40 protein-coding genes, 5 tRNA genes and 1 riboswitch are annotated in these 51,904 nt (G+C 61.0%); of the genes, 23 read left to right on the top strand and 22 right to left on the bottom strand.

Features of this window, described 5'->3' with window-relative positions; all coding sequences use genetic code 11:
* Positions 1-126: 126 nt before the first annotated feature.
* The 3 genes from tpiA to ACTNBU_RS05010 all read right to left on the bottom strand — a co-directional run bounded on the left by tpiA (position 127) and on the right by ACTNBU_RS05010 (position 2,853).
* Positions 127-900, bottom strand: coding sequence for a triose-phosphate isomerase (gene tpiA / locus ACTNBU_RS05020; protein ID WP_441031434.1), 774 nt, complete (start codon positions 898-900; stop codon positions 127-129).
* A 181-nt stretch (positions 901-1,081) separates the two neighbouring features.
* Entirely contained in the window at positions 1,082-2,275 is a 1,194-nt protein-coding gene (locus ACTNBU_RS05015) for a phosphoglycerate kinase (RefSeq protein WP_441031432.1), read from the bottom strand.
* An 80-nt stretch (positions 2,276-2,355) separates the two neighbouring features.
* The gene (locus ACTNBU_RS05010) at positions 2,356-2,853 is read right to left on the bottom strand and encodes a tRNA (cytidine(34)-2'-O)-methyltransferase (protein ID WP_441031430.1); all 498 of its coding nucleotides are present in this window, start codon (positions 2,851-2,853) and stop codon (positions 2,356-2,358) included.
* 378 nt (positions 2,854-3,231) lie between these two features.
* Here ACTNBU_RS05010 and ACTNBU_RS05005 point away from each other — a divergent pair, with 378 nt between their 5' ends.
* The 5 genes from ACTNBU_RS05005 to mfd all read left to right on the top strand — a co-directional run bounded on the left by ACTNBU_RS05005 (position 3,232) and on the right by mfd (position 10,271).
* The gene (locus tag ACTNBU_RS05005) at positions 3,232-4,386 is read left to right on the top strand and encodes a DapH/DapD/GlmU-related protein (protein ID WP_441031428.1); all 1,155 of its coding nucleotides are present in this window, start codon (positions 3,232-3,234) and stop codon (positions 4,384-4,386) included.
* 57 nt (positions 4,387-4,443) lie between these two features.
* Positions 4,444-5,403 carry a ribose-phosphate pyrophosphokinase gene (locus tag ACTNBU_RS05000; RefSeq protein WP_441031426.1) on the top strand — a complete coding sequence of 320 codons (960 nt, stop codon included), beginning with the start codon at positions 4,444-4,446 and terminating at the stop codon, positions 5,401-5,403.
* Positions 5,404-5,525: 122 nt separating this feature from the next.
* Positions 5,526-6,119, top strand: a complete 594-nt coding sequence (gene pth, locus ACTNBU_RS04995; RefSeq protein WP_441031424.1) for an aminoacyl-tRNA hydrolase — start codon at positions 5,526-5,528, stop codon at positions 6,117-6,119.
* Between the two features lie 45 nt (positions 6,120-6,164).
* On the top strand, positions 6,165-6,632 hold the full coding sequence (locus ACTNBU_RS04990; protein ID WP_441031422.1) for a hypothetical protein: 468 nt from the start codon (positions 6,165-6,167) through the stop codon (positions 6,630-6,632).
* Between the two features lie 141 nt (positions 6,633-6,773).
* Positions 6,774-10,271, top strand: a complete 3,498-nt coding sequence (mfd, locus tag ACTNBU_RS04985; RefSeq protein WP_441031420.1) for a transcription-repair coupling factor — start codon at positions 6,774-6,776, stop codon at positions 10,269-10,271.
* Between the two features lie 80 nt (positions 10,272-10,351).
* Here the strand turns inward: mfd and ACTNBU_RS04980 are convergent, their stop codons facing one another.
* The 3 genes from ACTNBU_RS04980 to ACTNBU_RS04970 all read right to left on the bottom strand — a co-directional run bounded on the left by ACTNBU_RS04980 (position 10,352) and on the right by ACTNBU_RS04970 (position 13,787).
* Entirely contained in the window at positions 10,352-10,762 is a 411-nt protein-coding gene (locus tag ACTNBU_RS04980; RefSeq protein WP_441031418.1) for a hypothetical protein, read from the bottom strand.
* 430 nt (positions 10,763-11,192) lie between these two features.
* The gene (locus ACTNBU_RS04975) at positions 11,193-12,530 is read right to left on the bottom strand and encodes a glucose-6-phosphate isomerase (protein ID WP_441031417.1); all 1,338 of its coding nucleotides are present in this window, start codon (positions 12,528-12,530) and stop codon (positions 11,193-11,195) included.
* 138 nt (positions 12,531-12,668) lie between these two features.
* Positions 12,669-13,787, bottom strand: coding sequence for a D-alanyl-D-alanine carboxypeptidase family protein (locus ACTNBU_RS04970; protein ID WP_441031415.1), 1,119 nt, complete (start codon positions 13,785-13,787; stop codon positions 12,669-12,671).
* A 150-nt stretch (positions 13,788-13,937) separates the two neighbouring features.
* Between ACTNBU_RS04970 and ACTNBU_RS04965 the strand changes: the two genes are divergently transcribed.
* Together ACTNBU_RS04965 and ACTNBU_RS04960 are read left to right on the top strand one after the other, a co-directional pair.
* A tRNA-Gly gene (locus tag ACTNBU_RS04965) sits at positions 13,938-14,011 on the top strand.
* Positions 14,012-14,445: 434 nt separating this feature from the next.
* Entirely contained in the window at positions 14,446-14,919 is a 474-nt protein-coding gene (locus ACTNBU_RS04960; RefSeq protein ID WP_441031413.1) for a hypothetical protein, read from the top strand.
* Positions 14,920-15,021: 102 nt separating this feature from the next.
* Here ACTNBU_RS04960 and ACTNBU_RS04955 read toward each other — a convergent pair whose 3' ends face one another.
* From ACTNBU_RS04955 to ribD, 6 genes are read right to left on the bottom strand one after another with little or no spacing between them, the layout of a single operon-like run.
* Positions 15,022-15,546: an HAD family hydrolase gene (locus tag ACTNBU_RS04955; protein ID WP_441031411.1), complete on the bottom strand. Its 525-nt coding sequence runs from the start codon at positions 15,544-15,546 to the stop codon at positions 15,022-15,024.
* A 12-nt stretch (positions 15,547-15,558) separates the two neighbouring features.
* Positions 15,559-15,681, bottom strand: coding sequence for a hypothetical protein (locus ACTNBU_RS04950; RefSeq protein ID WP_441031410.1), 123 nt, complete (start codon positions 15,679-15,681; stop codon positions 15,559-15,561).
* A 3-nt stretch (positions 15,682-15,684) separates the two neighbouring features.
* Positions 15,685-16,152, bottom strand: coding sequence for a 6,7-dimethyl-8-ribityllumazine synthase (ribH, locus tag ACTNBU_RS04945; RefSeq protein ID WP_441031408.1), 468 nt, complete (start codon positions 16,150-16,152; stop codon positions 15,685-15,687).
* Between the two features lie 36 nt (positions 16,153-16,188).
* Entirely contained in the window at positions 16,189-17,391 is a 1,203-nt protein-coding gene (locus tag ACTNBU_RS04940; RefSeq protein WP_441031406.1) for a bifunctional 3,4-dihydroxy-2-butanone-4-phosphate synthase/GTP cyclohydrolase II, read from the bottom strand.
* 24 nt (positions 17,392-17,415) lie between these two features.
* On the bottom strand, positions 17,416-18,063 hold the full coding sequence (locus ACTNBU_RS04935; RefSeq protein WP_441031404.1) for a riboflavin synthase: 648 nt from the start codon (positions 18,061-18,063) through the stop codon (positions 17,416-17,418).
* On the bottom strand, positions 18,044-19,150 hold the full coding sequence (ribD, locus tag ACTNBU_RS04930) for a bifunctional diaminohydroxyphosphoribosylaminopyrimidine deaminase/5-amino-6-(5-phosphoribosylamino)uracil reductase RibD (protein WP_441031402.1): 1,107 nt from the start codon (positions 19,148-19,150) through the stop codon (positions 18,044-18,046). The genes ACTNBU_RS04935 and ribD overlap by 20 nt, the downstream gene beginning before the upstream one ends.
* Positions 19,151-19,304: 154 nt before the next feature.
* Positions 19,305-19,419: riboswitch (FMN riboswitch) on the bottom strand.
* Between the two features lie 158 nt (positions 19,420-19,577).
* Between ribD and ACTNBU_RS04925 the strand changes: the two genes are divergently transcribed.
* On the top strand, positions 19,578-21,446 hold the full coding sequence (locus ACTNBU_RS04925; protein ID WP_441031401.1) for a CvpA family protein: 1,869 nt from the start codon (positions 19,578-19,580) through the stop codon (positions 21,444-21,446).
* Positions 21,443-21,973, top strand: a complete 531-nt coding sequence (locus ACTNBU_RS04920) for a methylated-DNA--[protein]-cysteine S-methyltransferase (RefSeq protein WP_441031399.1) — start codon at positions 21,443-21,445, stop codon at positions 21,971-21,973. Before ACTNBU_RS04925 ends, ACTNBU_RS04920 begins: the two co-directional genes overlap by 4 nt.
* Positions 21,974-22,081: 108 nt before the next feature.
* Here ACTNBU_RS04920 and ACTNBU_RS04915 read toward each other — a convergent pair whose 3' ends face one another.
* The 3 genes from ACTNBU_RS04915 to ACTNBU_RS04905 form a co-directional block, all read right to left on the bottom strand.
* Positions 22,082-22,924, bottom strand: coding sequence for a MurR/RpiR family transcriptional regulator (locus ACTNBU_RS04915; RefSeq protein WP_441031397.1), 843 nt, complete (start codon positions 22,922-22,924; stop codon positions 22,082-22,084).
* A 156-nt stretch (positions 22,925-23,080) separates the two neighbouring features.
* Positions 23,081-25,774 carry a phosphopyruvate hydratase gene (eno, locus tag ACTNBU_RS04910; protein ID WP_441031395.1) on the bottom strand — a complete coding sequence of 898 codons (2,694 nt, stop codon included), beginning with the start codon at positions 25,772-25,774 and terminating at the stop codon, positions 23,081-23,083.
* Between the two features lie 58 nt (positions 25,775-25,832).
* Positions 25,833-26,960, bottom strand: coding sequence for a tyramine oxidase subunit B (locus ACTNBU_RS04905; protein WP_441031393.1), 1,128 nt, complete (start codon positions 26,958-26,960; stop codon positions 25,833-25,835).
* A 344-nt stretch (positions 26,961-27,304) separates the two neighbouring features.
* Between ACTNBU_RS04905 and ACTNBU_RS04900 the strand changes: the two genes are divergently transcribed.
* On the top strand, positions 27,305-28,606 hold the full coding sequence (locus tag ACTNBU_RS04900; RefSeq protein ID WP_441031391.1) for a M20/M25/M40 family metallo-hydrolase: 1,302 nt from the start codon (positions 27,305-27,307) through the stop codon (positions 28,604-28,606).
* Positions 28,607-28,803: 197 nt separating this feature from the next.
* Here the strand turns inward: ACTNBU_RS04900 and ACTNBU_RS04895 are convergent.
* Positions 28,804-28,895 (bottom strand) — tRNA-Ser (locus tag ACTNBU_RS04895).
* A gap of 284 nt (positions 28,896-29,179) precedes the next feature.
* Here ACTNBU_RS04895 and ACTNBU_RS04890 point away from each other — a divergent pair.
* From ACTNBU_RS04890 to ACTNBU_RS04860, 7 genes are all read left to right on the top strand, one after another.
* Positions 29,180-30,715: an S-layer homology domain-containing protein gene (locus tag ACTNBU_RS04890; protein WP_441031389.1), complete on the top strand. Its 1,536-nt coding sequence runs from the start codon at positions 29,180-29,182 to the stop codon at positions 30,713-30,715.
* Between the two features lie 246 nt (positions 30,716-30,961).
* Positions 30,962-31,924: a hydroxyacid dehydrogenase gene (locus ACTNBU_RS04885; RefSeq protein WP_441031388.1), complete on the top strand. Its 963-nt coding sequence runs from the start codon at positions 30,962-30,964 to the stop codon at positions 31,922-31,924.
* A 125-nt stretch (positions 31,925-32,049) separates the two neighbouring features.
* A tRNA-Met gene (locus ACTNBU_RS04880) sits at positions 32,050-32,126 on the top strand.
* A 59-nt stretch (positions 32,127-32,185) separates the two neighbouring features.
* Positions 32,186-32,260, top strand: a tRNA-Glu gene (locus ACTNBU_RS04875).
* Positions 32,261-32,286: 26 nt separating this feature from the next.
* A tRNA-Val gene (locus ACTNBU_RS04870) sits at positions 32,287-32,363 on the top strand.
* A 432-nt stretch (positions 32,364-32,795) separates the two neighbouring features.
* Positions 32,796-34,481 carry a four-carbon acid sugar kinase family protein gene (locus tag ACTNBU_RS04865; protein ID WP_441031386.1) on the top strand — a complete coding sequence of 562 codons (1,686 nt, stop codon included), beginning with the start codon at positions 32,796-32,798 and terminating at the stop codon, positions 34,479-34,481.
* A gap of 478 nt (positions 34,482-34,959) precedes the next feature.
* The gene (locus ACTNBU_RS04860) at positions 34,960-39,009 is read left to right on the top strand and encodes an S-layer homology domain-containing protein (protein ID WP_441031385.1); all 4,050 of its coding nucleotides are present in this window, start codon (positions 34,960-34,962) and stop codon (positions 39,007-39,009) included.
* Positions 39,010-39,204: 195 nt separating this feature from the next.
* Here ACTNBU_RS04860 and yaaA read toward each other — a convergent pair whose 3' ends face one another.
* Positions 39,205-39,960, bottom strand: a complete 756-nt coding sequence (yaaA, locus tag ACTNBU_RS04855) for a peroxide stress protein YaaA (protein WP_441031383.1) — start codon at positions 39,958-39,960, stop codon at positions 39,205-39,207.
* A gap of 232 nt (positions 39,961-40,192) precedes the next feature.
* Between yaaA and ACTNBU_RS04850 the strand changes: the two genes are divergently transcribed.
* The gene (locus ACTNBU_RS04850; protein ID WP_441031381.1) at positions 40,193-41,584 is read left to right on the top strand and encodes an MATE family efflux transporter; all 1,392 of its coding nucleotides are present in this window, start codon (positions 40,193-40,195) and stop codon (positions 41,582-41,584) included.
* Positions 41,585-41,652: 68 nt separating this feature from the next.
* Here the strand turns inward: ACTNBU_RS04850 and ACTNBU_RS04845 are convergent, their stop codons facing one another.
* Genes ACTNBU_RS04845 through ACTNBU_RS04835 form a run of 3 tightly spaced genes read right to left on the bottom strand, consistent with a single transcriptional unit; the run spans position 41,653 to position 45,812 of the window.
* Complete coding sequence (locus ACTNBU_RS04845; RefSeq protein ID WP_441031379.1) at positions 41,653-43,584, bottom strand: ABC transporter ATP-binding protein; 1,932 nt, start codon at positions 43,582-43,584, stop codon at positions 41,653-41,655.
* Complete coding sequence (locus ACTNBU_RS04840; protein ID WP_441031377.1) at positions 43,584-45,335, bottom strand: ABC transporter ATP-binding protein; 1,752 nt, start codon at positions 45,333-45,335, stop codon at positions 43,584-43,586. The genes ACTNBU_RS04845 and ACTNBU_RS04840 overlap by 1 nt, the downstream gene beginning before the upstream one ends.
* A gap of 9 nt (positions 45,336-45,344) precedes the next feature.
* The gene (locus ACTNBU_RS04835; RefSeq protein ID WP_441031375.1) at positions 45,345-45,812 is read right to left on the bottom strand and encodes a MarR family winged helix-turn-helix transcriptional regulator; all 468 of its coding nucleotides are present in this window, start codon (positions 45,810-45,812) and stop codon (positions 45,345-45,347) included.
* Between the two features lie 303 nt (positions 45,813-46,115).
* Here ACTNBU_RS04835 and ACTNBU_RS04830 point away from each other — a divergent pair, with 303 nt between their 5' ends.
* Positions 46,116-47,288 carry a CobW family GTP-binding protein gene (locus tag ACTNBU_RS04830; protein ID WP_441031373.1) on the top strand — a complete coding sequence of 391 codons (1,173 nt, stop codon included), beginning with the start codon at positions 46,116-46,118 and terminating at the stop codon, positions 47,286-47,288.
* Positions 47,289-47,348: 60 nt separating this feature from the next.
* Positions 47,349-48,278 carry a TIGR03943 family putative permease subunit gene (locus tag ACTNBU_RS04825; RefSeq protein WP_441031371.1) on the top strand — a complete coding sequence of 310 codons (930 nt, stop codon included), beginning with the start codon at positions 47,349-47,351 and terminating at the stop codon, positions 48,276-48,278.
* A gap of 85 nt (positions 48,279-48,363) precedes the next feature.
* Here the strand turns inward: ACTNBU_RS04825 and ACTNBU_RS04820 are convergent, their stop codons facing one another.
* On the bottom strand, positions 48,364-48,981 hold the full coding sequence (locus tag ACTNBU_RS04820) for a DUF4230 domain-containing protein (RefSeq protein ID WP_441031369.1): 618 nt from the start codon (positions 48,979-48,981) through the stop codon (positions 48,364-48,366).
* 246 nt (positions 48,982-49,227) lie between these two features.
* The gene (locus ACTNBU_RS04815; RefSeq protein WP_441031367.1) at positions 49,228-49,749 is read right to left on the bottom strand and encodes a hypothetical protein; all 522 of its coding nucleotides are present in this window, start codon (positions 49,747-49,749) and stop codon (positions 49,228-49,230) included.
* Positions 49,750-49,930: 181 nt separating this feature from the next.
* Between ACTNBU_RS04815 and ACTNBU_RS04810 the strand changes: the two genes are divergently transcribed.
* The 3 genes from ACTNBU_RS04810 (at position 49,931) to ACTNBU_RS04800 (ending at position 51,637) form a co-directional block, all read left to right on the top strand.
* Entirely contained in the window at positions 49,931-50,329 is a 399-nt protein-coding gene (locus ACTNBU_RS04810; RefSeq protein ID WP_441031366.1) for a Fur family transcriptional regulator, read from the top strand.
* Between the two features lie 102 nt (positions 50,330-50,431).
* Complete coding sequence (rbr, locus tag ACTNBU_RS04805) at positions 50,432-50,965, top strand: rubrerythrin (RefSeq protein WP_441031364.1); 534 nt, start codon at positions 50,432-50,434, stop codon at positions 50,963-50,965.
* Between the two features lie 408 nt (positions 50,966-51,373).
* The gene (locus ACTNBU_RS04800; RefSeq protein ID WP_441031362.1) at positions 51,374-51,637 is read left to right on the top strand and encodes an HPr family phosphocarrier protein; all 264 of its coding nucleotides are present in this window, start codon (positions 51,374-51,376) and stop codon (positions 51,635-51,637) included.
* Positions 51,638-51,904: the final 267 nt, after the last annotated feature.

Below are 51,904 nucleotides of genomic sequence, written 5' to 3'. Positions count from 1 at the left end.
CATTTTACGGGCGACTTGCGCGGCGTAAAAAAACCGCGCCCCGTGCGCCCCGGGGGCGCACACACCAGACCGCAGACTGGTGGTGGGGTGGTTAGGAGGGGAGCCTGCTCCCCTCCTAAAACGATCTTACTCCTGGTTCGCGGCGTTGATGATGTCCACGAACTGCTCGGGCTTCAGGGCGGCGCCGCCGATGAGGCCGCCGTCGATGTCGGGCTGAGCCAGCAGCTCCGCGGCATTCTTGGGATTCATGGAGCCGCCGTACTGAATGGTGACGCTGCGGGCGACCCGGGCGCCGTACAGGGCGCGGATGGTGGCGCGGATGTTGGAGCAGACCTCGCCGGCCTGCTCGGCAGTGGCGGTCTTGCCGGTACCGATGGCCCAGATGGGCTCGTAGGCGATGATGCAGCGGCGCAGCTTGTCGGCGGGGACGTTGTACAGCGCACTCTTGACCTGCATGGCGATCCAGTCGTTGGTGATGCCGGTCTCACGCTGCTCCAGGCTCTCGCCCACGCAGATGATGGGGCTCATGCCGGCGTTCAGGACGGCGTGGACCTTCTTGTTGACAGTCTGGTCAGTCTCGCAGAAATACTGACGGCGCTCGGAGTGGCCGACGATGACATACTTCACGCCCAGGTCCTTCAGCATGTCAGCGGAGACCTCGCCGGTGTAGGCCCCCTTCTCCTCAAAGTAGACGTTCTCGGCGCCCACGGAGATCCGCAGGTCCTTGAAAGCCTTCAGAGCGGTAGAGATGTTGCAGGCGGGAACGCAAATCACGGTCTCGCACCACTTGGCCTTGGGAAGGATCTTCTTGATGTCTTCAGCGAACTTCTTGGTCTCGGTGGCGGTCATGTTCATTTTCCAGTTGCCGGCAATGACGGTTTTACGATATCTGCGATTCATAGCGATCAAAACTCCTTATTTATTTGACTAGACTGTACAAGGTTTCGGTATCTAAGTATGCAAAAAGCGGTGCAAGGGAGGGAAGACCGCGAAAGATGGCCTTCGCCGCCCTCTTGCCGCATTCAGCCATGACAGGTGCGAACCGCTGGACACAGCCGAAGCGCCGCCAGCGGCGGGGATCTTACTTATCCAGCAGGCAGGCCACGCCGGGCAGTTCCTTGCCCTCCAGGAACTCCAGGGAGGCGCCGCCGCCGGTGGAGATGTGGGTCATCTTGTCGGCGTAGCCCAGCTGCTCAACGGCCGCCGCGCTGTCGCCGCCGCCGATGATGGTGATGGCCTCGGTTTTGCTGAGAGCCTCGGCCACGGCCTTGGTGCCCACGGCGAAGGCGGGGAACTCGAACACGCCCATGGGGCCGTTCCAGATGACGGTGCCGGCGCCGGCCACGGCGTCGCAGTACAGCTTCACGGTCTCGGGGCCGATGTCCAGGCCCTCCCAGCCGTCGGGGATCTCGCCGGCCTTCACGACCTGGCTGTTGGCGTCGGCGGCGAAGGCGTCGGCGCAGACGGTGTCCACAGGCAGCAGGAGCTTGACGCCTTTGGCCTTGGCCTTCTCGATCATCTCACGGGAGTAGTCCATCCAGTCGGCCTCCAGCAGGCTGTTGCCCACCTTGCCGCCCTGGGCGGCGCAGAAGGTGTAGGCCATGCCGCCGCCGATGATGATGGTGTCGGCGATCTCCAGCAGGTTGTTGATGACGCCGATCTTGGAGGAGACCTTGCTGCCGCCCAGGATGGCCACCAGGGGGCGCTTGGGGTTGGAGATAGCTCCGCCCAGGAACTCCAGCTCCTTCTGGATCAGGAAGCCGGAGACGGCGGGCAGATAGGCGGCCACACCGGCGGTGGAGGCATGAGCGCGGTGGACGGCGCCGAAGGCGTCGGACACATACAGCTCCGCCATGGAGGCCATGGCCTTGGCCAGCTCGGGATCGTTCTTGGTCTCGCCCTTTTCAAAGCGGGTGTTCTCCAGCAGCAGGATCTGGCCGGGCTGCAGAGCGGCGGCCTTGGCCTTGGCGTCCTCGCCCACCACGTCATGGGCGAAGATGACGTCCTTGCCCAGCAGCTCGCTGAGACGCTTGGCGACAGGAGCCAGGCTCAGCTTGGGATCGGGGCCGTTCTTGGGCTTACCCAGGTGAGAGCAGGCAATAACAGCGGCGCCGTTGTCCAGCAGATACCGGATGGTGGGGAGGGCGGCGACGATGCGCTTGTCGCTGGTGATCTCGCCGGTCTCCTTGTCCTGGGGAACATTGAAGTCGCAGCGGAGCAGGACTTTCTTCCCGTGGACATCCACGTCGAGAACCGTCTTCTTATTATAGTTCATAGAAACCTCCTGTTTTCAGAAATGTATCTGGAATCGCTCAGTTGCTGATATAGGATGCGGATTTACCGCAGAATCATGTATCAAATGGAGCCGTCGCCCATCTCACCCACGCCCAGCAGGCCGGGGAAGCCGTTCTGCCGCAGGGCCTCGTAGACGCAGACGGCCACGGTGTTGCTGAGGTTCAGGCTCCTGGCCTCCGAGATCATGGGCAGGCGGACGCAGCGATCCCGGTACTCCTCCCGGAACCACTGGGGCAGACCCGCGGTCTCCTTACCAAAAAACAGCCAGCTGTCCGGTGTGAACCGGGCCTCCGCAAAAGAGCGGGGCGCCTTGGTGGTGGTGAGCCACAAATCCTCCCGGGCTTCCGGATGCCGGGCGAAGAAATCCGGCAGATCCTCGTAGTCAGAGACCTCCACCAGATGCCAGTAGTCCAGACCGGCCCGCTTCACCGCCTTGTCTGAGATATCGAACCCCAGAGGACGGATCAGATGGAGACGGCTGCCGGTGGCGGCGCAGGTCCTGGCGATGTTGCCGCAGTTCTGCGGGATCTCGGGCTCCACCAAAACCACATTCAGCATAGAGATCCTCCTCCCGTGATCCCGGGTATGGAAAACAAACAAAAATTATCCAAAAGGCACCAGTCCTGCGAACGGATGCTATTGTAATCCATTACGCGGACAAATTCAACTATAAAATGAAGATTCGAGAGGAATTTCATAAGAAATCACTACAAAAGGTGGTCGAATTCTGTGAAATGCTGAAAAAGAAAGCAAAAAGAGCGGGCAGAATCGGATAAAACAGGGCAGAATACCGGAAAATCCGGTCAAACTGCCAAAAAGACCTGCGAAAATTCTCTCAAGGATTTCTACCCCCATACTGGATTTTTGCCGGAACCTTGCTATAATAAGATTACAAATATATAAAATGAAGATCGGTTTTGAAAGGAGGGGGACCCAATGGATCAGAAGCGCGCCATTGTATTACTGACTGATCCGGTCTCTCCGGAGGAGTATGGAAAACCGCTGATGCTAAAAGCCGTCCTGTTCAGCCCAGTTTTGACTTGGGTGAGCGAGAAATTGAAGGCCGATGGTGTGAGGCGGTTTTTTGTTGCCTGTGGGCCGGAATACGCCCGGGAGGCCCGGGCCTGTTTCCGGGAGGAAGATGATGTCACCGTGTCCGCGGAGCGGGAGGACCTGCTGGCCTTCCTGGCGGAGGACGGTCCCGTGTCCGTGATCCCCGGCGCGGTGCTGCCGGTGGGCGACGATCTCCAGCCGGAGGAGAACTGCGCTTTCACCGCCGACGCCAGAGCCCTGCGGGAGAGCTGGGAGGACAGCGGTTCCAGCCGGGTGTCCGGCGCCGCGCCGCTGCCCGGTTTTGCCACGGTGGAGAACTTTATGGATGTGCAGGACCTGTCGTCCCTGTGCAGGGATGACGTGGTGGACCGGCTGATGGCCAAGGGCGTGGAGTTCACGGACCGCTACGCGGTGTATATCGGCCCGCTGGTGGACATCGGCCAGGGGACCGTTGTCCTGCCGGGCACCATCCTGCGGGGGAACACCACCATCGGCACGGGCTGCGAGATCGGCCCCAACACCATGATCCGGGACTGCGTCATCGGAAACGACACCACGGTCAACGCCTCTCAGCTCAATGAGAGCACCGTGGGAGACCGCACCAATGTGGGGCCGTTCGCCTATGTGCGGCCCAACTCCCACATCGGGGACGACATCAAGGTGGGCGACTTTGTGGAGGTGAAGAACTCCACCATCGGCAACGGCACGAAGATCTCCCATCTGACCTATGTGGGCGACAGCGACGTGGGCCAGCATGTGAACTTCGGCTGCGGCACCGTCACCACCAACTACGACGGCTTCAAGAAGTACCGCTGCACCATCGGGGACCATGCGTTCCTGGGCTGCAACACCAACCTCATCGCGCCGGTGACGGTGGGTGAAGGCGCCTATACCGCCGCCGGAAGCACCATCACCCAGGAGGTCCCCAAGGACGCTCTGGCGGTGGCCCGGAGCCGGCAGAAAAATCTGGAGGGCTGGGCGGCCCGCCGGAGAGCGCTCCACGCGGAGCAGGAGCAGAAGAAAAAAGAGAATACCTGAGACGTTTCAAGCAACACGATCACCAAAAATTTTTTAATAAGAAAGAGGGCGCTGAAAATGATTTCTCACGGGAAGGATATCAAGGTTTTTACTGGCAACGCGAATCCCAAGCTGGCGGAGGAGATCTGCAGACTCATGGGCACCACGCTGGGCGAGGCCGAGGTCGGCACGTTCTCTGACGGCGAGATCTTCGTCTCCCTGTATGAGACCGTCCGCGGCAGCGACGTGTTTGTCATTCAGTCCACCTGCAATCCGGTAAACCGGAACCTGATGGAGCTGCTCATCATGATCGACGCGCTGAAGCGGGCCTCTGCGGGCCGCATCACCGCCGTCATGCCTTATTACGGCTATGCCCGGCAGGACCGGAAAGCCAAGGCTCGCGATCCCATCACGGCCAAGCTGGTGGCCAACATGCTGGTGGCCGCCGGCGCCGACCGGGTGCTGACCATGGACCTCCACGCCGCCCAGATCCAGGGCTTCTTCGACATCCCCGTGGACAACCTGCTGGGCAACCCCATCTTCGTGGACTACTACGCCAAGAAGTTCGGCGCTGACTGCGAGGACATGGTGGTGGTCTCCCCCGACGTGGGCAGCGTGGCCCGGGCCCGTGCGTTCGCACAGAAGCTGCACATGAACCTGGCCATCGTGGACAAGCGCCGTCAGAAGGCCAACCAGTGCGAGGTCATGAACGTCATCGGCGACGTCCGGGACAAGGACTGCATCATCTTCGACGACATGGTGGATACCGGCGGGTCTCTGTGCAACGCCGCCCAGGCCCTCATCGAAGTGGGCGGCGCCAAGAGCGTCCACGCCTGCGCCTCCCACGGCGTGCTGTCCGGCCCGGCGCTGGACCGCATCAACAACAGCGTCATCAAGGAACTGGCCCTGCTGGACACCATCCCCGGCACCAACACGGAAAAGTGCCCCCGGATCAAGTACCTCTCCGTGGCGCCCATGTTTGCCGAGGCCATCGAGCGCATCTATCAGGAGGTCTCCATCTCCAAGCTGTTCCGCTGAGCGCGGATATCCGGCCATCCGGAGACAGAGAACAGAGAAACAGACAAAGGCGGGGAAGAGCTTCTTTCCCGCCTTTGTGGGCTGTCTGAAACACAACGCATCAAATAAAGGAGCAACGAACAATGCTGTTTGGCAATCGACCCACCGGCGTGGAGTGGCTGGTGGTGGGCCTGGGGAATCCAGGCGAGAAATACGCCAGGACCCGGCATAACATGGGCTTTCTGACACTGGACCTGCTGGCGGAGCGGGAGCACATCCGCATCGACCGCATCAAATTCAAGGCCACCACCGCCCAGGCAACGCTGTCCGGCCGCCGGTGCCTGCTGATGAAGCCCCAGACCTATATGAACCTCTCCGGCGAGGCGGTGCGGGAGGCGGCCCAGTTCTACAAGATCCCCGCGGACCATGTGCTGGTGATCTACGATGACGTCTCTCTGCCGGTGGGAAAGATCCGGGTGCGGCCCTCCGGCTCCGCCGGCGGACACAACGGCATCAAGAACATCATCGCCCATCTGGGCACGGACCGGTTCCCCCGGGTGAAGATCGGTACCGGTGCCCCCGGCGAGGGCGGCGACATGATCGACTGGGTCATCGGCGAACCGTCCCAGGCGGACAAGAAGATCCTGCTGGACTCCCTTGACCGGGCCATCGCTGCGGCGGAGAGCATCATCGAAAACGACGGCGACTGCCAGAAGGCCATGAACCGGTTCAACTGATCCGGACTTTATGCAAAGGCCAGACGTGGAGAAAGAGGTGTTCCCGTGAAGACGAGATGGTCCGGCCGGTTTCCCGGCGTACTGCTTCTGGCGCTTTTCACCTGCGCGGTGATCTTCTGGCCACAGAAGTTCTCCGACTTCGCCCACACGGACCGGACGGAGGCATCGTATATGTTCGTTTATACCCACGTATCCGGCTCAGACGCGGCGTATCACAGCGCCGAAATTCAGCCTGAGGAGATGGAGCGGGTGCTGCGCCTGCTGAACGATGGGCGGCTCCACTGGCGGGGATTCCGGCGGGTCATCACCTATACCGGCGACCAGACGCTCTACTCCGTCACACTGGGCCATCAGGGCAAAAACGGCTATGTGCAGGATGCCCGCTTCGAGCTGCTGTCAGACGGTTCCCTGTATGATGTCCGGTACGATATGGGCTATATCCGTTACCGGCTGACGGACTGCGATGTGGCTGGCGTCTGCCGGGAACTGGACAGGATCCTGCATACAAAATAGTCGCCGGCCGGACAATTTTCCGGTTCCGCGCCATATAATAAGGAACAGAAGCGGCACACCCCGTCCCCTTTGGCCGGAGTGCGCCCCATACTGCGTGAAATTGCCAAATTTTAACAGAAAGTGTCTGCTATGGAACAATTTTTGAAAACACTGAATACCATCCCGGAGGTGGCCGAGCTGGTCCGCCGGGTGGAGGAGGGCGGCTGTCCGGCGGAGGTGTCGGGACTCCAGCCCGTCCACCGGGCGGAGGTGGGCGCGGCGGTGGCCTGGGCCGCCAAGCGTCCGGCGGTGTTCGTCTGCGGCGACGAGCGGGAGGCCCAGACCCTGGCGGCGGACCTGCGCTCCCTGACGGGGGAGACGCCGGTGGTGCTGCTGGCCCGGGAGTGGCAGTTCCATCCCGGCACGGTGTCCTCCCGGGCCTGGGAGCAGAACCGTCTGGCGGCGCTGTACGCCCTGGCCATGGAGGAGGCCCCCATCACCGTGGCCACGGCGGACGGCCTTATGGCCCGGACGCTGCCGAAGCAGCTGCTGACAGACGCGGCGGTGACGCTGAAGACCGGAGGGCAGCTGGATCTAAAGGCCCTCGCCGCCCGGCTGACGGCCTGCGGCTACACCCGCTGCGACCAGGTGGAGGGCGTGGGGCAGTTCGCCCTGCGGGGCGGCATCCTGGACGTGTTCTCCCCCCTGATGGAGCAGCCGGTGCGGTGCGAGCTGTTCGACGATGAGATCGACTCCCTGGGCCTGTTCGACCCCGGCACCCAGCGGCGGACGAAGAACGTGGAGTCCACCCTGCTGCTGCCCGCCGCCGAGGTCCTGCCCCACAGCGCGGAGGGCGGACTGTCCGGACTGGCGGACACGCTGGAGGCCCTGGCGGCGAAGCTGGGAAAGAAGCAGAAGACGGAGACCGTCACGGCGACGCTGCGGGCCGACGCGGAGGGCTTCCGGAACGGACGCGTTCCCGGCGGCCTGGACCGGTATCTGGCGGCCATCCACCCGGACTTGACCTGCGGCGTGGACTATCTGCCGCCGGACGCCATCGTGTTTCTCAGTGAGAGCGGCCGGGTGGACGAGCGGGTGAAGCACACGCTTTTACAGGTGAAGCAGGACACGGAGGCCCTCATCGAGGCGGGGGTCATGGCCGGAGAATACGCCCGGCTGACCCTGTCGGACCGGGAGCTGTACGACCGGCTGGCGGACTTCCCCGTCATCATGGAGGACTCCCTGCCCACCTCCCGCCTGCCCCTGCGGCCCAGAGGACTCATGGGGATGCGGGCCAAGCAGCTGTCCTCCTACGGCGGCAGTCTGGAGACCGCCGTCACGGACATGAGCCACTACCGGGACACCGGCAGCGCCATTCTGGTGCTCTGCGGCGGCGAGACCCGGGCCAAAAACCTCCACCGCATTCTGGAGGACAAGGGCATCCCCGCCGCCATGGACCTGGAGGGGAAGGCCATGCCGGTCCCCGGAGAGGTACGCATCACCATCGGCGCCCTGTCCGCCGGCAGCGAGTTCCCTCAGCTGAAGCTGGCGGTGCTGACGGAGGGCCAGCTGCTGGCGGTGGCGAAAAAGAAGCAGAAGCTGCGGAAGGAGACCAACCGCCAGAAGCTCCAGTCCTACACGGACCTGACTCCCGGGGATCTGGTGGTCCACGTCCACCATGGCATCGGCCGGTTTGCGGGCATCCAGAAGATGCCGGTGGACGGCGTGGAGAAGGACTATATCAAGATCGACTACGCCGGCGGCGACTGCCTGTACGTCCCCGTCACCCAGCTGGATCTGGTGAGCAAATACATCGGCGGTGGCGAGGACGCCCAGGAGCACACCCGGCTGAACCGTCTGGGCGGCACGGAGTGGACCCGGCAGAAGTCTAAGGCCAAGGCCGCCGTGAAGGATCTGGCCAAGGGGCTGATCCAGCTGTACGCGGAGCGGGCCCGCCAGCCGGGCTACGCCTTCTCGCCGGACTCCGCCTGGCAGCAGGAGTTTGAGGACGCCTTCGAATATGAGGAGACCGGCGACCAGCTCCGGGCCATCGAGGAGATCAAGAAGGACATGGAGCGGCCCCGCCCCATGGACCGGCTGCTGTGCGGCGACGTGGGCTACGGCAAGACGGAGGTGGCCCTCCGGGCTGTCATGAAGTGCATTCTGGACGGCAAGCAGGCGGCCATTCTGGTGCCCACCACGGTGCTGGCCCAGCAGCACTACGCCACCGCCATGAGCCGGTTCCGGTCCTTTCCGGTGAACATTGAGGTGCTGTCCCGGTTTACCACATCCAAGGAGCAGAAGCGCATTTTGCAGGAACTGGCGGAGGGCGGCGTGGACCTGATCGTCGGCACCCACAAGCTGATCCAGAAGAGCGTCCGGTTCCACGACCTGGGCCTGCTGGTCATCGACGAGGAGCAGCGCTTCGGCGTCACCCACAAGGAGCGGCTGCGGGAGATGGCCAAGCAGGTGGACACTCTGACCCTGTCCGCTACCCCCATCCCCCGGACGCTGAACATGGCCCTCAGCGGCCTGCGGGATATGTCCACCATCGAGGAGCCCCCCAAGGACCGCCAGCCGGTCCAGACCTACGTGCTGGAGCACGACTGGGCCATTTTGGAGGACGCCATGCGCAAGGAGCTGGCCCGGGGCGGCCAGGTATACTATCTCCACAACCGGGTGGAGACCATTGACCTTACCGCTTCCCGCATCCAGAAGCTGCTGGGGCCGGAGGTCCATATCGTCACCGGTCACGGAAAGATGAGTGAGCAGGAGCTGTCCGGCGTCATGCAGGCCATGGTGGACGGGCAGGCGGATATTCTGGTGTGTACCACCATCATTGAAACCGGCATCGACATCCCCAACGTCAACACCCTCATCATCGAGGATGCGGACAGGATGGGCCTGGCCCAGCTCCACCAGATCCGGGGCCGCATCGGCCGCAGCGCCCGCCGGGCCTACGCCTATCTCACTTACCGCCGGGGAAAGGTCCTGCAGGAGAACGCCGCCAAGCGGCTGGCCGCCATCCGGGAGTACGTGGAATTCGGCTCCGGCTTCCGCATCGCCATGCGGGATCTGGAGATCCGGGGCGCCGGCAACCTGCTGGGGCCGGAGCAGTCCGGCTATCTCATGAGCGTGGGCTACGACCTGTATCTGAAGCTGCTGGAGGAGGCGGTGCTGGAGGAGAAGGGCGAGGCCAGAAGCACCGTCCCGGACTGCACCGCCGACCTCACCGTCAACGCCAACATCCCGGAGCGGTACGTGGCCTCGGCGGAACAGCGGATGGACATCTACCGCCGCATTGCCGCCATCCGCTCGGAGGAGGACAGCGCCGATGTGCTGGATGAACTCATCGACCGCTACGGCGAGCCGCCGAAGCCGGTGCTGGCTCTGCTGGACGTGGCGCTGCTGCGGTCTGCTGCCGTGAAGGCCGGTGTCTCGGATATCACCCAGAAGGGGGAGAAGCTCCGGCTGACGCTGGGGGCCTTCCTGCCGGCGGCTCTGGTGCGGGTGGTGAACCTGCCCAAGTACAAGTACCGGCTGGCCCTGTCCGCCGGAGAGATCCCCTGTCTGACCCTGACCCTGAAGCCGGGGGAGGAGGTCCTGGACGCGGCGCTGACGCTGGTGGAGGACCTGCGCCTGAGCATGACGGCGGAGTAGATCCCGGACGGAAAACAGCAAAAAACATCCCTCTGTTCCAGGCGGGACAAAGGGATGTTTTATTTGAAAAGTCAGATGGCTTACATATATTTCTTCATGCCGTCCGTCGCAAAGGCGGGGTCGCCGCTGACGGTGACAGTGAATTTGATGTTGTTCTGCTCACCGAAGACATCCAGCCAGTTCAGGAACTCCTCGGTCTCCCGGCCGACCTCGCAGCCCACGGTCTTGCACAGATTGTCGATGAACACGTGGGAGATGTCGTAGTTGCCGGCGTACAGGCCGCTGATGAAGCCGCGGAACAGCTCGAAGCTGTTGAGCTTATACGCATGGGCGTCGATGAGCCGGATATGATAGTGGATATCGTAAGTCAGGGTGGGATTGGCCTCAATGCAGACCACGTTGCCGGGCTCGTCCTTCGCCGCGTTGTTGATCATTTCGATCAGTTGCTTGGTCTTGCCGGAGCCTTTCACGCCCATAATCAGTCTGACCATAGTAAATCACTCCTGTAATCATAGAATTGCGGATATCTCCCCGGGGTGGAGAGAGGATTGCTTGGACTAAGAATAGCATAAATCCAGGTAAATTACAATGCAAAAAAGGGAATTTAAACTTTGTTCATAATGCTAAAAATTCAAGGGACCGCAGATGGCCTGCGGTCCCTCAGGCTGTCGAAAAAGTCCAGAGACTTTTCCGACAGCCTGCCTAATGTCTCGATTTTCGGACCGCTATGCGGTCCGAAAATCTGCCGCTGCGCGGCGCAAACACCTGCTGGCGCAGGCTTTTTGCAGACATTTGATCCAATTCGAGGCGGGCTCCGCCCCCTCGAGCTCCCCTTTTTGAAAGTGATTTCTGTTAAACGCGGATTTTTCGACACGCTGAAGGGACCGCAGATACCCTGCGGTCTCTTGAAATTTCGGGGATTTACTCGCCCAGCTTTGCCTCCAGCTCGGCCTTCCGATCCTCGTAGCCGGGCTTGCCCAGCAGGGCGAACATGTTCTTCTTGTAGGCCTCCACGCCGGGCTGATCGAAGGGATTCACGTCCAGCAGGTAGCCGGACAGGCCGCAGGCGTACTCGAAGAAGTAGATCAGCTGGCCCAGGGAGTCGGCGTTGCGGCCGTCGGCCTCCACAATGAGGTTGGGGACGCCGCCCTCGGTGTGGGCCAGCAGCGTGCCCTCGGTGGCGCGGTCCCGAATGAAGTCCAGAGACTTGCCGGCCAGGAAGTTCAGGCCGTCGCCGTCCTGCTCGTCCCGGGGCACCAGCAGCTCGTGCTCAGAGGCGCCGAAGCGGACGATGGTCTCGAACATCAGCCGCTGGCCCTCCTGGATGTACTGGCCCATGGAGTGGAGGTCTGCGGTGAACTCCACGCTGGCGGGGAACAGGCCCTTGCCCTCCTTGCCCTCGCTCTCACCGTAGAGCTGCTTCCACCACTCGGCCATGAACCGGAAGGCGGGATCGTAGCAGCCCAGGATCTCCACGGTCTTGCCGGAGCGGTACAACTGATACCGGGTGGCGGCGTAGCGCCAGGCCGGGTTCTCGTCACAGCCGGACTGGACGCAGGTGTCCATCATCTTGGCGGCACCGGTCATCAGCGCGTCGATGTCGATGCCGGTGACGGCGATGGGCAGCAGGCCCACGGCGGTAAGGACAGAGTAGCGGCCGCCCACGTCGTCGGGCACCACGAAGGTCTCCCAGCCCTCGGCGTCCGCCAGGGACTTCAGGGCGCCCCGGGCCTTGTCGGTGGTGGCGAAGATGCGCTCCCTGGCGCCCTCGCGGCCGTACTTCTCCACCAGCTTCTCCCGGAAGAACCGGAAGGCCACGGCAGGCTCGGTGGTGGTGCCGGACTTGGAGATGACGTTGACGGAGAAGTCATCGTCGCCCAGCAGCTCCATGACCTCGTTGAGGCTGTCGGCGGACAGGCCGTTGCCCACGAAGTAGACGTTGGGGGTGGACTTCTTCTTCAGGTTGTAGTTGGGAGAGCAAAGGCACTCGATGACGCCCCGGGCGCCCAGATAGGATCCGCCGATGCCGATGACCACCAGCGCCTTGGAGTTCCCCTGGATCTTGGCCGCCGCCTGCTTGATGCGGGCGAATTCCGCCCGGTCAAAAGCGCGGGGCAGATGGACCCAGCCCACAAAGTCGCTGCCGGCGCCTGTGGCGTTCTGCAGCTTCTCCTGGGCGATCTGGAGGCGGGGCACCAGGGCCTCCTCGTAAGGCATGGGGATGAATTTCTTCATGTGAAACAGCTTGACGTTCACCATAATAGATCGACGTTCCTTTCTCTCTCCCCCCGAAAGAAGGGGATTCTTTCGTGCAATTATACCATTCTTTGGCGCCGGAGACAAGAGACGTTTGTAAAAGTCTTGCAGAAATTGGATGCGGTTTTCCAGATGGACGGCTCACCCCGCCAGGAAGGCGCTCCGCAGCAGCCGCCGCAGCATCTGGCTCCAGGTGATCCGGGGGACCTCCTCTCCCACAAGAATGGGGATCTCCGCCAGAACTTCCTCGCCGGAGGACACCGTCAGGGTCCCCAGCGGGTCGCCCGCGGACACGGGGGCCTGGACATGATCCGTCATCGTGACGTCCCGGGTCAGCGTGCCGGCCTTGGCTTTTTCCAGCAGCAGGGACTTCTGCTCGATCACCGGCTGCACCGTGGCCTGGGTGCCCAGAGACACCGGGATGGGCGCCAGCACCTGGTCGGCGGTGACGTTCACCAGGGAATAGGTGGAAAACCCGTAGTTCAGCAGCGCCTTGGCGTCCTCGAACCGCTGGGCGGAGGTGGCGTCCTTCATGATGACGGCGATGAGCTCCATGCCGTCCCGCTCCGCCGTGGCGGACAGACAGTATTTGGCGGCATCGGTGGAGCCGGTCTTCAAACCGGTGGCACCCTCGTAGAAGCGGATGAGCTTATTGGTGTTCACCAGCTGGGACGCGCCGTTCCGCAGGGTGTCCATCCAGATGGTGGTGTATTTCCGAATATCCGGATGGTGCAGGATCAGCTCCCGGCTCATGAGGGCAATGTCATAGGCGGAAGTGACGTGGCCCGCCGCCGGAAGGCCAGTGGCGTTTTGAAAGGTGGTATCGTTCATGCCCAGCTCCCTGGCCCGCTGGTTCATCCGCTCCACAAAGGACTCCTCGCTGCCGGCGATCTGTTCCCCCAGCGCCACGGCGCAGTCGTTGGCGGAGACCACGCACACCGCCTTCAGCATCTCGTCCACCGTCAGCTGCTCGCCCTCCTTCAGCCAGATCTGACTGCCGCCCATGGAACAGGCATGGGCGGAGGCGGTGATGACGGTGTCGTAGGACAGCTGTCCGGCGTCGATGGCCTCCATGGTCAGCAGAATGGTCATCACCTTGGTGACGCTGGCAGGCTCCAGCTTCTCATGCTCCCCCTTGCTGAACAGCACCGTGCCGGTCTCCTTCTCCATCAGCAGCGCCGAGGGGGCGTCCACATCCAGGGCACGGGCGGAGGTGGACAGCAGCACTGCGGCACAGAGAAATGCCAATACCTTTTTCATAGACGGTCCTCCCAAGCTGCATCGTTGCTGCCAGTATATGAGAGGGGCTGGCCCATTCATGCGCCGGGCGACAAATTTCGGGTTGCAAATGCCAAAAGATTCTGTTATAATACGTTCCGCTGGCAAAACACAGCGTGAAAAATCAAATATGCAGGGTTCGTACATCGGTAGTACAGCGGCTTCCCAAGCCGCTGAGGCGGGTTCGACTCCCGTACCCTGCTCCAGCTCAGAAACTTCCTGTTTGACACGAATCCCCGCCTGCGGCGAGGCTTCTTAGTCGGACAGGAAGTTTCTTCGCTTTCGGCCGCGATCCGCTGCGCTGGGTTCGCGGCCGAGTGGCGAGGGGTGCGTATGGGGCGGTATTTTATTGGTTGACGCAGCCGTCGCGCACTCATTCTGCTGCTCCTCGCTTCCGGCCACGATCCGCAGCGCAGCTGTTGGCGGCTTTGAAACCTTACGGATGCGGTGCGCCTCTTGCGGGTGCTTCGCTGGGTTCGCGGCCGGGTGGCGGGGTGCTGCGAATAAGTTAATTTGCGTTGCGTATATGCAGATTTGACTTACGTAAATTTTTGTTGATTTTTACGCAAGATGTGCTATAATGTCTTCATAGAGGGCGGCGGCCATCTAAATCTATGAAGACATCGGGAGGTACATTACCATGAGCTATCCGCATACTGGCAACGAGGTCTACATCGGCTTTTCCCTGTCCAACACGATGCTTTCCGGAATCGGCAAGGGAACCATCACCAGAGAGGACGTTTCCGCTGATTATCTGAAGAGCCTGTTTGAAAAATACGGCGTCGTCGTCTCTGCCAAGCCGGAACAGCGGAAGCTGCTGGAGCGTGTGAATGAACTGTACGACCTGAAACTGGAGATCCCCGAGTCTTTGAAGATCATCCAGCTCTCTGAGAAGAATCGCCGCCTGGTGGTCATCAACGTCCAGGGCCTGAGACGGAGCAACGGCTCCCTGCTGCCCCAGTATTCTCCGGAGGAGTTCGAGGAGGCCACCTTCAGCTTCGTCAAGTATTACGTGCAGAGCCGTCATTACGATGAGCTGGTGGCCGAGAACGAGAAGCTGAAGAAGGAACTGGACGCCGAGGTGGCGTGGCGTAACCGGGTCTCCGATATCTGATCTCTCCGACAGCGCTTCAGGCGTTCTCCCGGTGGAAGTTCAACATTTTATAGGCAGACAGCAGGCACACAGCCCCTTCCGGGCCGTGTGCCTGCTGTTTATTTATGTGCCGGTCAGAGCCGCCAGGGCAGCGGGAAGCTCCGCCGGGCTTTCGATGAGCCGGTCTGCGCCGTCCAGCTCGCCGGGGGCGGCGTAGCCGTAGGCGCACCCGATGAACGGCAGGCCGTTCCGGCGGGCGATGTCCATGTCCTGCCGCCGGTCGCCGACGGCCAGAAAACCGCCGCCATACCGGGCCTGGAGCTCCCGGCAGATCTCATGCTTGGGCCGGTAGCCGAACTGCTCGCCGCAGAAGAGACCATGGAAATACCGCTCCAGGTGAAAGAACGCTGCGTGGGCCTCCAGATAGGACACGGGACAGTTGCTGAGCAGCAGGAGCCGGTATCCCCGGTCCCGCAGGCTGTCCAGGACCTCCGGCACGCCGGGGTACAGCTGGGCCTGCCCCTGCCGGATCAGCGCCAGCATCCGGTCGCCGATGAGGGCGCCGGAGGTCTGCTTCTCCGCCAACGGCAGATCCGGCAGGAAGCGTCCCCACATCTCCCCGGGAGACAGGCCGATCCATTGGCGCACCTCGTCCGCGGATCAGCGCCGGACCTCCACATAGCCCAGACGGACCAGCCGGTCATAGGCCGTCTGGAAGGCGGGGGTATAGATGTGCATGCTGTCGTGGAGGGTCCCGTCGTAGTCAAAGAGGAGGTTGACCATGCCTTACGCGTCCAGCGCCCGGATGAGGTTCACCATCTCAATGGCGCCCTGGGCGCACTCGGCGCCCTTGTTGCCCGCCTTGGTGCCGGCCCGCTCAATGGCCTGCTCGATGGTGTCGGTGGTGAGAACGCCGAACATGACGGGAATGCCGCTTTCCAGCGCCACGGCGGCGATGCCCTTGGATACCTCGCTGCACACGTAGTCATAATGAGAGGTGTTGCCACGGATGACGGCGCCCAGGGCGATGACGGCGTCGTACTTCCCACTCTTCGCCATTTTGGAGGCGATGAGGGGGATCTCAAAGGCGCCGGGGACCCAGGCTACAGAGATATCCTCCGCCTGCACGCCGTGGCGCAGCAGCGTGTCCTCGCAGCCGCCCAGCAGCTTGGAGACGATGAATTCGTTGAACCGGGCGCAGACGATGCCCACTTTGATGCCTTCCGCCACCAGCTTGCCTTCGTAGAGTTTCATAAATCATTCCTCCTGTTTGTGTTGATTATGACAGTATCAGTAGTTCAGAATATGTCCCATGCGGCGCTGCTTCGTCCGCAGATAGAACAGGTCGTCCTCGTTGGCCTCCACCTGAATGGGCACCCGCTCCGTGATCTCCAGACCGAAGTCCGCCAGCTGATAGACCTTGTCGGGATTGTTGGTCAGGAGCCGCATGGTCCGGATGCCCAGATCCCGGAGGATCTGGGCGCCGGTCCAGTACTCCCGCAGGTCCGGAGCGAAGCCCAGCCTGACGTTGGCGTCCACGGTGTCGAAGCCCCGCTCCTGGAGCTCGTAGGCCTTCAGCTTGTTGATCAGGCCGATGCCCCGGCCCTCCTGGCGCATGTACAGCAGAACGCCCCGGCCCTCCTGCTGGATCTGCTGCATGGCGGCAGAGAGCTGTTGGCCGCAGTCGCAGCGGCGGGAGCCGAACACGTCGCCGGTGAGGCATTCGGAGTGGACCCGGCACAGCACGTCCCGTCCGTCGCCGATGTCGCCCTTCACCAGCGCCACGTGATGCTCGCCGGTGAGGTCGTTGACGTAGCCGTAGATCCGGAACTCCCCGCAGCGGGTGGGCAGCTTGGCGCAGGCCTCCCGGACCACATGCTTGTCGTGGAGACGGCAGTAGTCCTGCAGGGCCTTGATGGTGATGACCTTCATGCCCCACTCCCGGGCCTTTCCCAGCAGCTCCGTGGTGCGCATCATGGTTCCGTCGTCCCGCATGATCTCGCAGCACAGTCCGCACTGGGTCAGCCCCGCCAGACGGCACAGGTCCACCGTGGCCTCCGTGTGGCCGTTCCGGGTCAGCACGCCGCCCCACCGGGCCACCAGCGGGAACACGTGGCCGGGACGGCGCAGGTCCTCCGGCCGGGTGGACGGGTCCGCGCACTTGCGGCAGGTGTAGCCCCGCTCCTCCGCCGAGATGCCGGTGGTGGTGTCCACATGGTCGATGGACACGGTGAAGGCGGTGCAGTGGTTGTCCGTGTTGACCTTCACCATCTGCTCCAGCCCCAGCCGGGCGGCCACCTCCTCGCTCATGGGCGTGCAGATGAGGCCCTTGGCGTGGGTGGCCATGAAATTGACGTTCTCCGTGGTGGCGAACTGGGCGGCGCAGATCATGTCGCCCTCGTTCTCCCGGTCCGGATCGTCGATGGAGATGATGATGCGGCCCGCCCGCAGCTCCTCCAGGGCCTCCTCCACGGTGCAGTATTGCTGTTCCATATGACAGTTCCTCCTTTGGTTGTATCAAAAACCGTTCTCCGCCAGAAAGTCCCAGGTGATGCCGCCGGGAGGCGGCGTCTCCGGCTGTGGCCGCAGCAGCTTTTCCACATATTTGCCGATGATGTCCGTCTCCAGATTCACCGTGTCGCCGGCCCGTTTCTCCCCCAGAATGGTGACGGCGGCGGTGTGGGGGATGACGGACACGGAGAAGTTCCTCTCCGTGACGGTGGCAACCGTCAGGCTGATGCCGTCGATGGTGACGGAGCCCTTCTCCACCACGTACCGCAGCAGGGCCGGGGCAGCCTCCACCGTGTACCAAACGGCGTTGTCGTCCCGGCGGGTGGCGGTGATGCGGCCGGTGCCGTCGATGTGGCCGGAGACGATGTGGCCGCCGAAGCGCCCGTCCACCGCCATGGCCCGCTCCAGATTCACCCGGCTCCCCACGGACAGGGCCCCCAGAGAGGAGCGGTCCAGCGTCTCATGCATGACGTCGGCGGTGAAGCCGCCGCTGTCCGCTCCGGTGGCGGTGAGACAGACGCCGTTCACCGCCACGCTGTCGCCAATTTTCAGGTCCGACAGGATGGCCATCGCCCCGATGGACAGCACCGACGAGTGGGCGCCCCGCCGGATGGCCCGAATGACGCCCATCTCCTCAACGATCCCCGTGAACATCCGTCTCCACCTGGCTTTCCAGCAAAAAGTCCTCCCCGATCTGTGTGACGGTGGTGCGGACCAGCCGCACCGCCTGGGCGGGGGTCTCCACGCCCAGGCCCGCGATGGGGGACTTAGCCGCCGTGCCGCCGAATAGCTTGGGGGCGATGTAGGCCTGCACTTTTTGGACGATGCCGCTGTGCAGCGCCGCCCAGTTCAGTTCGCCGCCGCCCTCCAGCAGAACGCTGTCGATGCCCCGCGCCCCCAGCCGGTCCATCAGGGCGTTCAGGTCCACCCGGCCCTCCGGCCCCGGCAGGTCCCACACCTGACAGCCCGCGTCCTCCAGCGCTTTCCGGCACTCCGGCGGCGGGGCCGCGGCGGCCAGAATGGTGGGGACCTCCCGGGCGGTGCGGACGACGCGGCTGTCCGGCGGCGTCCGCAGATGAGAGTCGCAGATGATCCGGACGGGGTTTTTCCCGCCCTCCATCCGGCAGGTCAGCAGGGGATCGTCCGCCAGTACGGTGCCCACCCCCGCCATGATGGCAGAATACCGGTGCCGGTCCTGATGGACCCGCTGCCGGGCGGCCTCTCCGGTGATCCATTGGGAGTCCCCGGTGCGGGTGGCGATCTTTCCGTCCATGGTCATGGCGTATTTTATCACCACATAGGGCCGTTTCGTCTGAATGAAGTGGAAAAACACCGGGTTCAGGGCGTCGCACTCCTCTTTCAGGACGCCGGTGTCCACCGTCACGCCGTGGGAACGCAGGAGCTCCACACCCTTTCCCACCACCAGGGGGTTGGGATCGCCGGAGCCGACGGCTACCCGGCGGATGCCGGCCTCCAGAATGGCGTCGGTGCAGGGCGGCTGCTTCCCGTGGTGGCAGCAGGGCTCCAGGGTGACGTACAGCACGGCCCCCACCGGGGATTCCGTGCAGCTTTGCAGGGCATTGCGCTCCGCGTGGGCCTCGCCGTACCGCCGGTGCCAGCCCTCGCCGATGATCCGGCCGTCCTTCACGATGACGGCGCCCACCATGGGATTGGGAGACGTCCAGCCCGCGCCCCGCTCCGCCAGAACAATGGCCCGGCGCATATAGGTCTCGTCTGTCATAGTCTGCCTCCGGACAACAAAAAATGCCTTGAACGGATGGTTCAAGGCATGATGGAACGGCAAAGGGGCCCGCGCGTCCTGTCAAAAAAGAAAACCCTGAAATGACGAGCATTTCAGAGCATACACAGAACGCGCAGGAAGACATCCCTGCGTCGAGGATCTTCTTTCATCCAGACTGTACTGTCGGCTTCGGAGTTGCACCGAATCATGCCTTGCGGCTCGTGGGCTTTACCACCGGTGGGGAATCGCACCCCGCCCTGAAGATATCCTGATTCAATTGCTCAAAGTATACACGCCGCGGCGGCGTCTGTCAATGATTTTCTTTCCGGGCGGGTTCCGGGATATGCGGCTTGATTTGTTCACACATTTCCGCTATGCTATATACAAAGACAGCATCATGCCATCACACAAAGGAGGAAGATATCCCATGCCGTTCACATTCAATTTCGGCGGATTCAATCCCGGCGGCGCCGGCGCTGACGGCGGCCAGCCGGACTTCAGCCAGTTCCAGCGGGAGAAAAAGCCCCGCAAGCCCCGGAAGGCCATCGGCAACGCCTTCACCCGGACCCTCATCAACCTGGCGGTGACGCTGGTGTTCGCCGCCGTCTACTTCTATCTGGAGCTGCCCGCCCTGAACTTCCACGCCGAGGAGTTCTATATGTTCGTGTTCCTGTGCTGCGCGGTTTATTGCGTCTGCGCGGTGATCACCTCCGGTTTCCAGGGAGACGGCATCAAGGGCTACGCCCACTTCGTCCGGAAGCAGTGCACCGTGCCCTTCCTGCTGTTCATCGCCCTGATCGCGGCCATCGCCATCGGCTCCATCAGCTCCTGGGTGGTACTGCGGGCCTCCAGCTACAGCAAGCTGCTGACCGTGGAGACCGGCGACTTCGCCGCCGAGGTGGACGAGATCAGCTTCGACCAGATCCCCATGCTGGACCGGGATTCCGCCGCCCGTCTGGGGGCCCGGAAGCTGGGTGAGCTGGCGGACATGGTCTCCCAGTTCGAGGTGCTGGACAACTACACCCAGATCAACTATCAGGGCCGCCCGGTCCGGGTAACATCTTTGGGCTACGCGGACATCGTCAAGTGGTTCACCAACCGTTCCGGCGGCCTGCCCGCCTATCTCATCGTGGACATGGTGACCCAGGACGTAACGGTGGTGCGTCTGCCGGAGGGCATGAAGTACACCACCGCCGAGCACTTCGGCCGCAACCTGTACCGGCACATCCGGTTCGCCTATCCCACCATGATGTTCGCCGAGCCTGTGTTTGAGATCGACGAGGAGGGCACGCCCTGGTGGGTCTGTCCCCGGCTGGTGAAGACCATCGGCCTGTTCGGCGGCACGGACATCAGGGGCGCCGTGCTGGTGAACGCCATCACCGGCGAGAGCGAATACTACGAGGAGGTCCCCGCCTGGGTGGACCAGGTGTATGTGGCGGACCTGATCATGGAGCAGTACGACTACTACGGCCTCTATAAAAACGGCTTCATCAACTCCATCCTGGGCCAGCGGGACGTGACCCAGACCACCGACGGCTACAACTATATCGCCATCGGCGACGACGTATATATGTACACCGGCGTCACCTCTGTCACCAGCGACCAGTCCAACATCGGCTTCCTGCTGAGCAACCAGCGGACCAAGGAGACCCACTTCTACTCCGTGGCCGGCGCCACCGAGGACTCTGCCCAGCGATCCGCCGAAGGCCAGGTCCAGCAGATGAAGTACGTGGCCACCTTCCCGCTGCTGCTGAACATCGCAGACCAGCCCACCTACTTCATGGCGCTGAAGGACGCGGCGGGCCTGGTGAAGATGTACGCCATGGTCAACGTCCAGCAGTATCAGATCGTGTCCACCGGCAATACCGTGGCCGCCTGCGAGACCAATTACCGGCAGGCGCTGGCGGAGAACAAGCTCATCGACCAGGACAAGGCGGAAGCGGAGCCCAGCGATCAGCTGACGGTCACCGGCGTCATCGCGGAGATCCGCAGCGCGGTCATCAGCGGTACCACGTCCTATTTCGTCCGGCTGGAGGGCGGCGAGGACTTCTATCAGCTCACCGCCGACAGGATCCCCCTGGCCATCCTGCTGAACGTGGGCGATGAGGTGACGATCCGCTATGCCGCCTCCGCGGGCGGCGTAGCGCAGGGAGCCAACTCCGTGGAGCGCCTTTCCAGCGCGGCACCCTCTGCCGGTGCGGTGACCCAGTTCGCGCTGCCGGAGCCTGCGGTCCAGCCGGAGGACGGGACGCTTCCGGCGGAAGATGCCGTTCCCGCGGATGGAGCTGCCGCATGAATTACACGGCCATCGTTGACAGCCCGCTGGGCGACCTGTCCCTCCTCTCCGATGGCGAGGCACTGACGGGATTGACCTTTCCCAAATGGCGCCATGTGCCGGAGGGCTTCCGGGAGGCGGAACGGCGGGAGGATCTGCCCGTGTTTGATGAGACCCGCCGGTGGTTGGAGATCTATTTTCAGGGCCGGGATCCCGGCGAAGCGCCGCCGCTCCGCCCTGACGGAACACCGTTCCAGCGGCAAGTCTGGGCGGAGCTTCAGACCGTGCCCTGGGGGGAGACCATCACCTATGGGGCCATCGCACAACGGCTGGAGACGGTCACCGGACGGCGGCAGTCCGCCCGGGCGGTGGGCGGAGCTGTGGGCAGGAATCCCATCGGCATCCTGATCCCCTGCCACCGCTGCGTAGGGACCGGCGGCAGTCTGACGGGCTTCGGCGGCGGTCTGGACGCCAAGATCGCCCTTCTGGAGCTGGAGGGCGCGGACATGCGCCGCTTCCGGCGTCCCACCCGGGGCACCGCACTGTAATATGTGAAAACGATCCCCCGGCCTGTGACCTGCGTCACGGGCCGGGGGATCTTGCCTGCATGGAGGGGGCGGGCCGGGACACCGGCGGCGCATGGCGTCCGCCGGAGGTCACAGCCCCAGATAATATCCGCTGCTGAGGACGGATTCCGTGCGGGAGAGGACTTCCTTGGACTCCTCATAGTTCTGACGGGCAAATTCCGCCACCAGATAGTTGGTCAGGCAGATGGGAGCCGTCAGGGAATTCTTGTAGGCGACGCTGCGGATGGCGCAGGGGAGGATCACATCTCCGCAGGACTGCACGGCGGTGTAGTTCATGGACGTGATGAGGATCACCTTCACGCCCCGGCTCCGCAGCCAGCGCAGGATATTGGTGGCCGTCTTGGAGTAGCGGGGAAAGAGATAGGCGATGCAGATGTCTCCGCTCTCCGCGCCCACGATCTCCTCCGGATAGAGCATGCCGGTAGACTGGATGAACCGGACGTTTTTCTTGATCTCCCCCAGCCGGGAGGCCATGTAGTAGGCAAGGGAAAAGCTGCTGCGCATGCCCAGGATATACACACAGTCGGAGTTGGACACCCAGTCCACCGCCTGCTTGAGATCCGCGTCCTTCTGAGCGGCCAGCGTCAGACGGATGTTCTCGTGGTCCATCTCAAAGGCGTCCTTCAGCAGCTGGTTGCTGCTCTCATGGCCGATGCTGTCCAGCCGCTCCGGCAGAGAGGACTTCTGCTGGATCTCGTTCTGCACAGCGGCCTGCATGTCGGAAAAGCCGCTGTAGCCGATGGCCCGGGAGAACCGGATCACGGTGGTGGTGGAGACGCCGATCTGGCGGGAGAGGGTCTCCAGCGTGGAGAACGCGATGGCCTCCACATTGTTCTGCATAAAGGCGGCGATAGCCTGCTGAGACCGGGTGAACAGCGGGGCGTTTTGGGCAAGGCGCTCCAGAAATTTCATATGACGTCCCCTTTCTGCCGCTGCGAAAAGTTGGATGCGCGGCGGGATACTCCTTGTAACATACTAGTTCCGTGAAAAAAAGTCAACCCCGCGGAGTCCCACCGGAAGAGGACAGCCCCGCAGGAAAGCACCCGGCTTTCCTGCGGGGACTGTTGATCAGAACTTCACGATGTCGTCGATCCTGGCCATGTGGCAGCCGGGATAGTCGTCCTTGACCCGCATCAGGAAGTTCAGCTTGTCGATGCGCTCGCCGGAGCGGGGACAGCCGTTCTTGATAAACGGGATCTGCAGGCCCACCGCCATGTCCATGACCACGTCGCCCACCACGCCGCCGCTGCGGCCGGAGGTGATGGAGAACAGGCCGTGCGCCTGGGCGTAGTAATGGGCGTCCAGCGCCTCGCTGATGGTTCCTACCTGGTTGGGCTTCAGAATGAAGCCGTCGATGCAGCCGTTCTCCACGGCGCGGGTGATGCGCGCCTTGTTGGAGACAGTGAAGTCGTCGGCGATAAGGTACGTGCGGGTAATGGCGGCGTGGGCCTTTGCCCAGCCCTCCCAGTCGTCCTCGTCCAGCATGTCCTCGATGAAGACGAAGTTGTACTTCTCCGTCAACCCCTTCACGTAGTCGATGATTTCGTCGGAGGTGCGCTGCCGGCCATTGAGATAGTAGGTCTTCGTCTCCTTGCTGTACATCTCGCTGATGGCGCAGTCCAGCGCGAAGGCGCATTTGTCGGTGTAGCCGCAGCGGTCGATGGCCGACTGGATCAGATCCAGGCAGACCTCCGGGTCCTCGGAGGGGGCGACCCAGCCATAGGAGCCACCCACGGCGGGAGGCTTTCCGGTGTACTCCCGGATGACGGAGCCCAGCTCCTGAAAGACCTTGACGGCGATCTCCACCGCCTCCTCAATATCATCCGCCCGGTAGGGCATGACGATGAACTCGTTGAAGGCCTGGACGATGCCGTTGTTCCGCCCGCCGTTGATGACGTTGAAGGAGGGGATGGGGACGGTTTTGATCTTTCCGTCCGCGATCCGGTCGTACAGGGGACGGCGCTCCACCGCTGCCGCCGCCCGGTAGAGGGCGATGGAGACGGAATAGATGGCGTTGCCGCCCAGAATGTGCTTGTCCGGCGTGCCGTCCAGATCGATCATGATCTGATCCAAAGCCTTCTGGTCCGTCACATCCCGGCCGATGAGCCGCGGCGCGATAATTCTGTTGACATTGTCGACGGCTCTGTGGACGCTGAGGCCGTTGTACTCGGCGGGATCGCCGTCCCGCAGGACGCAGGACTCGTACATGCCCACGCTGCTGCCGGTGGGCGCGGCGCCGGTACCGGTGGAGCCGTCCTCCGTGACCACGTCCACCTCCACCATGGGGCGGCACTTGCAGTCGATGAGTTGCCGGGCGTGGACGGACTTGATGCGGGCGCCGGGTCTGACGGCCGGCCTGCCGGGGATGGCCGGGACGTACAGAATGTTCAGGTCGCACAGGTTGGTGCCGGTGTTCCCGGTGAACACCGTGTCGCCCATGGCCTCCAGCGCCTCATAGCAGGCGTGGCCCCGGAGGGCGGCGAAGACGTCGACGCCCTTCTTCTGCGCCGTGCCGTAGCTGGTGGAGTCCGTGATGCCGCCGGCCACGGGCGTTGTACCGTCGCTGCCCTCGGAGTCGATGGACAGCAGCGCGCAGCCGGGGGCCTTTTCGGCGGAGATGGCAAAGCTCATGGTCAGTTCCTGACCCGGCCCGCCGTGGCCGGTGATGCTGGCGTTGTCCAGGATCTGGGTGGTGGCTTCGCCGGAGGCCAGCAGCACGCAGGGCGCGCAGACGGGATTGCCGTAGTTCTGGATCTCCCTGGCGATGGAGGCCATCATCGTGCCCACGTCTCTGCTCTCGCCCTCCACAAAGGAGGAGAGGATCACGGCGGGCAGGCCCATTTCCTCCGCCGCCTGCTTGGCTGCCAGACAGGAGTCCGGCAGGCTGTTCAGCAGAAAGTACGTATTCTCCGGGAAGGCCTTGGGGGTCTCGCCCTCCGGGCCCGCGTTCATCAGATAGTCCACTACGGTTTTGGGCAGACGGTCTGCCACGCCGTAGTCCCGGATGACCCGGCGGGCATCGTCCAGCGTGGTCTGATCCGGACCCATGGGCGTGCCCTTGTAGTTCTGATAGGGCTGGCTGATGTCGCCGGTGGCCGGGGTGCCCACGGCGTCGCTGATGCCGAAGCCGATCAGCTCCGCGCCCCGGTCCCGGATGCGCTTGGCCAGCATGCCGCCGTTCATGGCGGAGATGTGGCGGCGAATGGCGTTGATCTCGTAAATGCTGGCGCCGGATTTCAGCATCACATCGGTGGTGTCGATCTCATCCTGGAGACTGATGCCCTCGATGGGACAGCTCATCAGCGCGGAGCTTCCGCCGCTGATGACCACGATGAACAGATCCTCCGGCCCGGCGCTGTCCACCAGCTTCAGGATCTCCCGGCAGGCCCGCAGGCCCTCCTCGTTGGGCAGGGGATGGCCGCCCACGAAGACGTCTGTCCGGCGGAACACGTCCGTGGGTTCGGAAAACTTCACGATGGCAATGCCCCGGGTCAGATGGTCCCCCAGGATCTCGTCGATGGCCATGGCCATGTGGTTGCAGGCCTTTCCGGCGCCGATGAGATAGACATGGCGCTTCTTGGAAAGATCCCACCTCCGGGGACCGACGCAGAGCACGTCCCCCTCCATATGGGCGATGCTTTTGATCCGCTCACAGGCGTCCAGATGCTGCAGGGTTTTCTCCGCGATATCCAGCACGATGCGCCTGCTCTCCACATCGCCGTGGGAGAGCAGGGCCTCTCGGTTTTTGATCTTCGTCTGCATAGACTCTCTCCTCCATTGATCTCGGAAAACGCGTTTCCAGTCGCTCAGACCGGCGCGCTCATTCCTCACACTGGCTGGGGCTGTCCCACAGCAGCAGCTTGGTGCCGATGCCTTTTTCCAGCGCCGTGTGATACAGGTCGTAGCCCAGGCCCAGATCAAAGACCGCCATGCCGCAGGCGATGAAGCAGATGATCTGATCGTCGCTGGTCCGGCCCTGCTGCTGGCCAAGGATGATCTTTCCGATGCTAAGGGAGTCATCCAGCGCGGGCTTGCGTCCGGCGTCGATCAGCCGGTAGATGGGGCCGCCGATGACGCCGCTGTAATAATCGTCCTTGTCCCCGGACTGGATGGCGTCTTCCACGTAGGCGTGGTGCAGGCCGATGTGGTCGTAGACGATGTCCATATCCATCCAGAGGGACTCGTTGCACTGCAGCGGGCCGGAGGCCAGAATGGTACATCCCGGTTTTACCCACTCCCGGCGGAAGTGCAGCGGCGCGGTGCGGGAGGCGGCCACGGAGATCACGTCCGCCGCACGGACGGCTTTCTCCAGATCGCTTTCCGCCTCGGCCTCAATGCCGTAGGTCCTGGTGATGTAATTGGCCATGGAGACGGCCCGCTCCGGAGAGTGGTTGTTGCAGAGGACCTTTTTCAGATTCGGCAGCTCGGTGATGATGGCCTCCATGCAGGCCTTGCCGATGGCACCGCAGCCCACGCAGGTCAGCACCTCCGCGTCCTTCCGGGCCAGATACCGGGCGCCCACCGCCGGCACGGCGCCCGTGCGGGCGGCGGAGATCAGGTTGGCGCTCATGAAGCAGAGGGGCTCGCCGGTCTCCTTATCGTTCAGCGTCACCATCAGGACGGAACGGGGCAGGCCGTGCTTCTTGTTGGCGGCGTTGGAGCCGTACCACTTCTGACCGCAGATATCGAACCGCCCGCCCAGATAGGCGGGCATTGCCACGAACCGCCGGTCAGGGCCTGCCACCGGCATGTTGGGGAAAGGCGTCTCCTTGGGAAAGACGATATACATGCCGTGGTTGTTGTGGTTGCTGCCGCCCATCAGATAATCTCCCTGGGCCAGCAGCCGGAAGACCTCCTCTGCGTTGTTGATGCATTTCGGGGCGTCCAGGACACCGGCGGAAATGACATCCGGCTCAGACATATACAGGAATTCCGTTCGTTTTCCCATGATCACTTGCCTCTTTCTATATTAGTATATTTGAGCGTACCACAGTGAATGTTATGCATAAAACATAATGTGCGTTTTAATACAATATAGCATGGCGTACAGACGGTGTCAAGATGCATGGCGGTCAGAGGGAAACTGGCTGAAACCACAGATTTTCTGGAAAAACACCGGAAATTTTGGAAGACTGCCACTTGCATATTTTCGGATCTGTGTTATAGTCTAAGTATTAATAAATACAAAATGTATTAAAGAGTTTCTCAAAGAGCTGCGAGACCAGAGCGGCAACGCCTGCGATAACATCAGATCTCTCTGCGGAAATCTACAATGAAAGGGATTGGATACGTATGATCAAACGTGTAAAAGAACTGGCTGCTGAAATGAAACCGGCCCTGCTGGACCTGGCCCAGCGCGCCATCCGGTGCCCCTCACTGTCCGGACAGGAGGGCGCAGTCTCTGAGATTTTCCTGTCTGAGCTGCAGAAGCTGGGCTATGACGAGGCCTTCCGGGATGACTGGGGCAATATCGTGGGCATCGTGCGCGGGACCGAGGACGGCCCCACCATTATGTATAACGGACACCTGGACCATGTGGATGTGGGCGATCCCTCCGAGTGGGGCGGCTACGAGCCATACGGCGGCGTCATCGACGTGGCGGAAATCTACAACGAGGCCGGTACCGCACTGGAGAAAGCGGAGGTCATCCATGGCCGCGCCGCCGCCGACACCAAGAGCGGCCTTGCCTGCCAGATCTACAGCGGCGCCATCCTGGCCCGGCTGAAGAAGGAGGGCTACCGCTTCAAGGGCAACTACATGGTCTCCGCCGTGGTCATGGAGGAGCCTGCCGAGCAGATCGGCATGGTGGGCCTGTACGAGGAGACTCTGCCGGCCCGCGGCCTGACGGTGGACGGTGTGGTGTCCTGCGAGGCCACTTCTCTGAAGATCTACTGCGGCCACCGCGGCCGTGTGGAGCTGAACGTGGAGGTCTCCGGCGTCACCAGTCACGGCAGCACGCCCTGGCTGGGCGTCAACGCCGTCAACAAGGCCATGAAGCTCATTGACGCCGTGGAAAAGCGGTACGCCGAGGAGTTCCAGGTGGACGAGAAGCTGGGCAAGTCCAGCATTGCCCTGACCATCATCAGCTGCACCCCCGGCGCCATGTGCATCGTGCCGGACCGATGCAGCATCACCTATGACCGCCGCCTGGTGCCCACTGAGACGCCGGAGGACGCCGTCCGGGAGATCCAGGAGATCATTGACCGGCTCCACGCCGAGGACCCGGACTTCCGCGCCGCCGTCAAGGTGTCCACGGTGCCCAGGACCACCTATACCGGCAAGGAAGTGGCGCTGCCCAACATCAAGGAGGGCTGGCGCATTGCGGAGGATCATCCCTTTGTGGCCGCCGCGGCCAAGGGCCTGGCCGGAATCGGCGAGCCCGTGTCCTATTCCTATTGGGATTTCGGCACCGATTTGGCCATGATTTGCGGCCGCCACGGTGTGGCCGCCATCGGTTACTCTCCCATGCAGGAGTATTACTGCCACCGGCCTGTGGACATGTGCCGCATTGACTTTATGGAGCGTGCGCTGGTGGGCAATATCGCCATCTTCAGCGAACTGACGAAGCTGAGCGGAGAAGACTTCAAACTGTGATCTGCGTCCAAAGAGCGGTTCCGGCGAATGCGGACCGTTCCCTGCCAGGAAAAGAGAGCAAGATCATCCGATTTTCGGCCGGCGGCTTGTGCTGCCGGCCGTTTTTGCGCGGCAGGTCATAGATCTGCTGGCCTCGGAGCTGGGGATGGTGGAAAAAAGAAAAACCGTGTAACCATTACGGTTACACGGTTTTTCTCTGGCGGAGAAGGAGGGATTCGAACCCTCGAGACCCTTTAGGGGCCTACATGATTTCCAATCATGCGCCCTCGACCAACTAGGCGACTTCTCCATAGCTGCTCAAGTATCTATTCACTTGCACTGTCTCAACGGGACAGCGTTATTATTATAGCAGACACCGCGTGAAAGTCAAGAAAAAAATTTTATTTCTTCAAACATTGCCAAAAAATTAAAAAAATGGCATGCAAACGGGCGTTCTGCGGCAAAAAACGACGGCTTCCCTTTGACGAAATGGGCATTCTCTGCTAGAATACCCGGAGGGAAGTTTTTCAAATCCCGGAAATATGCGGCTTCGGCAGAGACTGCCGGCCGCTTTTACCGACGAGGAGGATACCCATGAGCAAACTGAAACACTGGCTTGCCGGCCTGCTGGTATGTGCGCTGGTGAGCACTCTGGCGGTGACGCCGTCCGGGGCTGTGTCCCTGAAATTCCGCGACGTACCCGCCGGATACTGGGCCGCGTCCGATATCGCTCAGGCGGTGGAGGCGGGACTGGTCCAGGGCGAGACGGCGGACACCTTCGGACTGGGACATCCCATGACCCGGGCGGCGTTCACCGTGATCCTGTGCCGCCTGTTCGGCTGGGAGACCGTGCGCCCGGCGGAGGGCACCTTTACCGACGTCCAGGACACCGGCGCCTGGTACTACAGCGCCGTGGAGACCGCCTGCGCCAACGGCGCGGTGACTTTGCAGAGCGACAGGTTCCGGCCCAATGATCCCATCACCCGGGAGGAAATGGCCGTCACGCTGATCCGCGCCCTGGGCTATACTTCCATGGCCGGTCTGGATCAGGGTCTGTCCTGCCCCTTTACGGATGTGGATTCCAACAAGGGATATCTGACCATGGCCTACTATCTGGGGATCTCCGGCGGGACCAGCGCCACTACGTTCTCTCCGGATCAGACCGCCACCCGGGAACAGGCGGTGGCCATGCTGATGCGGGTCTACCGCTGCTGCACCGGAAGAAGCCCTGAGCGGATCGGCGTCGCCGGATCCTTTGAGATGGCCAATATCGACGGCTGTGATGTGGTGGTGCTGTCCAGCGCCCGGCTGCTGTCCAACGGCTCCCTGGCACCCATGACGATGGATGCCGATGAGCTTGCGAAGTTCCGGACCCGTCTGGCGGAGGCGGGAGCCAAGGCGGTGCTGCGGATCTCCGGCAGCAAGGATCTGCTCCGGTCCCAGTCCGCCCTTAACGACGGCGCCAAGGCCGCCGCCAAGGCGGCTGTGGACTATGACGGCATCCTGCTGGATATCGAGGATCTGGGCAGCTCTTACAAAGCGGGCTATACGTCCCTGACGCAGAAGATCCGCTCTCTGATGGGAGACGGGAAACTGCTGTATGTCACGGCGGATGCCCCTGCCGTGGATACGGCGGACAACGGCTACGACTATAAGGCCCTCGCCGCGGCGGCGGACCGTCTGATCCTGCGGGTGGACGCCTATAAGAAGACGGTCAACGGCTTCCCCACGGGGCCCCAGGAGCCGCTGGAGGAGATCTACTACGGACTGGTGTCTCTGAAGGGCCGGATCGACCTGTCCAAATGCAGCCTGTGGCTGTCCACAACGGGGCTGAGCTGGACTGGGGGCAAGTTCACCGGCAGCATCCTGGCGGATCAGATCCAGGAGATGCTGCTGTCTCCCAGCACGGATATCTACTATTCCCGCCGGTATGCCGAGGCCTATCTCACCCAGATGATGCCGGGCGCCAGCAAAATCACCAGGACCGTGGTCTGGTTCCATGACGAACAGGCGGTGGCAGCGCGGGTGCGGCTGTGCGCCTTCTTCGGCGTGGACAGCGTCTGCCTCAGCAACCTGTCCTCTGTGGCGGATTATGGGAACTACTCCGTCCTCCGCGGTCTGAAGCGATAAACGCGGCTGTCATATCCGGCAAAATTTCATGCAAGATTTTATTCATAATTTTGCCGGCGCTCTGTTGACTTCTTTGCAAAACCACATTAGAATACTCTAAATAGAGATGCGCGGATTCCGGAGCAAATGCCTGGAAGGTACAGGGTTGCTTTTGCATGAATTCTTTCATTTCAGCAGAGACAGTCCGCGGAAACGGCGGCTGTGCGCACCGTGACATCATCATATTTTTGCAGGAGGAATGTAAAAATGGGCTATAAAGTTATCACCCTGAAGCACATGGATGACAGCGGCATTCAGTATATGGCTGAGCACGATGTGGAGGTCATCACCTCTCAGTGCGGCGACGAGGCCGGCTGGATCAAGGAGATCGCCGACAACCAGGTGGACGGCATTTTCTGCCGCGTGGACAAGATCACCCCTGCCATGATGGACGCCAGCCCCAACCTGAAGGTCATCGCCAAGCAGGGCGCTGGTCTGGACAACATCGACATCGACTATGCCACCAAGAAGGGCATTCAGGTCGTCTACTCCCCCGCCGGCAACATGCAGACCGTGGCGGAGCATGCCACCATGCTGCTGCTGATGTGCGCCCAGCGGTATCGCTATGTGGACCATCAGATGCGGAGCGGCAACTTCAACGTCCGCTATGACCTCACCGGCACCCACGACCTCACCGGACATACCATCGGCCTCATCGGCTGCGGCCGTATCAGCCAGTGCTTCGCCAAGATCCTCATCGAGGGCTTCGGCATGAAGGCCATCGGCTATGATCCCTTCCTGAAGCAGGAGAACCTGAAGCTGCCCATCGAGCTGAAGGCCACCGCCGACGAGGTCTGGCAGCAGGCCGATTACGTCAGCATCCATCTGCAGTCCAATCCCTCCACCCGCCACTCCATCGGCTACAAGCAGTTCAGCATGATGAAGCCCACCGCTTCCTTCATCAACTGCGCCCGCGGCGATCTGATCGTGGAGGAGGATCTGATCCGCGCCCTGCAGGAGGGCAAGCTGTTCGGCGCCGCTCTGGACGTGTTCGAGAAGGAGCCCCTGCCCCTGGATCACCCCTTCGTGACCATGGAGAACATCGTGCTGACCCCCCACATGGGCGCTGCCACCGAGGACTCCGTTCTGCGCTGCACTCACACCTGCTGCGAGGAGATCGTCCAGGTCTTCAAGGGTGAGCCTGTGGCCTTCCCCGGCAACAAGCTCTGAGACCGCGTTCCATCAGGAGGGCTCTCAAAGGGGGCCCTCCTGATAAAAATAATTTTGAAGAAATGCTTGACAAAAAGGGACCTGTTCTGGTATAGTAATTTGTGCCCGTTGTGGGCGCCTTGCTTGGCGGCATAGCTCAGTTGGCTAGAGCATGCGGTTCATACCCGCAGTGTCCCCGGTTCAAATCCAGGTGCCGCTACCAAACTTCCATGAAGTGCCTGGCGCTTCATGGAAGTCCCGAAAGGGATCACAAGTTCATCAGGCCCGTTGGTCAAGTGGTTAAGACACGGCCCTTTCACGGCTGTAACATGGGTTCGAATCCCGTACGGGTCACCATCCAGACTGCGTCTGGAGTTGTGTATGGAGGCTTAGCTCAGCTGGTTAGAGCGCCTGCTTCACACGCAGGAGGTCGACAGTTCGAGTCTGCCAGTCTCCACCAGGAGAAATCCTCAGAGCCGCAAGGCACTGAGGATTTCTCTTTTTTCTGACTGTTATCCGGATTTTTAAAATTGCGGCAAAAATACGACAGCTTTGAACATTTTTCGTGCGGATATCTCTGCCAAACAAAAAGAAAAGCCCTTGAAAGGGACGATAGAGTGGAAGAAAAAATAACGCAAAAAATTAGGTTATATGTGCCAGTTGTAACGATGCGGAGAGAATGGCTTCCTGAATCGTGAGGACATTGAGAGCATTTTTGAGAATTTGATTGAACAGAGAGTAGAAGGCATGGTATGATTGGACGGTAAGGGATAATCCGTTCCGTTATCGCGGAAGCAGAGATATGAATTCATCTGATTTGTTACAGCCGCTGTATGGAAAAGAGCGGGCCTTATAACGGGAATTGGCAGCAGAATGCGGAAGAACCCCTCGTATGGCGGAATATGCTGTGAAGCGCGGAGCGAGCGGCGTCGTGACCATATCCATCATATTGCTTGTCGTTGAGCAGCGAGCGCACAGAGCCCCCTGCGGCTTTGAGCCGGAATGCCCATCATACAGGGAAAAATTGACTTTACGACAGAGAGTTTCGGCAAATCAGCAATATTGGGATACCTGTGATTCCGATGATGAAACGGACTGGCGCAGCTGCTGCGCCAGGAAGGATCAATCGACCCTGAAATACATTGAGAGCTGGTGGCGTATGATGAACTTGGAGCAGTTTCAATGGAATCCTCCCGAAATGTGGCGGCAGTCTGTAGATGCGGCATTGCAGCAGGAGCTGGAGAATTTTCCGCACAAAATTGTTGTTGTAGATGATGATCCGACCGGGACGCAGACGGTCCATGACATTCCGGTATTTACAGATTGGGAAGAAGAGAGCCTGCTGTGCGGACTCACCGGACCGGATCCGATGTTTTATATTTTAACGAATTCCAGAAGCTTTTCCTCGGAACGGACGAAACGGGAGCATGAGCTTTTAGCCCGTCGATTGGAGCGGGCTGCGCGGAAGGCGGGCGTCCCTTATTTGCTGATCAGTCGCGGGGATTCCACACTGAGGGGGCATTATCCCATTGAAACGCAGACCTTGAAGGAAACATTGGAATCATGCGGAGCAGGGCCGTTTGACGGGGAGATCATCATTCCGTTTTTCCCGGAGGGAAACAGATACACCATCGAAAATATTCACTATATTGCGCAAAACAATGAATTGCTGCTGGTGGGAGAAAGTGAGTTTGCGAAAGATCCCACGTTCGGGTATCATGAGTCAGATCTGAGGCGATGGATCGAAGAGAAAACCGGCAGAGAGTATCGTGCGGAGGAAGTGACCTGTTTTTCGCTGACCGAGTTAAGAGCGGCGGACTATAACAGGATGCTCAACAAGCTGGAGCGTGTTTCCGGATTTGGAAAAGTGGTGGTCAACGCTGTCAGCTATTGGGATCTGCGCAGCTTCGCGGTGGCGGTCATGCGCAGCATCAAAGCAGGAAAGAAATTCCTGTTCAGAACGGCGGCAGCCTTCCCCAAGGTGATCGCGGGGATTCCGGACAAGCTTCTGCTCGGACGGAGTGAGCTGATTGAGGAGGGGAACTGTAACGGAGGCCTGATCGTGGTTGGATCACATGTGGCAAAGACCACTAGGCAGGTGGAGAAGCTGGTAAACTGCTGCGCGGTCCGGACTGTGACGTTTAATCAGCATTTGGCTGTTGATCCCGGAGCGCTGGAGAGAGAAGTGGAAAGAGCTCTGAAGGAATGTACCGATTCCATTGCGGCTGGAAAAACGACCGTGTTGATGACTCGCCGTGAGAGGATCGATCTGAATACAGGAAATAAAGAGGACGAACTTGCTCTGGCGAGAAGAATTTCTGACGCGTTATCAGAGATCGTGGCAAAGCTGGAAGTGCGGCCCGCCTATTTGGTGGCAAAAGGCGGAATCACATCCAGTGATATTGGAACAAAGGGATTGGGCGTGAAAAAAGCCATTGTGGCGGGACAGATTTTGCCGGGCGTTCCCGTGTGGAAGCTGGGAAAAGAGAGCCGTTTTGAAAACCTCTCTTATATCATATTCCCGGGCAATGTCGGGGATGATCTGGCGCTGAAGCAGATCGTGGAGCTGCTGAGCTGATGCGGAGGCATAGGGATACGTAAACAGGCGGATTCTCCAAAACCGGTTGCGCGGCTCATCAAACAGAATTTACCGGAAAAATATAAAATTTCGCCGGAATCGTATGATTCCGGCGAAATTTTTCCGCTTTCAGAACGATTTCCGACAAAAATGCCGGGCGGCGATGAAAAAACATTCACCGGCATTCACGCAGAACACGCGGGGCAAAACGGAATATGGGGAAAATAGACGCATTTTATTGCGAAATACCCAGGAATATTATGCACAAGTTGTGAAAATTATACAGTTTTCGTAAATGGAACTGTGCGTTGTGCATATTGATGTTTCCCCTGGGAAGTGGTATTATCTATGAGACAAAGCATGGATGAAACAGAAATGCGGAATGCATGAATCAATGTAATTTTATGGGAAAAGAATGGGCTTCTCCCCGCGTATGCGGAAAGCCTGTTTTTTTATACAACAAAAAGGGGGAAATAACGTGAAAACACTGCACACCATGAAGCGGATGCTGGTAGCTCTGCTGTCAGCTTCCATGCTGCTGACCAGCAGCGCTCTGGCCGCGGGGGAGACTCCGGGACCAGTCGAGCCGACTGAGCCGACAGGGGTAAGAGAGACGGAGTATCTCTTCATCTCCCAGACCGATGCGTCCAGTGAGGAACTGGAATTCCAGCTGTCCGAGGACGTGTTCGCGGCTGTGAACGGCGCGGACATCACCTGGACGCTGGAGCGTCTCGAGTCCTATGCCAATCCCGGCGAGGATGACGAGTTCAATCCCCTCCACGACGAGAATGAGATGTACCCCAACGAACAGGATGTCATCGACCTGGAGAATGTGCCCAAGGCCTATACATCCTACCTGAAGATCAACAATGTTGAGACCGGCTTCGACGAGGAAGAGTCCGCCGTGACCCTGTCCTTTGACGTCAGCCCCATGTCCAGCCGCGGCAACATCAGTGCGCCTCACTCCAACGGCGGCGTCTATCTGGACGTCTGCGGCGTCTTTGAGCTGAAGGCCACTGCGGACGGCGAAGATGTGGACCTGGGCAAGGATGTCATCGTGGAGATCAAGCCCTATGCGTCCTTCCACACCATGTGGGAGATCTACGCCGACCTGAAGGAGCTGGCCGCTCTGGGTGACGACGATGCCGACACCGCCGTGCCCTATGCCGTCCATAAGGTCATGGGCCAGTCCAACGCCGGCTATGACATGCCCTATCTGATCATCGCCAAGGACAGCGCCGCCGTTGAGAACTGGCTGGAGCTGTGCGACCGCGCCGAGACGGAGCCTGAGAAGGTCATCGCCGAGATCGAAGCCGGCGAGCTGGACTATCAGGTGCCCGTCATGTACTCCAACATCCACTCCAACGAGGTGGCCGCTGTGGACGCCGTTCTGGAGTTCGCCCGGATGCTGATGGAGGACGAGAAGATCGACTACACCAAGCTCACCGGCCTGACCGACGAAGGGCAGGAGGTGCTGGCCGAGCAGCGCGAGGCTCTGGGCCTGCACATCCCTGACCTGATCGCGGACAAGACCTCCTATCTGGGCGCCATCCTGCCGGAAGCCAACGCTGCCAGAGGAAGCCAGAACTCCGGCAAGGTGGAAGGCTTTGACGATTACTATACCAGCGAGGAGACCACCATCGATGTGGACGAGCTGCTGGACGAGGTGTTCTTCATCCTGGTCCCCGAGGAGAACGTGGAAGGCCGTATGTACGTGACCCGTACCTCCTCCGGCGGCTATGACCTGAACCGCGACAACTCCTTCCAGACCATGTCCGAGACCCGGAACATGCAGCACCTCATCGCCACCTACAACCCCGTCACCCTGGTGGAGTTCCACGGCCAGGTGACTGCCTATCAGTTCGAGCCCTGCTCTCCTCCCCACGAGCCCAACTTCGAGTATGACCTGCTGTCCGAGCACCTGATGACCGGCGGCGAGGCCATGGGCGCCGCTGCCGTTGCCAACAACGACGACTGGCAGAGCTATGTCATCCCCATGCGCGACTATCTGACCAGCGATGAAACCGGCGCTCCCTACTGGGAGTATCCCTGGGACGATATGTCCACCAGCTACACTCCCCAGTTCGCCATGCTGCAGGGCTGCGTGGCCTACACCGTTGAAATGCCCGCTTATTCCGAGTCCGGCCGTATCGCCGACACCTTCGCTATGGTGGGCCTGTCCGACTATGTGGCCGCTGAGAAGGAAGGCTACTTCCTGGCCCAGCTGGAGATCTACAAGCGCTGCCTGAACAACGAGAACACCGACGAGGAAGTCGGCGCCTGGCTGGTGGACTCCGCCGACGTGGAGGGTGCCGAGGCCGACCTGTTCCGTCCCGCTTTCGACGGCGAGGGCGAGAACGGCCAGTTCTTCCCCGAGTGCTACATCATTCCTCTGGACAGCGAGCATCAGGTCAACCTGCAGGCCGCCTACGACATGATCGAGTGGCTGACCCGCAACGATGTGTTGGTCGGCATCACCGACAAGGCCTTCACCTACAAGGGCGAGACCTATCCCGCCGGCACCATGATCGTGTCCATGTACCAGGCCAAGCGTGCCGTGGCCAATGGCGTGCTGTATGAGGGCACCCTGATCCGCAACTGGACCGACCTGTACTCCGAGGGCATCACCGCCTTCAATTACACCCGCGGCTTTGACCAGGTCATCTGCGCCGAGCCCGCCGCCTACGAGACCATCGCGGCCGCCGTGGGCCAGACCCTGGATTATGAGAGCGGCCTTGCGTATCTGAAGGCCAACGCCAAGTCCCAGATCACCGGTAAGCTCGGCGGCGACGTCATCATCTCCAACGCCTCCGAGGATTCCACCGCCGCCGTCAACGCCCTGCTGAAGGACGGCAAGCAGGTCGGCATGATCACCGAGGGCGAGTACAAGGGCGACTTCATCTGCTCCTACAAGGACTGGCTGACCGTGGCGGATGAGTACATCCTCACCGGCACCGGCGTGCTGGAGCCCGAGCTCACCGCTTACACCATCGAGAAGGCTCCCACCGTGTACATCAGCGGCACTGAGAGAGCGCTGACCAAGACTTCCTCCGGCTATGTTTACTCCACTCTGGTGGGTTCCGCCGGCTACAACTATGACCGCATGGCCATGGACATGCTGAACTTCACCACCACCAAGGACGCCTCCAAGGCCGACGCCGTCATCGGCGCCACCGCTCTGGACAACGGCGGTCTGGCCGCTGTGAAGAACGGCGCCACCTATGTGGGCTATACCTCCAGTGCTGTCAGCACGGTCAACAAAAACCTCATTGCTGTCGGTACCGGCCGTACCTATGGTATGGACTGCCTGAGCACCGTCATCTATCCCGAGGAGACTCTGGTGAACGCCAGCTACATCGCCGACGGCGATAACGTGATGTACGGCTACGGCCTGTACTACTTCACCACCCTGCCCGAGGGCGCCAAGGTCCTGGTCCAGCGGGATGGCGGCGAGCCCATGGAGGGCTTCATGAACGGTGATGATGACAGCTACAATGCCTTCATCAACGGCATCATGGGCTTCTCCTATGAGGGCCCCGACATGAACGGCAACGAGATCAACATCACCCTGTTTGCCAACTCCATGACCAACAAGGCCCACCAGCGCGACGAGTATGCGTTCATCAGCAACGCCATCTTCGCCAGCCTGCTGACCGACGAGGCCTACGAGGTTGCTGAGCTCGGTAGCTACAGCGGTGGCAGCGGTTCCTCTTCCGGCGGCTCTTCCTCCGGCAGCGTCTCCACCTACAGCGTGAAGATCGAGGCCACTGAGAACGGCTCTGTCACTTCCAACGTCTCCAAGGCTGCCAAGGGCGCCACTGTCACCCTGACTGTCAAGGCCGACGAGGGCTTCGAGCTGGACAACCTGACCGTCACCGACACCAACGGCAAGGAGATCGCCGTCTCCGAGAAGAGCGGCAAGTACACCTTCACCATGCCCGGCAGCGCCGTCACCGTTGACGCCGCCTTCACCGAGGTCGAAAAGGAGCCCACGGCTCCCGAGACCAGCTTCAGCGACGTGGCCGCCGACGCCTACTACGCCGCCGCCGTGGATTGGGCTGTGGAGTCCGGCATCACCAAGGGTACGACCGACACCACCTTCACGCCCAACGCCACCTGCACCCGTGCCCAGACCGTCACCTTCCTGTGGCGTGCTGCCGGCAGCCCCGCACCCAAGTCCGCTGAGAATCCCTTCACCGACGTAGCCGCCGGCGCCTACTACTATGACGCCGTGCTGTGGGCCGTGGAGCAGGGCATCACCAAGGGCACCACGGATACTACCTTCAGCCCCAACCAGACCGTGACCCGTGCCCAGACCGTCACCTTCCTGTGGCGCTCCGCTGGTGCGGCTGCCGCCACCGGGACCAATCCCTTCACCGACGTGGCCGCCGGCGCCTACTACGCTGACGCCACCCTGTGGGCCGTGAGCGAGGGTGTCACCAATGGCACTACCGCCACCACCTTCAGCCCCGATCAGGGCTGCACCCGCGCCCAGATCGTGACCATGCTGTATCGTTACATGGCCTGAGCGGTTATGGGGAGACCTGTGCCTAACACGGGTGACCGGTAACACAGAGATCCTGAGAGCGTAGGCTTTCGGAGACCCGGCGTGACTTCGGTCACGCCGGGTTTTTGTATGCGCATATGCCAGGACCGCCTGATGCCGCAGCCGGCGTCAGGCGGTCTCCATGCTTTTTTGAAGATGCGGCTGCGATCCGGGGCGTCAGCGGTCCGCTGCCTCTTTGAGGAACACATAGACGCCCTCATCGGAGTGCTCCGGGGAGAAGACGTAGCTCAAGCGGTCAAAGTTCCGCAGTTCCGCCGGGTCCTCCACCCGATGTTCCGCCATGTAGCGGACCATCTCGCCACGGGCCATTTTGCAGAGGGTTCCCTTTTCCACCACCTTGCCGCCCTTCAGCTCCCCGAACACGCAGATGATCCGGCGGACGCCGACAGGCAGGTGCCGGGCCACGCAGTGGCCGTATTCCCAGGAGGCCAGGTCCACGATGGTGTCTGTCTCCTTGGCCAGCGCCGCCGCCAGGGAATCCCCCCAGAACTGATATAGGTCCCGGCAGCCGTCCACCGCCAGCTTTGCCTGCATCTCCAGCCGGTAGGGCGTCACGCCGTCAAAGGGCCGCAGAAGGCCGTAAAAGCCGGACAGGATACGGAGATGCTCCTCCACGTAGGCAAGTTCCTCCGCCGTGAACACTGACGGCGCCATGTAGCGGTACTGGATACCCTCGTAGGACAGTAGAGCGGGGGTCAGCCGCCGTCGGAGGTCCATCGCTGACAGACGTTCCACATTCAGCGCGGCGATCTGCTCATTGCACCGCCAGAGGGCCTGAAGTTCCCGGGGAGACAGCTCCCGGAGCCGGGCCAGCAGCCGCTCCGTCCGATCCAGGAAACGGGGCAGGGCATGGCAGGGAAAAGTATCGGTGTCCACATTCATCTTCTTGGCCGGGGAGATGACGATCCGCATGAGTGTTCCTCCTGAAATCAGAATGAATATGCCTGAAATTATACCATCTTTCCGGCAAAAAGACAGTCCCCATGGTAAAAAACCGTGAAAAATGGAGAATTTGCCTTTTTCCGCAAATGCCTATGGCAATCCATGGCGGGGCGTGCTAGAATAGGGCCTGCTGAATGGCTGCGGAGCACGGCTCCACCCATCGGAATTGACAATCAAACGGCGCAAGGAGGCGGCGAGGCGTATGGCGGGAACACCCGGCAGACGGTATGAAATCGATATGTGCAGTGGGGCGATCCTGCCCAAAATGCTGCAATTTGCCCTGCCGCTGATGCTCTCCAGCGTGCTGCAGCTGCTGTTCAACGCGGCGGATATCATTGTGGTGGGCCGCTTCGCCGGAGACAACTCTCTGGCGGCGGTGGGGTCCAACACCTCCCTGATCAACCTGCTGGTGAACCTGTTCATCGGCCTGTCCGTGGGCGCCAACATTCTGGCGGCCCGGTTCTACGGCTCCGGCGACCGGACGGGCCTGCGGCAGACGGTCCATACCGCCATGATGCTGGGACTGGTCAGCGGCTGCGTGCTGGCGGTGGTGGGGGCGTTGGGCGCCCGGACCGTCCTGACCTGGATGCAGTGCCCACCGGAGGTGCTGGACCTGGCGGCGCTGTACCTGCGGATCTATTTTCTGGGGATGCCCGCCACCATGCTCTATAACTTCGGCGCTGCCCTGCTGCGAGCCGTGGGGGATACCCGGAGGCCGCTGTACTATCTGTTCATCGCCGGCGTGGTGAACGTGGCGCTGAACCTGTTCTTCGTCATCATCTGCCAGCTGGACGTGGCGGGCGTGGCCCTGGCCACGGTGATCTCCCAGTGCATCTCTGCTTTCCTGGTGGTGCGGTGCATGATGCGGGAACAGGGCGGCGTCCATCTGGAGCTGCGGGAGCTGCGCTTCTGGCCGGTCCGGCTCCGCCAGATCCTGCAGGTGGGCCTGCCTGCCGGTTTCCAGGGCATCCTGTTCGCCCTGTCCAACGTGGTGATCCAGTCCTCCGTCAACCTGTTCGGAAACACCGTCATGGCGGGCAACGCGGCGTCCTCCAATATCGAGGGCTTTGTCTACGTGTCCATGAACGCCTTCTATCAGGCGAATATCTCCTTTACCAGCCAAAATCTGGGCGCCGGGCGCATCGAGCGCATCCGTCCCATTCTGCTGTGGGCCCAGGGCTGCACCGCCGTGACGGGACTGGCGCTGGGCGGGCTGGTCGCGCTGTTCGGACAGCGGCTGCTGGGAATCTATTCCGAAAGCCCCGATGTCATTGCCGCCGGTATGAACCGGCTGGTCATCATCTGCATGGCCTACTTCCTCTGCGGCATGATGGACACCATGGTGGGCTCCCTGCGGGGCATCGGCTACTCTGTTATGCCCATGCTGGTCTCGCTGATGGGGGTCTGCGCGCTGCGGCTGGTGTGGATCGCCACCATCTTCCAGATCCCGGCGTTCCACACGCCCGCCGGCATCTACTGGTCCTATCCCGTGTCCTGGGCCATCACGTTCCTGACCCACCTGATCTGCTTCGTGTTGGCCTACCGGCGGCTGAAGCGCCGGCACGCTGTCCCGGCGGAGACCGCGGAACACTGAACAAAACAGAAAAACCGGGAACCGTGAAAGCACGGTTCCCGGTTTTTGCGTATCCATCCGGTGTTCGGTCAGCCCGCCTGTTCGGCGGCGTTGCCGGTGTAGAGCTGGTAATAGCGGCCCTTCTGCTCGATGAGCTCGTCGTGGGTGCCCCGCTCGATGATGCGGCCCTGTTCCAGCACCATGATGCAGTCCGCATTGCGGACGGTGGACAGCCGGTGGGCGATGACGAAGGTGGTGCGGCCGTACATCAGGCCGTCCATGCCCTTCTGCACCAGCGCCTCGGTGCGGGTGTCGATGGAGCTGGTGGCCTCATCCAGGATCAGCACCGGCGGGTCCGCCACAGCAGCCCGGGCAATGGCAATGAGCTGCCGCTGTCCCTGGGACAGGTTGGCGCCGTCGCCGGTGAGCATGGTCTGATAGCCGTCGGGCAGGCGGGAGATGAAGCCGTGGGCGTTGGCCAACTGGGCCGCCGCCACGCACTCCTCGTCGGTGGCGTCCAGACGGCCGAAGCGGATGTTCTCCATCACTGTGCCGGTAAACAGATGGGTGTCCTGGAGGACGATGCCCAGGGACCGCCGCAGATCCGCCTTTTTGATCTTGTTGATATTGATGCCGTCATACCGGATCTTGCCGTCCTGAATGTCGTAGAACCGGTTGATGAGGTTGGTGATGGTGGTCTTGCCGGCACCGGTGGAGCCGACGAAGGCGATCTTCTGGCCGGGACGGCCATAGAGCTTGATGTCGTGGAGGACGATCTTCTCCGGCGTGTAGCCGAAGTCCACACCGTCGAAGACAATGTCGCCCCGGACCTCCGTGTAGGTGACGGTGCCGTCGGCCTTGTGGGGATGCTTCCAGGCCCAGGTGCCGGTGCGCCGGTCTGTCTCCACCAGGTTGTTGTCATGGTCGTAAGCCGCGTTCACCAGGGTCACGTATCCGTCATCGGTCTCCGGCTTCTCGTCCAGCAGGGCGAAGACCCGCTGGGCACCGGCCAGAGCCATGACCACGCTGTTGGCCTGCTGGCTCAGCTGGGAGAAGGGCTGGGTGAAGTTCTTGTTCAGCGTCAGGAAGGACACCAGCGTGCCCAGGGTGATGCCGCCGAAGCCGCCCACCGCCATGGCGGAGCCCAACACCGCGCACAGCGCATAGCTGCAGTTGCCCATCTGGGCCACGGTGGGCATCATGATATTGGCGAATTTGTTGGCGTTGTTGGCGCTGACCCGGAGCTTCTCGTTCAGATCCAGGAAGCCGTCCAGGCTCTCCTGCTCATGGCAGAAGACCTTCACCACCTTCTGGCCGTCCATCATCTCCTCAATGTAGCCGTTGACGGCGCCCAGATTCCGCTGCTGCTCCACAAAGTATTTGGAGGACTTGGCCGCTAGCCGCTTGCTGACGTTGAGGATCAGCACGATCATGGCGCAGGTCAGCACCGTCAAGGGAATGTTCAGGATCACCATGCTGACGAACACGGTGACGATGGTGACGGAGCTGTTCACCAGCTGGGGAAGGCTCTGGGAGATCATCTGCCGCAGAGTGTCGATGTCGTTGGTGTAGACGGACATGATGTCGCCGTGGGCGTGGCGGTCAAAATAGGAGATGGGCAGGCGCTCCATGTGCCGGAAGACCTGATCCCGCAGGTCCCGCATGGTGCCCTGGGACACGTTGACCATGATGCGGCTGTAGCTCCAGGAGCACAGAACGCCGGCACCGTAGATGCAGCCGACGCGGACCAGAGCCGCCGCCAGCGGCGCGTAGTCGGTGCTGCCGGTCTCCACCATGGGGATGATATAGTCGTCGATGAGGGATTTCAGGAACAATGTGCCCTGAACGGTGGCCTGGGCGCTGCCGATGATGCATACCAGCACCACGGCGCAGCGGAAGGCGTAGTTCCGGAAGATCAGGCCGAACAGCCGCTTCAGGATCCTGCCCGGATTTTCCACTTTGGGACGAGGCCCTCTGGGGCCAGGGCCGTGAGGCCCGCGCATGGGACGGGGCTGTGCCATCAGTCCTCACCTCCGTTTTTGTCGAAATCGCCGCTGCCTTTGGTCTGACTTTCGTAGACCTCCTGGTAGATGGCGTTGGTCTTCAGCAGCTCCTCATGGGTGCCGAAGCCGCTGATGTGTCCGTCGTCCAGCACCAGGATGCGGTCCGCGTCCTGGACGCTGGAGATGCGCTGGGCGATGATGAATTTTGTGGTGTCGGGGATCTCCTCCCGGAAGGCCCGCCGGATCTTCGCGTCGGTGGCGGTGTCCACCGCGGAGGTGGAGTCGTCCAGGATCAGGATCTTCGGTTTTTTCAGCAGGGCGCGGGCGATGCACAGCCGCTGCTTCTGACCGCCGGAGACGTTGGTGCCGCCCTGCTCAATGTGGGTGTTGTAGCCGTCGGGGAAGCGGTCGATGAACTCATCGGCGCAGGCCAGCCGGCAGGCCCGGCGGCACTCCGCGGCGGTGGCATTTTTGTCGCCCCACCGAAGGTTGTCGTAGATGCTGCCGGAGAACAGCACGTTCTTCTGGAGCACCACGGACACCTGATTCCGAAGAGTGTCCAGATCGTACTCCCGGACGTCCCGGCCGCCCACGCGCACGGCGCCGCCGGACACGTCGTACAGGCGAGAGATCAGATTCACCAGACTGGACTTGGCGCTGCCGGTGCCGCCGATGACGCCGATGGTCTCGCCGGACTTCACGTGGAGGTCGATGTCCTGCAGCACCGGCTCTCCGCTGCCGGTTTTATAGGAGAAGGAGACGTGGTCAAAGTCCACGCTGCCGTCGGCGATCTCTGTGACGGCGTTCTCGGGGGAGGTCAGGTCGCTCTTTTCATTCAGCACCTCGGCGATGCGCTGGGCGCTGGCCAGGGACATGGTGACCATGACGAAGATCATGGACAGCATCATCAGGCCCATCAGAATGTTCATCACGTAGGAGAACATCATGGACAGTTCGCCGGTGGTGAGGGAGCTGCCCACGATCATATGGGCGCCGAACCAGCTCAGGGCCAGATTACAGCCATACACAGCCACCATCATAGACGGCTGGTTGAAGGCCAGACGGCTCTCCGCCTTGACGGACAGATCGTACAGAGCCTGGGCGGCTTTGCGGAACTTCTCCTCCTCGTGGTCTTCCCGGACAAAGCTCTTCACCACCCGGATGGCGGAGACGTTCTCCTGCACACTGGCGTTCAAATCGTCGTATTTCCGGAACACCTTCCGGAAGGTCCGGCTGGTGGGGACCAGGATGGTGGGCAGTACCGCCAGCAGAAACAGCAGGGCCACCAGGAACACCAAGCTCAGTCGCGGGCTGATGGACACGGACATGATGATGGCGCAGATCATGGTCACCGGCGCCCGAACGCACATCCGGAGGATCATCTGGAAGGCGTTCTGGAGGTTGGTGACGTCGGTGGTGAGACGGGTCACCAGACCGGCGGTGGAGTATTTGTCAATGTTGGCGAAGCTGAAGCTCTGGATGTTGTGGAACATCCCTGCCCGCAGGTTGGCGGCAAAGCCGGTGGAGGCGTGGGCGGCCACTGTGCCGGCCAGGACGCCGCAGAGCAGGGCCATGGCCGCCAGGCCCACCATCAGGGCACCGTAGCGGTACACATGGCCGATGTCTCCGGCCTCAATGCCGTCGTCGATGATGGAGGCCATCACAAAGGGGACCATGGTCTCGAAAATGGCTTCCAGGATCGTGAGCAAGGGGGCCAGGACGGAGGATCTTCGGTACTCCCCTACCTGTGCCAAAAGGGTTTTCAGCATATGGGTCGGTTACTCCTTTCCGTTTTGCAGGGAGGCCCAGGCGGTCTCCACATTGTGCTCGATCATCCCCAGCAGACGGAGGAGGGTGTCTTTATCCTCCTCCGTCATGCCGCGGGTCAGCGTCTGTTCGAAGCCCTGCATTCCGGTCTGGAGCAGTTGGATATGGACCAGAGCCTTCTCCGTCAGGGCCAGTTTTTTCAGCCGGGCGTCTCCGGTCACGCCGGAGCGGGTAATCAGCCCGCTTTCCTCCATGGCGGAGAGCATCTTGGAGGCGGTGGAACGGGTGATGCAGAACGCCGCTTCCACATCTTTCTGGAAAATATCCTGGTCCTGATTGCGGTGCAGATATCCCAGGACGCGGCCCTGGCGTTCCGTCACCTCCTCCTTGACTTCCGGCGGCATGGAGGCATCCGCGTAGCGGTTGACCTTGTTCATGACGATCTTTAACTGGTGTGCGACATATTTCTGCCGCAGCATGGATGTCACCTCTCGTTTCTCGTTGCCCTCGGTAAACAAAGGACAAGATAGTTTAATAGCGAACATTATATCATGGCACGCGGGAGAATCAAGGGGACTTCTGTGAATAAATCGTAAAAAGACCGGATGGACCGATCCAATCGGCGCACCTGTCCTGCCTGCGCGCGTTCCAGCCACATCTTTTTCAAGATTTTCACCTTCAGAGTTGCATTTTCCGCTAAAAGTGGTATGATAATTGGTCAGAGCGGTTTTTTCCGTCACTGACCAATGATTACATGATTTCAATACAAAGGACTTGATAATATGACAAAGATCGATATTGTTTCCGGCTTCCTGGGTGCCGGCAAGACGACCCTTATCAAAAAGCTGCTGGCCGAGGCTTATCAGGGCGAGAAGCTGGTGCTCATCGAGAACGAGTTCGGCGAGATCAGCATCGACGGCGGCTTCCTGAAGGACGCCGGCATCCAGATCTCCGAGATGTCCTCCGGATGCATCTGCTGCTCCCTGGTGGGCGACTTCAACAAGGCGCTGAAAGAGGTGGAGGCCCAGTTCCATCCGGACCGCATCCTCATTGAGCCCTCCGGCGTGGGAAAGCTCAGCGACGTCATCGTGGCGGTGGAGAACACAGTGAAGGACGTGCCGGACATGAAGCTCAACAGCTTTGTCACTGTGGCCGACGCCACCAAGGTGAAGGTCTATATGAAGAACTTCGGCGAGTTCTACAACAACCAGATCGAATCCGCCGGCACCATCGTCCTCTCCCGGACCCAGAAGCTGAGCCAGGAGAAGCTGGAGGCCGCTGTGGCCCTCCTGCGGGAGAAGAACGCCGGCGCCGCCATCCTCACCACCCCTTGGGATCAGCTGGACGGCAAGACCATCCTTTCCGCCATTGAGAAGGTGTCCCTGGCGGACGAGCTGCTGGAGAAGATGCGGGCGGAGCACGAGGCCGAGGAGGCCGAGCACGAGCATCACCACCATGATCACGACCATGAGGATGAACACGAGCATCATCACCATCACGACCATGATGACGATGCCGATGACCATGAGCACCATCATCACGACCACGACCATGACCATGAGCATCACCATGATCACGATGAGCATGAGCATCATCACCACGACCACGAGCACCACCATGACCACGACCACGGCGAGTGCGATGATCCCGAGTGCTCCTGCCACCATCACCATCATCATGCCGACGAGGTGTTCACCTCCTGGGGTGTCGAGACCCCCAAGACGTTCACCGCAGCGGAGATCGAGTCCATTCTGACCAAGCTGGACTCCGGCGAGTACGGCCACATCCTGCGGGCCAAGGGCATCGTCCACAGCGCCGACGGCACCTGGATCAACTTCGACTACGTGCCTGAGGAGCATGACGTCCGCGTTGGCTCCGCCGACTACACCGGCCGTCTGTGCGTCATCGGCTCCGAGCTGAAGGAGTCCGCCCTGCCCGGCCTGTTCGGCCTTTGATCCGCGCCGGATGCCGAAGGGCATCCCGGCTGAATCTATGTAAAGGAAAAGAGTTTTACCATGGATATTCCTGTTTATCTGGTGGCCGGCTTTCTGGACGGCGGCAAGACCAACTTCATCAACGGCATCCTGGAGGACGGCTTCGCCCGCCAGGACCGCACGCTGCTGCTGTGCTGCGAGGAGGGCGAGGAGGAGTACAACTCCCGGGCGCTGGACAACGTCACCGTTGTCACCATTGAGAACGAGGAGGACCTGAAATGCTCCTATATGAAGGAGCTGGAGAAGAAGTACCGTCCCAAGCAGGTCCTCATCGAGTACAACGGCATGTGGCAGATGGAGCGGCTGTACCGGGAGGTGCTGCCCGCCAACTGGGTGCTGTACCAGATCATGACCTTCGTCCAGGCGGAGACTTTCGACCTGTATGCCAAGAACATGGGCCAGTTGATGATGGAGAAGATCACCAACGCGGACCTCATCGTGTTCAACCGCTGTACCGACGAGCTGAAGGACTCCCTGCGGAAGCGGAACCTGCGGATGGTGAACCGCCGGGCGGACATCTATCTGGAGGACAACAAGGGCAACTCCGAGGACTATCTCACCGGCGACGAGTGCCCCTTCGACCTGACCCAGGAGATCATCGACATTCCCGACGACGACTACGGCGTCTGGTACGTGGACGTCATGGATCATCCGGAGCGGTACGACGGCAAGCTGGTGCATCTGAAGCTGGTGATGTGCCACTCCAAGAAGTATCCCGGCATCCACTGCCCGGGCCGGTTCGCCATGGTGTGCTGCGAGAAGGACATCACCTTCTACGGCCTCATCGCCAAGGGCGAGGGCCTGGACCAGTACGAGAACCGGGACTGGATCGAGGTCACGGCCCGGATGTCCGTGGAGAAGCACAAGGCCTACAAGGGCAAGGGCCCGGTGATGAACGTACTGTCCATCGCCCCCTGTGCCAAGCCCGCCCAGGAGGTCGTCTCCTTCTGAGAATTTGCGATACGTTTCGTAATATAGCGACAAAAAACTCCCCTCTGTTTTCGAACAGAGGGGAGTTTTGATTGCTCGCGGTCTGTCACCGTACCGTCAGGGTGTATCCCTCCGGCAGAGCGGCGGACAGCAGCGCCTCCACGCTGATCTTCGCCTTCTCCGCCGCCTCGGTCAGCAGACCCTTGTCCAGCGCCTTGGCCTCCATCGCCTGCTTCTGGTCCGCCTGGAAGGCCGCCATGTCTTTCACGGTGAAGGGGTTGAAGATGCTGGTCTTCTCGTCGAAGACCTCCACGCTGTCCTCGTCGATCTCATGGGACAGGATCGCCGCTTCCGGCAGCTTCACCGTCACGGCGGTGCCGGACACCCGGACCTCCGCCGCCGACAGATCCACCCCGGCCTTGATGACGCCGTCGTAGGTGAGGATAAAGCTCTTGGTGGTAAAGGGCACCTTCATGCCGTAGAACTCGCTGCTATTTTTGAACTGGGCCATGTTGGTATAGGAATAGGTAACGCTGGCCAGCTCACTGATGCCGGTGAGCTGATTCTCCAGCACCACGGCGTCCAGCTCCGTGGTCTCCTCCACGCCGCCGCGTCCGGCAAACCAGCAAACCGTGCCCACCACGGCACACAGCAGGACGCCCAGCAGCAGATATTTGGCGGTCCTGAAGGGCCGGAGCCGGTTCTTCTCCCGTGTGTGCTCCATCGTTGTCCTCCTGTACAGCGAATTTACCGGGCAGATTCCCGGCGATGGTGTCATTCTACCAGTTTCGCCGGAAAACGCAAGTCTTTCCGGAAAAGCCGCCCCAAACTGTCATCTTTGTAACGATTTCTTCGGTTGTTTGATACGGAATTGCAACCATTTGTCCGGGGGAATGCCGCTCTCATGTATAACAACCGCTCTCCCGGAAATCATTCTCCGGGAGGGCGGCTGTTTTTGACGTGCCTGGTTTTAGAAATACCGGGTCCCCGGCGTCATGGCGTTCTCATAGTCGTAGAGAAAGCCGTCGGTGTCATGGACGCGGCCGTTGGTGACCATCTGATCGTAGCTGGCGCTGCGGATCGTCCGGCCGGTGGCGCTGCCCACTGCGTTGCCAACCGCGCGTCCGGCATTGCCGATGGCGTTGCCGGTGTCCCGGGCCACGTTTTCCGTGCCCTGGACGATGTCATTGGCGCCCCGGGTGATGGGATTGCCGCTGCGGGCGGTGCTGTTGGCGCTGCCAGCGGCACTGCCGGCGGGGGTGTTGTTGGCGCTGGTGTTCCCGTTCAGATTCTCGTCGGGATAGGACGCGGCGCCGTTGTCCAGCATACCGTTTTCTCCGGCACTGTTGTCCGGGGCGACGCTGCTGCCGGCTCCGTTATCGGGAGTGACACTGCTGCTGCCGGCTCCAGCGTTGTTCCGGTTGGAACCGCAGGCCGTCAGGGCGAACAGCGCCAGCAGCGTCACCAGCAAAAGAGCGAAACTTCTTTTCAAACCGTTTTCCTCCTTCTCATGGAGTTCCGTTGTCTGCGATACCCAAGTGCTATTGTCCCCCGGACCACGCCAAAAATCGCAGGGACATTTTTCAAATCTTTCGCAAAATTTCTCTTGCCTTTTTGACCTGCCTATAGTATATTAGTATCAGTAATCATTATTGTTTAAGGAGGGGGGATCTATGCCGGGCCAGCAGCGCTATTCCCAACAGCGGGAGGCCATTTACCGCTCCGTATTAGAGGGCGAAGACCACCCCTCCGCGGAGATGGTGTACAGCCGCCTGAAGCCCTCCATGCCCAAGCTGAGCTTGGGTACCGTGTACCGGAACCTCCATCAGATGGCGGAGGAGGGGCGGATGACGGAGATCATGGGGCCGATGATCCGGTTCGACGCCGTGACGGCGCCCCACGCCCACTTCTGCTGCCGGGAATGCGGCGGCGTCTTCGATGTGGATTTGCCCTATGACCACGGGCTGGACCATCTGGCGGAGATGGATGGCCGGATCGTCCAGAGTCACGATCTCACCTTCCATGGCATCTGTCCTGCCTGTCTCGGCGGTGAGAACCGGGACACGACGTAAACCGCCGTTTTTTACCTGTTTTCTGACGCCGCGGCAGCGGTGTATGGAATTGTAATCAAGCGATCAACGATAAATGATGAACATGAAAGGAGCACAATCACCATGGAACTGAAGGGAAGCAAGACTGAGGCCAATCTGTGGAAAGCGTTCGCCGGGGAGTCCCAGGCCCGCAACAAGTACGACTACTATGCCAGCAAGGCCAAGAAAGAGGGCTACGAGCAGATCGCGGCCATCTTCCAGGAGACCGCCCTCAACGAGAAGGAGCACGCCAAGCTGTGGTTCAAGGCCCTGGAGGGCATCGGCTCCACCGAGGAGAACCTCCGCGCCGCCGCTGCCGGCGAGAACGAAGAGTGGACCCAGATGTACGCCGAGATGGCCAAGACCGCTGAGGAGGAGGGCTTCCTGGCCCTGGCTGCGCGGTTCGAGGGCGTGGGCAAGATCGAGAAGACCCATGAGGAGCGGTATCTGAAGTTGCTGGAGAACCTGAAGAACGGCGAGGTCTTCAAGAAGGGCGACAAGGTCATGTGGTTCTGCCGCAACTGCGGTCACGTGGAGATCGCGGAGAACGCGCCCCTGGTCTGCCCGGTGTGCAGCCATCCCCAGAGCTACTTCCAGATCAAGGCCACCAATTATTGATCCCGACCTCAGTTGAAGTTCCGGGGCTGCGGGCTGCGAAAGCGTTTCAGTCTCCCGGTGGGATCCGGTATGAGCCCCGCGAAAAATATGACCCGCTCCGGCACACCCGCGAAGGTGTGCCGGAGTCTTTTTCTCCGCCGCGCCCGCGGTTTCCGGCGAAACGGCCCGGATTCCGGGGAATTCTGTCCGGCGCGGAAAAACAGCTCTCTCCCGGTATAAATCCCGGCGGAAATGGCGTAAACTAACAAAACAGGTTTCTCTCAAAGGAATATTTCCAGAAATGTTTGTAAAAAACACCATTGACGGCAGGGGAAAAATCAGTTATGATAGACAAGTAAAATATTTGGGTACTTTTTTCTTTTATGGCTATGATTGAAATTTAACTGGATAGAAAAGGAGAGCTGGATCATGTATACTCAGGAGATCACCGTGAACAACGAGGTCGGTCTGCACGCCCGTCCCGCTACATTTTTCATTCAGAAAGCCAATGAGTTCAAGAGCGGCATCTGGGTGGAGAAGGAAGACCGTCGTGTCAATGCCAAGAGCCTGTTGGGTGTATTGTCTCTGGGCATCGTAAAGGGCACCACCATCACCCTCATCGCCGATGGCTCCGACGAAAAGGAAGCCGTTGAGGCTCTGGTGGATCTGGTGAACGACAACTTTGGTGAGTGATTCGAAAGGCCCCCACACGGGGGTCTTTTGAATTGTCCCCCGGCATCCTTGCTGATCCCGCCCCGCTGTCTGTACCGACGGCGGGGCGGATGTTTCTTCACCGGACAGACCCCGCCTTGCCAGCGGGTCCGGTTTTTGATATACTGAATGTTGTTTTGAAAGATTAACTATTAAAAGTCAACCCTCAAAATGAGTGGAAGTGCTCACAGACAGATGGTTCAAAAAGGGTATGGAAAAGCTGAGGTCTTATCAGACCCCTGCTGTCTA

The organism is Dysosmobacter sp. HCP28S3_G4, assembly GCF_052065175.1.
Taxonomy (GTDB): domain Bacteria; phylum Bacillota; class Clostridia; order Oscillospirales; family Oscillospiraceae; genus Oscillibacter.
The sequence above is the reverse complement of the archived record's forward strand: the minus strand, read 5'-3'. Positions and strand labels throughout refer to the sequence as shown.

Coding starts and splice junctions, on each gene's coding strand:
- tpiA (WP_441031434.1), bottom strand. CDS start 900: ATGAATCGCAGATATCGTAAAACCGTCATTGCCGGCAACTGGAAAATG.
- ACTNBU_RS05015 (WP_441031432.1), bottom strand. CDS start 2,275: ATGAACTATAATAAGAAGACGGTTCTCGACGTGGATGTCCACGGGAAG.
- ACTNBU_RS05010 (WP_441031430.1), bottom strand. CDS start 2,853: ATGCTGAATGTGGTTTTGGTGGAGCCCGAGATCCCGCAGAACTGCGGC.
- ACTNBU_RS05005 (WP_441031428.1), top strand. CDS start 3,232: ATGGATCAGAAGCGCGCCATTGTATTACTGACTGATCCGGTCTCTCCG.
- ACTNBU_RS05000 (WP_441031426.1), top strand. CDS start 4,444: ATGATTTCTCACGGGAAGGATATCAAGGTTTTTACTGGCAACGCGAAT.
- pth (WP_441031424.1), top strand. CDS start 5,526: ATGCTGTTTGGCAATCGACCCACCGGCGTGGAGTGGCTGGTGGTGGGC.
- ACTNBU_RS04980 (WP_441031418.1), bottom strand. CDS start 10,762: ATGGTCAGACTGATTATGGGCGTGAAAGGCTCCGGCAAGACCAAGCAA.
- ACTNBU_RS04975 (WP_441031417.1), bottom strand. CDS start 12,530: ATGGTGAACGTCAAGCTGTTTCACATGAAGAAATTCATCCCCATGCCT.
- ACTNBU_RS04970 (WP_441031415.1), bottom strand. CDS start 13,787: ATGAAAAAGGTATTGGCATTTCTCTGTGCCGCAGTGCTGCTGTCCACC.
- ACTNBU_RS04960 (WP_441031413.1), top strand. CDS start 14,446: ATGAGCTATCCGCATACTGGCAACGAGGTCTACATCGGCTTTTCCCTG.
- ACTNBU_RS04950 (WP_441031410.1), bottom strand. CDS start 15,681: ATGGTCAACCTCCTCTTTGACTACGACGGGACCCTCCACGACAGCATG.
- ribH (WP_441031408.1), bottom strand. CDS start 16,152: ATGAAACTCTACGAAGGCAAGCTGGTGGCGGAAGGCATCAAAGTGGGC.
- ACTNBU_RS04940 (WP_441031406.1), bottom strand. CDS start 17,391: ATGGAACAGCAATACTGCACCGTGGAGGAGGCCCTGGAGGAGCTGCGG.
- ACTNBU_RS04935 (WP_441031404.1), bottom strand. CDS start 18,063: ATGTTCACGGGGATCGTTGAGGAGATGGGCGTCATTCGGGCCATCCGG.
- ribD (WP_441031402.1), bottom strand. CDS start 19,150: ATGACAGACGAGACCTATATGCGCCGGGCCATTGTTCTGGCGGAGCGG.
- ACTNBU_RS04925 (WP_441031401.1), top strand. CDS start 19,578: ATGCCGTTCACATTCAATTTCGGCGGATTCAATCCCGGCGGCGCCGGC.
- ACTNBU_RS04920 (WP_441031399.1), top strand. CDS start 21,443: ATGAATTACACGGCCATCGTTGACAGCCCGCTGGGCGACCTGTCCCTC.
- ACTNBU_RS04915 (WP_441031397.1), bottom strand. CDS start 22,924: ATGAAATTTCTGGAGCGCCTTGCCCAAAACGCCCCGCTGTTCACCCGG.
- eno (WP_441031395.1), bottom strand. CDS start 25,774: ATGCAGACGAAGATCAAAAACCGAGAGGCCCTGCTCTCCCACGGCGAT.
- ACTNBU_RS04905 (WP_441031393.1), bottom strand. CDS start 26,960: ATGGGAAAACGAACGGAATTCCTGTATATGTCTGAGCCGGATGTCATT.
- ACTNBU_RS04900 (WP_441031391.1), top strand. CDS start 27,305: ATGATCAAACGTGTAAAAGAACTGGCTGCTGAAATGAAACCGGCCCTG.
- ACTNBU_RS04890 (WP_441031389.1), top strand. CDS start 29,180: ATGAGCAAACTGAAACACTGGCTTGCCGGCCTGCTGGTATGTGCGCTG.
- ACTNBU_RS04885 (WP_441031388.1), top strand. CDS start 30,962: ATGGGCTATAAAGTTATCACCCTGAAGCACATGGATGACAGCGGCATT.
- ACTNBU_RS04865 (WP_441031386.1), top strand. CDS start 32,796: ATGGCGGAATATGCTGTGAAGCGCGGAGCGAGCGGCGTCGTGACCATA.
- yaaA (WP_441031383.1), bottom strand. CDS start 39,960: ATGCGGATCGTCATCTCCCCGGCCAAGAAGATGAATGTGGACACCGAT.
- ACTNBU_RS04850 (WP_441031381.1), top strand. CDS start 40,193: ATGGCGGGAACACCCGGCAGACGGTATGAAATCGATATGTGCAGTGGG.
- ACTNBU_RS04845 (WP_441031379.1), bottom strand. CDS start 43,584: ATGGCACAGCCCCGTCCCATGCGCGGGCCTCACGGCCCTGGCCCCAGA.
- ACTNBU_RS04840 (WP_441031377.1), bottom strand. CDS start 45,335: ATGCTGAAAACCCTTTTGGCACAGGTAGGGGAGTACCGAAGATCCTCC.
- ACTNBU_RS04835 (WP_441031375.1), bottom strand. CDS start 45,812: ATGCTGCGGCAGAAATATGTCGCACACCAGTTAAAGATCGTCATGAAC.
- ACTNBU_RS04830 (WP_441031373.1), top strand. CDS start 46,116: ATGACAAAGATCGATATTGTTTCCGGCTTCCTGGGTGCCGGCAAGACG.
- ACTNBU_RS04825 (WP_441031371.1), top strand. CDS start 47,349: ATGGATATTCCTGTTTATCTGGTGGCCGGCTTTCTGGACGGCGGCAAG.
- ACTNBU_RS04820 (WP_441031369.1), bottom strand. CDS start 48,981: ATGGAGCACACACGGGAGAAGAACCGGCTCCGGCCCTTCAGGACCGCC.
- ACTNBU_RS04810 (WP_441031366.1), top strand. CDS start 49,931: ATGCCGGGCCAGCAGCGCTATTCCCAACAGCGGGAGGCCATTTACCGC.
- rbr (WP_441031364.1), top strand. CDS start 50,432: ATGGAACTGAAGGGAAGCAAGACTGAGGCCAATCTGTGGAAAGCGTTC.
- ACTNBU_RS04800 (WP_441031362.1), top strand. CDS start 51,374: ATGTATACTCAGGAGATCACCGTGAACAACGAGGTCGGTCTGCACGCC.